Raw genomic sequence first — 56,236 nt, forward strand, 5'->3', positions numbered from 1 at the left:
CGGCCGCAAGCCGGTGATCGTGTGGTCGTTCGTGCTGTGCGCGCTGTCGCTGGCGTTCGCGGGCTTCTATCACGCGGCGTCGGTGTATGTCGTCGCGACCTTCTGCTCGCTGTCGCTGGGGTTGATGGCATCGGGCTTCATCACCGCATACGTCTATACGCCGGAGCAGTATCCGACGAGCATCCGCGCGTCGGGCTGCGGGCTCGGCAGCGCGTGGCTGAAGATCGCGTCGTTCGCGGCGCCGATGATCGTGCCGCACGCGATCATCGGCGGCAATCTCGCGCCGGCGTTCTACCTGATCGGCATCGTGCCGCTGATCGCGGCCGTGACCGTTCATTTCGTCGGGATCGAGACGAAGGGGAAAGTGCTCGAAGCGCTGGAGGCGTAAGCGCGGCCGGTCGCAACGGCTGACATGGGGGGCCCGGACATCGTCCGGGCCTTTCTGTTTTCCGGCGCTTGGGTTCGCGCCTGTTCGCGGACAGCCTGCGGCCGCGCTGGTTCGTCGCGGGCGGCACGGGGCTCGCGACGGTCCTGTCGATGCTCAGGCGCATGGCCGAGTATCAGGAGAGGGGCGACGCGCGGGAAATTGCCGTCGCGGCCGGCATGCCGGACGCGCAATTCGCGAGCGAGCGATTCACCGTGTGATGCGCGTGCCGCACGTTGCGGTGACGCAGGTGCGGCGCGTCATCCGGCGGGCGACTTGCCGAATGGCCGGGTCGAACGTACTCTTTGTCGACACCCCGGCCCACCCGCAGGTTAGCCACCATGCAAGCCCATCCTTTGCGTCTTTCCCCCGGCGACGATCTGCGCGCATCGATCGAGCAGGCGTTGCGTCGGCTCGACGCACACGCGGCATTCGTGATCCAGGGGATCGGCAGCCTGAATGTCGCGCAGCTTCGCTTTGCCGGTGTCGACGCGCCGACCGAACTGCGCGGCGACCTCGAAATCCTGACGCTGGCCGGTTCGGTCTCGCCGGACGGCGCGCACCTTCATATGTCGGTGTCCGACGCGAACGGCCGCGTATCGGGCGGACATGTCGCGCGCGGCTGCGTGGTGCGGACGACCGCCGAGATCCTGCTCGTGCTGTTGCACTCACATCGTTTCTCCCGTGAACCCGATGCAGGGACCGGGTTCGACGAGCTGGTGATTCGTCCGGAGCGAGGCTGATCGTGCACACGGTCCGGCGCATGTGACCGATGCGGCTTACCCTGGCACGAACACCCCCGTCGCCGCGATCGCCATCGCGAGCGTCGCGGCCCAGCCGCCCCATGCCAGCGCGCCCGTCACGGCGAACTTGCCCATGATGCGCCGGCTGCCGGCCATCAGCATCATCACGATCATGATCGGAACGGCGGTCACGCCGTTGATGACCGCACTCCAGTAGAGCGCGCGGATCGGGTCGAAATGCATGAACGTGATCGCGACGCCGCCGACGATCGCCAAGGCGATCACCGCATAGAATTCGGGCGCGACGCCGAGCCGCAGCGCGAGGCTGTTGCGCCAGCGGAAGCTGCCTGCGGCCGCATAGGCGGCCGAGCCGGCGAGCACCGGCAACGCCAGCAGGCCGGTGCCGACGATCCCGAGCGCAAACAGCATGTACGCGAAGTGTCCGGCAATGGGCTCGAGGGCGCGCGCGGCGTCGGCGGACGTCTTCACTTCGATGTGGTGCATGTAGAGCGTGGCCGCTGCCGTCAGCGTGATGAAGAACGCAATGACGTTCGATACGCCCATGCCGACCCAGGTATCGAAGTTGATTCGTCGCAACTGCGCGGGCGCCTGATGCGGTGCGCGCCGTAACGCATGCTGGCTCGGCTCCGCATGCAGTTCCTCGACCTCCTGCGACGCCTGCCAGAAAAACAGATACGGGCTGATCGTGGTGCCGAGCACGGCGATGACCGTGGTCAGATAGGCGGCGGTGAACTGGACATGCGGCCGCACGATCGCGCGGCCGACCTCGCCCCAGTGGACGGGCACGATGAGCGCCACCGCGACATACGCGAGCAGGACCAGCGCGATCCATTTGAGCAGACGCGCATAGCGGTCGTACGGCACGAAAATCTGCAGCACGACCGACACGCCGCCCAGGCAGACGACATAGAGTTCCTGAGGGCCATGCAGCAGAAGATTGACCGCCGCGCCCATCGCCGACAGGTCGGCCGCGATGTTGATCACGTTCGCGATCAACAGCAATGCCACGGCGCTGTAGAGCAGCCATGGCGGGTAGTGCGCGCGCATGTTCGACGCGAGGCCCTTGCCCGTCACGCGGCCGATGCGCGCGCTGACCAGCTGGATCGCCGTCATCAGCGGATAGGTCAGCAGCAGCGACCAGAGCAGTTCGAGTCCGAACTGCGCGCCCGCCTGCGAGTACGTTCCGATGCCTGACGGATCGTCGTCGGCGGCACCGGTGACGAGGCCCGGCCCGAGGCGCCGGAGCCATGTTGCCGCGCGCGGACGAGGCTGCGCGGTACCGAGGGACTCGTTGTCGTTCATGGCGGCGACCCGTGGGGAGGGGCAGTCGAGTCGCAATCGGCGTGCCCGGGCCGTCAGGCGGGCGGTGCCGGTCGGTCAATGCGTTCCGAATACCGAACACGGCGCAGCAGAAAACCGGCTTGGCCGATGTGGGGGAAGCCGGGGGGATGCGGGAGAAAACGGACTGCGCTCGTGAAAGCGTGCCGCCGGGCGGCGGCGAGAGCGACGCAGCTGGGGCGATACGCGTCGGCGTCAGCGAGCCGCCATCGCAACGTTCCGATCGGCGCGCCCGGTCACCAGGCAGCCGGACATGAACGCCTCGCGCTGGCTGTCGGCGGCCGCGTTGCCGAAGCCGCGGCTGAGCGCGTCGTATTTCACCTGCTCGGCGCCCTGCGAGCACGCCATCGGGCTGGCGTCGCGGCCTTGCGCGTGCAGCAGTGCCCGATCGCCGATCAGGTAGGCCAGCAGCGCGAAAAAGGCGATGTGCACCACTCGTCTCATGATTCGTCTCCTTGTTACGCAAGCGTAACGCGGACACGTTTCGGGAGGCACTTGGGGCTTCCCCCGGTAAACGTCTGCGGAAATGGCGGCAGGCCGCGGCGCTCGCATACCGCCTTCTGCCGCGCGAACGAGGAAAGGAGCGGTGGCCCGCCGCACCGACGCGCGATTGACGCGAGTTTGACGAATGTCAGGTTAGGGGCAGGGCGAGACGGTCGCGCCGGCAGTCAAAGCGATAGCATGAATGCATGTTTCAACGGAACGCGATGCGCGGCAAGCGATGCGCGCAGCGGCTCCGGACGCAGCAGGTACGTGCCGAACATCGCTATCGAAATAGTGAGGAATCCAAATGCTTAACGTCTCTTCCGTCCTGATCAGTCTCGCGCCGCTGTGGGCCATTCTGCTGATTGCATCTTCCGCCGCGACCTACCTCGTGTTCTGGCGCAAGGTCATCAAGTAAGCGCCGCACCGTTCATCGCACTGCCGTCACCGGCACATTCGAGATCCGCACGAGCCGGTCCATCACGCTGCGACGGAACATCGAAAGCATCGCGTGAAACGGATCCTGCCGCGGCGCGACGACGACGATTTCGTCGCAGCCGGTCTCGGCCGCGACGGCCGCGATCGTGTCGGCCACCGGCCCGACCTTCTTCACGATGCTGTACCGGACACCGGCTTCCCGCAGCACCCGCTCCGCCATCGCCAGATCGTCGCACGCGAACTTGTCCTCGATCGACTGTAGCCGCGACAGCGGGTGAAACGCCTCGAGCCGCGTCGACTCGAGCGGCGCCTGCACGTTGATCAGCACGATTTCGGATGCACAGCGTTCGCGATACAGAAAGGTCGCGTGGCGGACCGCCTGCAGCGAGCGGGGTGAATGTCCGACCGGAACCAGCAGTTTGAGCATGGAAAATGCTCCGTAGTCGAGATGTTCCCAGCGTAGTGCGCCGCCGGATCGCGCGACCTAAATAGATGGGGCGGGCGCGTAAAAATGTCGTCAACGTCCGTCGCCTCGTGTTGCGCCTATTAGAAATATAAGAAATTTAGGTTTATGCGCATAAACGTTTACACCAATCGGCCGGGCGGCAGCCCGACGCTGGCGGTCGAGCGGCGCACCCCCGCCGATTTAGTCGAATCCTCAATGAATCGCGGCGGAAAATATCGGAGGTCGAGCACCCGGCGTCGCGTAGAGTAGAGCATCGACCGCGGCCCGCCTTGGCCTCTTCCCGGCGCCTTCCCGGCCGTTCGCGACGGACGGCCGCCACCATGCGGCCCGCCATTCCATACCGATTCCAGGAGACCTCGCATGCCGCACGACGCCCCGCAGCTTCTCGCTCCCGCTTCCATCACCGTCGACCCGATCGTGCGCCTGTCGGCCGGCGAGCTCGCGTCGGCGATCCGCGGCAAGGCGGTTTCGTGCGTCGAGACGATGCGTGCATATCTCGATCACATCGAGCGCGTGAACGGCGCGGTGAACGCGCTGGTCTCGCTGCGCGAGCGCGCCGTGCTGCTCGCCGAAGCCGCGGAAAAGGACGCCGCGCTGGCCCGCGGCGAGTATCACGGCTGGCTGCACGGGATGCCGCAGGCGCCGAAGGATCTCGCGATGACCAAAGGGCTGCGGACGACCTACGGCTCGCCGATCTTCCGCGATAACGTGCCGCAGGCCGACTCGGTCGGCGTCGGTCGAATGCGCGCGGCGGGCGCGATCTTCATCGGCAAGACCAACACGCCGGAATTCGGCCTCGGCTCGCATACGTTCAACGAAATCCACGGCGCGACACGCAATCCGTACGACCTGACGAAGAGCGCGGGCGGCAGCAGCGGCGGCACGGCGGCGGCGCTCGCCGCGCGCATGCTGCCGGTCGCGGACGGCAGCGACTTCGGCGGCTCGCTGCGCAATCCGGCCGCGTTCTGCAACATCTACGGGTTCCGGCCGTCGCAGGGCCGCGTGCCGCGCTGGCCGGGCGTCGACGTGTTCATGCAGCAGCTCGGCATCGAAGGGCCGATGGGCCGCACGGTCGGCGACGTCGCGCAGCTGCTCGCGATTCAGGCCGGCTACGACCCGAACGATCCGCTGTCGCTCGCGGAGGATCCGGCCGTGTTCGCGAAGCCCCTCGACAAGGACCCGCGCGGCGAGCGCATCGCTTGGGTCGGCGACTGGAACGGTTATCTCGCGACCGAGCCGGGCGTGCTCGCGCAGTGCGAAAAGGGCCTCGCGACGCTGCGCGAGATCGGCTGCGACGTCGATGCGGCGCTGCCGGCGTTCGCGCCCGAGCGCATCTGGCGCCTGTGGCTCGCGCATCGGCATCTGCTGTCCGGTGGCGGGCTGCTCGCGCACTATCGCGATCCGGCACGGCGCGCGCTGCTGAAGCCCGAGGCGATCTACGAGGTCGAAGGGCTGCTCGCGATGCAGGGCGCCGAGGTGTTCGACGCGAGCATCGAGCGCACCGCGTGGCACCAGGCGGTGCTGAGCTTCTTCGACCGCTACGACTTCATCGCGGCACCGACCGCGCAGATGTTCCCGTTCGACGTCGAGCAGCGCTGGCCGAAGGAAATCGCGGGCCGCGCGATGGACACCTACCACCGCTGGATGGAAACGGTCGTGCCGTGGACCCTGGCCGGCTGCCCCGTGATCAGCGTGCCGGTCGGCTTCAACGACGCGGGGCTGCCGATGGGGATGCAACTGATCGGCCGGCCGCGCGCGGACCTCGCGGTGCTGCAGCTCGCGCGCGGCTACGAGCAGGCGGCCGACTGGGTCGGCCAGCGTCTGCCGGCGTGGATGGCTGTGTGATGCGCGCCGCGGCGTCGATCGCGGATTCCCGAAACAAGCGCGATTGACGCGGAAAAGGAACGAATCCGGACGCGTGCCCGGCATCGCGCGGCAAACGCGGACGAATGTGCGTGGCGAGTCGGGACGGCCGCGGAATTGCAAGCGGCCGTGGCGCGCGATTTCGTTTCGATGTGTTTCAGTCGTTGCGGCGGCGCGCGACGCGCTTCGACAATATCGGCCTCATTCATTCGGGCACGAGGCAAACAGATGAAGCATATTCGCGTGACGGGCAAGCAGCTGGCATCGGCGGGCATCGCACTCGGCATCCTGCTGGGCGCCAACGGCGCCGCGCATGCGCAGCTCGACCTGCAATCGATCGGCTCGGCGCTGCTCGGCGGCGGGCAGCAACAGGCCGCGCCCGCGCAGGGCGGCGTCGCGCAGCTCATGCAGGCATACGTCGGCGCGAATCAGCAGGTGCTGGCCGGCCAGTCGTCGCTCGCGTCGGCGATGGGGCTTACCGGCGCGGCCGGGCAGGCGCAGCAGGCCGCCAGCCTGCTCGGTGGCGGCAACGCGTTGACGCCGGCCGCGCTGTCGCAGATGGGCGGCGCGCAGCAGTCGGTGTCGCAGGCGCTCGGCCAGGCGTTCGCGAGCGGCGGCGCGACGCACGGCCCGGTCGACAAGCAGGCGTTCAGCAACGGCCTCGCATCGCTCGGCCAGGGCCTCACGCAGTATTCGCAGCTGCAATCGGGGCTCGGCAATCTCGGTTCGACCAGCGCCGCATCGCTGCTGCAGTCGGGCCTGAATCCGCAGAACATGCAGGCCGCGTCGTATATCGCGCAGAGCGCGCCGGGCCAGTTGCAGTCGCTCGCGTCGACGCTCAGCCAGGCCGTGCAGTTCGCGACGAGCCAGGGCATTTCGGTGCCGGCGGTCGCGTCGTCCGCGCTGAAGCTGCTGCCGTAACGTTGCCGCAAACCGCGCGCCGCGGTGCCGGCGGCGCGCGCGGATTCGGGATGGCCCTGCGCAACATGGGGATATCGCGCGATGCTATCGTTGCGTGTTCCCCGTTCCCGGTGCCGGTTCATGACTGACTCGTTCGACCTCCCGCGCTACTTCGCCCGCATTGGCTACGACGGCCCGGCCGAGCCGACGCTCGACGTGCTGCGCCGGCTGCATTTGCTGCACCCGCAGGCGATTCCGTTCGAAAACCTCAATCCGCTGACCGGCGCGCGTGTCGCGCTCGACCTGCCGGCGATCGTCGACAAGGTGATCGGGCGCCGCCGCGGCGGCTACTGCTTCGAACTCAACAAGCTCTTCTACACCGCGCTCACGACGATCGGTTTTCGCGTGACGCCGCTGATCGCGCGCGTGCGCTGGATGCGGCCGCCCGAGATCGTCACCGCGCAGACGCACATGCTGCTGCGCATCGATCTCGACGGCGCGGCGTGGCTCGCGGACATCGGCTTCGGCAGCGCGACGCTGACCGCGCCGCTGCGCTTCGTGCCGGGTGAGCGGCAGATGACGCCGCACGGCGCGTTTCGTATCGTCGGCGCGCCGGTCGACGGCGAATTCGACATGCAGTTCGAGATCCCCGACGGCTGGCAGACGACTTACCGCTTCTCGCTGAAACCGGCCGAGTGGATCGATTACGACGCCGCGAACTGGTTCACGTCGACCTATCCCGAATCGATCTTCGTGAACGACCTGATTGCCTGCCGCGTGCTGCCGGACGGCCGCGCGGCGCTGTTCAACACCGTGCTGACCTTGCGCGACGCGGCGGGCGCGGGGCGCACCGTCACCTTCGACGACGCGGCTGCGTGGGGCGCGTGCCTGCGCGACACGATCGGCATCGATACGACCGGCTTCGACCTCGACGCGCTGTTCGCGCGGGTGGCGGCGCGGTGAACTCGATATAAACACGTTGGAGCGGCGTCGACGTCCGCCGCGCCGCCGGCTCCGGTGTCCCGATTGAAATTTGCTGGATTGCTGGCATGCTAGCGCGCATGACCGACGAAGAAGTGAAGCAATTCAACGTGTATCTGCCGCTGGGCCTGATCCGGCGGGTCAAGCATCGCGCCATCGAAACGCAGCAGTCGCTGTCCGCGCTGGTGGCCGACGCATTGCGCGCGGATCTGGCGGCTCCGCCGCTGAGGGCCGGGCCGTCCACCACGGAGGAATGACATGTCATCCGAGCGAATCGAAGCCGTGTACCTGACGACGCACAACTGGGGCAACTCCGCGAAGTTCTTCCCGGCGCCGGGCAAGCCGGGCGCGTGAGGCCGCGACGATGACCGACCTCCATCATGACGCCCCCGACAGCACCGCCGCACGCGTCGCGCTGTGGCGCGCGCTGCACGTCGAACTCGATGCGCCGCCGCACGTGCTCGCCGACGAAGTCGGCCTGCGCCTGCTCGCGCCGGCGCCCGGCTGGCAGCAGCGCGGCGACATGGATCCGCGGTTCACGCGGCCGTTTCGCGCATCGATCGTCGCGCGGGCGCGCTTCATCGAGGATCTCGTCGTCGAGCAGGCCGCGCGGGGCGTGAGCCAGTACGTGATCCTCGGCGCGGGCCTCGACAGCTTCGTGCAGCGCCGGCCCGAGATGGCGTCGCGCCTGACCGTCTTCGAGGTCGATCCGCCCGCGCCGCAGGCGTGGAAACGCCGCCGGCTGACCGAGCTCGGCTTCGGCGTGCCGGACTGGCTGCGGTTCGTGCCGGTCGATTTCGAGGCGAAGCAGTCGTGGCGCGACGCGCTCGTGCGCGCGGGCTTCGATCCGGGCAAGCCGGCGGTCGTCGTGTCCACGGGCGTCAGCATGTACCTGACGCGCGACGCGAACGCGGCGGCATTGCGCGAAGCCGCGTCGCTCGCGCCGGGTTCGACGTTCGCGATGACGTTCCTGCTGCCGCTTGAGCTTGCCGATCCGGACGTGCGTCCGGGGCTCGAGATGGCCGCGAAAGGCGCCCGCGCGAGCGGCACGCCGTTCATCAGCTTCTTCCTGCCGGCGGAGATCTGCGCGCTCGCGACGGAGGCCGGCTTCGCGCGGGCCGGGCACGTGTCGGCCGCGGAACTTGCACGTCGCTACTTCGCCGATCGTACGGACGGCCTGCGCCCGCCGGACAACGCGGAAGAGTTGCTCGTCGCGACGGTGTGATCCCGGCGCGACCCGGGGTCACCCGTCACGCGCGTTCGAGCACGGCCATCTCGCGCACGACCACCAGCAGCACCGCGAGGCTTGCGCCGCCCGACGCGCGCAGGTCGGCGAGCAGGTGCTCGTAGCGCTGCAGCGCGGCTTCGCGGCGTTCGCGCCATGCATGGACGATCGTCTCGGGCGCCGTCGAATCGGCCGATTCCGCGAGCGCGCTGGTGGCGAGCGTGCGTTTGAGCCGTGCGATTTCCGCGAGCGCGGCCGCGCGCGCCAGCATGTCCCAGTGCGTCGGGGTCGGCAGCGTGGCCGCGCGTTCGCCGATCCACCCGTAGTTCAGCAGCGTGCCGAGCGAGAAGTAGACGCCCGCGACCAGTTCGAGGCTGCGATCGCAGGTCGCGGCCACTTCGGCGATGTCGAGCAGCGCGGCGGAGATGTCGCCGCTCGCGACGCGCACCGCGAGCGCGCTGTCGACGCCGGCATCGACCAGCACGCGCTGCCGCTCGGACAGCGCTTCCAGATCGTCGGCCGGCAGCAGCGACGGCAATTGCGGCGCGATGCGCTGCACCGCGTCGCGGCAGCGCGCGATCAGTCCGGCGACGCCGCCGTCGGCCACCGCGCCCGACTGCAGCTGCCGCAGGAACCACAGCGCCGCGCGCTCCAGCAGCCGCGCGACGTCGACGAACATGCGCGCCTGCACGTCGTCGGCGACGCGGTTGTCGAGTGCGTCGATGTCGCGCCATACCGCATCGAGATCGAACACGTCGCGCGCCATGATGCAGGCGCGCACGATGTCGCCCGGCTTCGCGTCGGTTTCCTCCATCAGCCGGTGCACGAACGCGCAGCCGACCCGGTTGACGAGCGCGTTGGTCAGGTGCGTCGCGAGGATCTCGCGGCGCAGCGGGTGGCGATGCATCGGTTCGCTGAAGCGCTGCTGCAGCGGCTTCGGGAAATAGTCGACGAGCATCGCGGCGACGAGCGGATCCTCGGGCACGTCGGATTCGAGCAGCGCGTCGTACAGCCACATCTTGCTGTAGGCGAGGAGCACCGCGCGCTCCGGCGACGTGAGGCCCTGCTTCGCGGCCTGCCGCTCGGCGATCTCGTCGTCGGTCGGCAGGAACTCGATCACGCGGTTCAGGCGGCCCGCGCGTTCGAGCCAGCGCATCAGGCGCGCCTCGGCGTCGAGCAGCTCGACGCCGTAGCGGCCCGCGATCGACAGCGCCTGCGTCTGGTAGTAGTTGTCGCGCAGCACGAGCAGCCCGACTTCGTCGGTCATTTCCGCGAGCAGGGCGTTGCGCTGCTTCTCGGTCATCTCGCCGTCGGTGACGACGAGCCCGAGCAGGATCTTGATGTTGACTTCGTGATCCGAACAATCGACGCCGGCCGAGTTGTCGATCGCGTCGGTGTTGATGCGGCCGCCGCGCTGCGCGAACTCGATGCGGCCGAACTGCGTGCAGCCGAGGTTGCCGCCTTCGCCGACGACCTTGCAGCGCAGGTCCGCGCCATTTACGCGTACCGCGTCGTTCGCGCGATCGCCGACCTGCTGGTGGGTTTCGCGCGCGGCTTTCACGTAGGTGCCGATGCCGCCGTTGTACAGCAGGTCGACCGGCGCCTGCAGGATCGCGCGGATCAGCTCGGTCGGCGGCAGCGCGTGCGCATCGATGCCGAGCGCGGCCTGCACGGCCGGCGACAGCGGGATCGTCTTCGCGGTGCGCGGATAGACGCCGCCGCCCGCCGAGATCACGGACGTGTCGTAGTCGGCCCAGCTCGAGCGTTCGAGCGCGAACATCCGCTGGCGCTCCGCGAAGCTCGTCGCCGGATCGGGGTTCGGGTCGAGGAACACGTGCCGGTGATCGAACGCCGCGACGAGCCGGATATGCGGCGACAGCAGCATCCCGTTGCCGAACACGTCGCCCGACATGTCGCCGACACCGACCACGGTGAAGTCGGTCGTCTGCGTGTCGATGCCCATCTCGCGGAAGTGCCGCTTCACCGATTCCCAGGCGCCGCGCGCGGTGATCGCCATCTTCTTGTGGTCGTAGCCGACCGAGCCGCCGGATGCGAATGCATCGTCGAGCCAGAAGCCGTATTCGTGCGAGATCGCGTTCGCGTAGTCGGAGAACGTGGCCGTGCCCTTGTCGGCCGCGACGACGAGATACGGATCGTCGGGGTCGTGCCGCACCACGTCGGGCGGCGGCACGATTGCGTTGCCGGCGAGATTGTCGGTCAGGTCGAGCAGGCCGCGCAGGAACGTCTGGTAGCACGCGACGCCCTCGCGCATCCACGCTTCGCGATCGCTCGGCGGCGGCGGATTCTTCACGACGAAGCCGCCTTTCGAGCCGACCGGCACGATCACGACGTTCTTCACCATCTGCGCCTTCATCAGCCCGAGCACCTCGGTGCGGAAGTCCTCGCGACGGTCGGACCAGCGCAGCCCGCCGCGCGCGACGCGCCCGCCGCGCAGGTGCACGCCCTCGACGCGCGGCGAGTACACCCAGATCTCGAACATCGGCTTCGGTTCGGGCAGGCCGGGCACCTTCGCCGGATTGAACTTGAACGACAGATACGGCTTCGATTCGCCGTTCGCGTCGTGCAGGAAATAGTTGGTGCGCACGGTCGCGTTGATCACGCCGAGGAACTGGCGCAGGATCCGGTCCTCGTCGAGGTTGGGGACCTGGTCGAGCGCCGTCTCGATCGCCTTCAGCACGCGTTCGACCTGCACGTCGCGCGTGCCGCCGGTGGCCGGGTCGAAGCGCAGCAGGAACAGCTCGACGAGCTGTCGTGCGATCGCCGGGTTGCCGGTCAGCGCGCGCTCGATGTACGCGTCGCTGAAGGTCGAGCCGACCTGCCGCAGGTATTTCGCATACGCGCGCAGGATCGTGACCTCGCGTGCGCTCAGGTGCGCGCGCAACACGAGACGGTTGAAGTCGTCGTTCTCGATCCGGCCGCTCCAGATGCGATCGAACGCGTCCTCGAACAAGTCCTTCACGCGCTCGATGTCGAATTCGGTATCGTCCGCGAGTTCAAGGCCGAAGTCGTGCACCCACGCGGGCGCGGCATCCTGCGTCTGGATCCGGTACGGCCGCTCCTCGTCGACGCGCACGCCGAGATGCTCGAGCATCGGCAGGCTGCGCGACAGCGCGATCGGGTCGCCCGCGCGATACACCTTGAAGCGGAACGCGCGGGCCTCGGCCTCGATCGGGCGATACAGGTTCATCGCGAGCTGGCCCGACTCCTTCACGCGCTCGATCAGTTCGATGTCGCGCACGGCCGTGCGCGCCGGGTAGTCGTCGCGATAGCCGGCCGGGAACGAGTCCGCATAGCGCTGCAGCAGGCGGTTGCCTTGTTCTTCTCCGAAGGCGTCGAGCAGCGCGTCGGCGAGATCGTCCTGCCAGCGGCGCGTGACTTGCACGAGCCGCGTTTCGAGTTCGCGCGTGTCGACGTCGGGCATCGTGCCCGGTTCGGCATGGACAACGAAATGAATTCGCGCGATCGCCGATTCCGACAGCAGCGGCGTGAATTCGACGTTCACGCCGTTGTACGCGTCGACGAGCAGCTTCGCGATGCGGCGGCGCAGGTCGGTGTTGTACTTGTCGCGCGGCACGAACGCGAGGCACGACACGAAGCGGTCGAAGCGGTCGCGCCGCACGAACAGGCGCGTGCGCTGATGTTCCTGCAGGCGCAGGATGCCGAGCGCGATGTCGTAGAGCTGGTCTTCGTCGGCCTGGAACAGTTCGTCGCGCGGATAGGTTTCGAGCACCGTCACCAGCGACTTGCCGAGATGTCCCTTCGGCAGGAAGCCCGCACGCTTCACGATGTTCGCGCATTTGCGGCGCACGATCGGAATATCGGTGTACGAACCGAAATAGGACGTCGACGTATACAGCCCGATGAAGCGGCGTTCGCCGCTCACCTTGCCGTCGGCGCCGACGAGTTTGACGCCGACGTAGTCGAGATAACCGGGCCGGTGCACGGTCGCGCGCGAGTTCGCCTTGGTCAGGAAGATGGGCCAGGGGCCGGTGATGATCTCGGCGGCGGCCGGCGGCAGCGGCGTCACATCGGGCGCGCCGGGTGCGCGCAGCGATTCGCGCAACAGGCCGAAGCCGGAGCCTTCGACGCCGCGCAGGCTGAAGCCCGTGCCGTCCGACACGAGCGCGTAGTCGCGCTGTCCGAGGAACGTGAAGTGATCGGCGGCCATCCATTCGAGGAACGCGCGCGCCTCGATGTCTTCCGCGGTGGATTCGCGGGCCTTCATGTCCTTGATCGTCGCGCGCGCGATGTCGACGATCTTCGGCCAGTCCTCGACCGACGCGCGCACGTCGCCGAGCACGCGCGCGATGTCGTCGCGCAGCGTGTCGAGCAGCGCGGCGTCGCCGCAGCGGTCGACTTCGAAGTGGATGAACGATGCGAGTTGCGACTGGCCGTCGCCGGGCGTCGCGCCACCGGCGTCGACACGCTCGATTCCGCCGTTGCCGCCGCGCCAGATGCGGAACACCGGGTGCAGCGCGGAATGCAGCGCGAGCCCGAGGCGATTGACGGCCATCGTCACCGAGTCGACCAGGAACGGCATGTCGTCGTTGACGATCTCGATCACCGTGTGGTCCGAGTGCCAGCCGTGCTGTTCGAGGATCGGGTTGTAGACGCGCAGCCGCTCGCTGCCGGGCACGAATTTCTGGGCGGTCTGCCAGTGCGCCATCGCGGCGCCGTAGAGGTCGGCGATGCTGCGATTCTGCAGATCGTCGGCGTCGACGAAATCGTAGTAATGACGCAGGAACGGTTCGACGATCCGGAACGTGGCTTCGGGCAGGCGCCCGCGCGCGAATTCGACGACATCGGAGAGCAGGTGTGCGACGACTTCCTCGTTCTTCGCTTCCATGGCGGTCTCCCGGGTGGCCATTGGCTGCTGCGTGTGTTCGGCATTATGCGCCGATTGATGTGCCGGTTGCGTGACGAAGCGATGTGCGGGCGCACAACGCGGAGCAGGGAAGGGAGGCCGCATGCAACGCCGGCAGCCGGCGTCGCATGGGAGGTCGGGCCGGCGCCGGCGGCTTCAGAGCGGGGTGCCGCGCGGAGAGCGGATTCATGATGTCGGGCAGCATCGTGGGCCGCAGCGGCGACACGAATTCGCGGCAGGCGCCGGATTCGTGTCGCGGGCGGGCCTCGTCGACCCGCCGAAGCGATCGATCCGGTTGCGCGCCCATCGAAAGGATCATGTCGTTCAGTGCGGCGGCGATACGCAGCGCGTGGAGCATGCGGTAGCCCGAGCGCGCCGCATCGTGCGGTGCGTGTGTCCGGATGTCACCGCGATGTCACCACAATTCGAACGCACGTCGCCAGGCAGGTTCCACCGGCGCCGAACTTGCCGGTATCAGCGCTCGTCGCTCCACAGCTTGCCGGCCGTCGCCCAGTTTTCCTTCTTCACGTCGGCGAGAATGATGTCGACGGAGCCCGGGTCGCAACCGAGCGTCTCGCACGTAACGCGCGTGATCGCTTCGACGAACGCGCGCTTCTGCTCGACCGTGCGGCCTTCGAACAACTGGATATTGAAAGTCGGCATGACTGAATGCTCCGATGGTTGGGGGTGAACGATTCGTCGGGAGAGTGGCGATGGCGCCGTCAGTCGCGGTACGACGGATCGATCCGGTCGAGGCGGCGCAGCAGCGCCGGCCATTCCAGTTCGCCCTCGATCGCGCCGCCGTCGCGCAACTGCCCGGCCGTGCGGTCCGCGACGGCCGGCTCGGGCAGCACGAGCGGCCCGCCGCCCGCCTGCGCGCGTATCTGGATGTCGCAGGCCTTGATCAGCGTATCCATCAACACATACGCCTCGGCAACGGTCCGGCCGACAGTCAGCGTGCCGTGGTTGCGCAGCAGCATCGCGGATTTCGCGCCGAGGCTGGCGGTCAGTCGCGCGCCTTCGGCCGGCGAGAACGCGAGCGCCTCGTAGTCGTGATACCCGAGATCGCCGTGAAACCGCAGCGCGTGCTGCGACGCGGGCAGCAGCCCGTCGCGCTGGATCGACACGGCGATGCCGGCCGTATTGTGCAGGTGCATCACGCAGACGGCGTCCGGCCGCGCGGCATGCACGGCCGCGTGCAGCGCGAAGCCGGTCACGTTGACCGCGTGTTCGCCGTCGCCGATCCGGTTGCCGGCCAGGTCGATCTTCACGAGATTCGATGCGCGGACCTCGTCGAACGTGAGGCCGAACGGGTTGATCAGGAAATGCCCGGGCTCGCCCGGCACCGTCGCGGACAGATGCGTGTAGATCAGGTCGTCCCAGCCGTTCAGCGCGACGAGGCGATACGCGGCGGCGAGATCGACGCGCAGCCGGCGCTCGGCGTCCGAGATCGGGCCGCCGGGCTTCACGGTGTCAGGACGGTGTGCGAATGACGACATCGGGTTCTCCGAGGGTGAAACGGCGCGTGACGATCACCGTGATCCATGACGCGAGCGCGAACGGGGCCGTGAACGCGGGGAGGCCCGCGCGCGTTGCGAGCCACTGGAGCAGCGCCGCGAGTGCGGCGGCCGCGAAAGCCGCGCGCGGGCCGCGCGACATCAGCGCAAGCGCGGCGAGCGCGCCGTTGAAGCCGAGCAGGCCGTCGGCGAACGACGCGCCGTTCGCGCCGGACGCGACCAGCAGCACGGTCGACACGATCGCGCCGCCGAGCGCGAACGCGGCCGCGCGGCGCGACGCGACGGCGAGGCCCGCGACGATCAGCATGCCTGCCCACGGGCCTTGCGCGAAGGTGGTCTGTGCGATGCCCGAAAGCACCGCGTCGGCGATGGAAGGCAGCGTAAGGGGCGCACCTGCCGCCGCGTCGGTCGCATGCTGCGATGCGACAAACGGTAGCCACAGCGCGGTGATGACGAGGCATGGGCTCGAATACGGGCACTGGCGCCAGCGGGCGAGCGGCACGCGCATCGCGCGCTGCACGAGCGCCGCGCCGATCGAGACCGCCGGCACCAGCGCGATGGCGGCAAGCGAAGACGGGGCGAACAGCACGGCGATCAGCGCGGCGAGCGCGCCATTGAAGCCGTGAAGCCCCTGTTCGACGTCGCGGCGCTCCGTGCCCGTAAGCACGGCGGTCATGCTGGCGGCGGCCGAGCCGACCAGCGCCGCGGACGCAAGCCGCAAGTCGGTCAGCGCCAGCGCGGCGAGCAGCAGCGCGCCGGTGACTGCATTCGCCTGCAGGACGATCTGCCCGATGCCGCGCAGCAGGGTGCGCAGGTCGATCGACGGCGAGGCAGGGCGGGCGGTAGGCATGGCGGCGGTGGAGCAGGACGAGCCGCGAGCATAGGACACAATCCCGTGCACCGGAATAGGGAATTCTGGATAGTCAGGATTTGTGGCGGATGCCCCGAATTGGGGAATGACGATGCTCGGGGGCTGCCGCATTGGCATTTTCGGGCGAATTGCGGTTTCGGACGTGAATTCGGGCAATGGCCGGTTCTTTTGGCCCAGGTACGCGTCGGGTTCACGTCTTCGATCGGGATTCGTGCGACGATCCCCTGCATCGGACCAACCGGGAGGCGAAGGAATGCGCGAGGTGCGTTGGGCGTCGCTCGAGGGCGACGGAGTCGAACATCTGACGTTCGACCGGAGTGGCGGCGGCATCGTCGTCGAAAGCGCGGTGGTCGGCCAGCGGTACGGCCGCGCATACGGGCTCGCGTATCGTGTCGAGTGCGATCCGCACTGGCGCGTGACGTACGCGGTGCTCAAGGTGATGGGCGGCGGCACGCTGGAACTGCACGGCGACGGCGCCGGGCACTGGCGCGACGGGTCAGGCCGTGCGCTGCCGGAACTGGACGGCTGCGTCGACATCGACATCGCGGCGACGCCGTTCACGAATTCGCTGCCGATCGGCCGCCTCGGTCTTGCTCGCGGCGAGCGGCGGCCGATCGACGTCGCATACGTGTCGACGCCGGACCTGAAGGTGACGCCGGTCAAGCAGGCGTATGCGTGCATCGAGCCTGGCCGGCGCTACCGCTACGAAGGCATTTTCCGGAACTTCACGGCGGAAATGGACATCGACGCCGATGGGCTCGTGATCGATTACGAAACGCTGTTCAAGCGCCTGCCGGCGCTGACGGGGCGCTGAATGGTGGCGTTCGCAACCGCCGGCCTTTCATACACCGCCGCGAACCGGTCGATCCGCGCCGCGATCAACTCCGGATTGCGCATGACGATCCAGTGCGCGCCGTCGATTTCCTCGCGCACGTGCTCCCCGAGCCAGCGATCGAGATCGACCGACATTTCGGGTGTCACGTAGCGGTCGCGCACCGGCACGAGGATCTGCACCGGCGCCTGCGCATACCGCTCGCGCGGCTTTCTCGCCCGCGCGAGGAAGTTCGCGCGGTAAAGCTGCAACCCGTTCAGCGCGTTCTTCAACTGCGCCGGGTCGCGCTCCGGCCGCACGCGCTCGGTCAGCTGCAGCCAGCGCGGCCACAGCGCGGCGCCGCCGAGGCGCCACACCAGCGACGGCACGACCGGCAGATGGAAGAACGCGATGTACCACGACTTCAGGCTTTGCCGGAGCCGCATCTTCGCGCGGAACACGTGGTCGAGGCATGGGCCGGAGATCGACGTGTACGACGCGATCCGGCCGCGGAACGCAGGATCGGTCACGGCCTCCCAGCACTGGATCGACCCCCAGTCGTGACCGACCAGATGGAACGGCCGGTCGCCGCAGGTCGCGTCGGCCACCGCCTTCAGGTCTTCCGCGAGCCGCGCAAGTGTGTAGTCCGCGCGGCGGCGCGGCGCATCGGACGCGCCGGCGCCCCGCACGTCGTACGCGATCACGCGATAGCGCTTCGCGAGCCGCGCGCGGACCGATGTCCACACGGCCGCCGAATCGGGATAACCGTGCACGAGGATCAGCGGCGGCGCGCGCCGCGGTCCGCTGACGTAGACGGCGAGTTTCACGTCGCCGGAGCGGACGGTCAGCATCTCGTGTGCGCGCGCCATGACGTCATGCCTGCGGAACCGGATGCAGCGGCACGCGGCGCGGGGCGGCCTGCGCGGCATGGCGCGCGTTGGTCGCGTCGATGTTCGCGAGCAGCGTGTCGAGCCCTTGCAGGTACTGATGGTTGTCGTGGTCCCATGGATGGAAGCCCGGGCGGAAGTAGTCGAGCCATTCGCGCGCGATGCTCGGGAACACGCCGTGCCTCGGGCTGTACAGGTACTTCACGAGGCGCCACATGCCGCCGAATCTGCCGTGTTCGCGACGGTGCGCGCGCATCAGGCGAACGTGGAAGTCGAACACGATCGCCCAGAACAATACCGTCGTCGTCAGCATCGTGCCCGTGCGCAGCAGGTAGCTGCCGAGGCCAGGCTTCATCACGGCGTTCCATACGTCGTACGACACCGCCTTGTGCTCGGTTTCCTCCATCGCGTGCCACATCCACATCTGCTGATAGCCTTCGACCGATCCGTCGATCCGGTGTTCGTGGCCCGACAGCAGCTGGTTCGCGAGGATCGCCGTGTAGTGCTCGAGCGCGATCGTGATCGCGAGCTGCATCGAATGCGGCAGCGTCTTCTTGAAGAAGCCGAGGATCGTCCACAGCCGCTTGTCGAGCTTGTGCGCGGGCAAGCCGGACGACTGCAGCAGATCGTTGTACTCGATGTGCTCGCGCGTGTGCATCGCTTCCTGACCGATGAAGCCGAGCACCTGCTTCTTCAACTCCGGATCCTCGATGCGGTCGCGGTAATTGCGCACCGAATCCATGAAGAAGCGCTCGCCGGCCGGGAACAGCAGCGACAGCGCGTTCATGAAGTGCGTGACGGGCACGCCCTGGACGTGCCAGTCCTTCGCGCGTTCGGGCGGCAGCGCGAAACGGATGTCGCGCCGCACCGGCATCATGTTCGGGGTCCTCATGATTGTTCTCCTCCCTGATTGCCTGCATTGTTGTAGGTGGCGTGAAGCGGTGCGGCCGCCGGTGCGCCGTAGCGGGCAGCGGCGCGGCGGGCCTTCGCGGCCTCGCGGCGCGTCGCGAGCACGACGAGCGCCTGGTACGCGGCCGGCAGGGTGCGCGCCATCCAGTCCGCCGCCTTCGCATCGCGGCCGATCAGCACGCGGCGCTTGTTCTTGCGCACGCCGGCGAGGATCGTGCGCGCGGCGTCGTCGGCGGTCGTGATGAAGAACTTCTCGAAGCTGTCCTTGCCTTGCTGCTCGCTCTCGACGATGAAGCCGACCATGTTCTTCGCGACGCGGCTCGATTGCGCGATGTTGGTGCGGATGCCGCCCGGATGCACGCAGGTGGCCGACACGCCGCACTTCATCATGTCGAGTTCCTGCCGCAGCGATTCGGTGAAGCCGCGCACCGCGAACTTGGTCGCGTTGTAGCCGCTCATCCCCGGCTGCGCGAAGATCCCGAAGATGCTCGACGTGTTGATCACGTGACCGTCGCCCGATGCCTTCAGGTGCGGCAGGAACGCCTTCGTGCCATGCACGACGCCCCAGAAATTGATGTTCACGATCCACTCGAGATCGCCGTATTCCATGCCTTCGATCGTGCTCGACAGCGCGACGCCAGCGTTGTTGAAGATGAGGTTGACCTTGTCGTGTTCCTGCGCGGTGTCGTCGGCCCACGCGAACATCGCGTCGCGGTCGCCGACGTCGAGCACGTGCGTCGACACGCGCACGTTCGGCGCGATCGCGCGGACGATCCGTTCGGTTTCGGCGAGGCCGACGCCGTTCTTGTCGGCGAGCGACACGTGGCAGCCGGCCTGCGCGAGTTGCACGGCGAGCGAGCGGCCCATGCCCGAGCCCGCGCCCGTGATCGCGGCGACCTTGTTGGCGAAATCTCTCATGTCGGTGGCTCCTTGTCTGACTCAGGCCGCTTCGGCGGAAGCGGCGGGCGCGACGGCGGGCCGCGCGCTCGTGTCGTGGTGCGGCGCGCGATACGCGTGGTAATCGGCGATCGAGAAGTGCGCGGTCGCCTGGCGGAAGCGCCAGGTGAAGCCCGGCCACAGCGTCGTGTTCTTGCCGGTGCGCGGATCGAGGTACCAGCTCTTGCAGCCGCCCGTCGACCAGATCGCCTTCTTCAGCTTGCCCTGCAGGTCGCTGTTGAACTGCGCCTCGACGAGCGGGCGCACCTCGATCGCATCCGCGCGTTCGCGGTGCATCGCGTTCAGCGCGCCGAGGATGTATTCGATCTGCGACTCGATCATGAACACCATCGAGTTGTGGCCGAGGCCGGTGTTCGGGCCGACGATCATGAAGAAGTTCGGATAGCCCGGCAGCGTCGTGCCGAGATACGCGTGCGCGCCGTCGCGCCAGGCGTCGACGATGTCGAGGCCGCCGCGGCCGACGATCGCGCCGCGCGGAAACGGATCGGCGACCTGGAAGCCCGTGCCGTAGATCAGGCAGTCGACTTCATGGCGGCGGCCGTCGGTCGTCACGACCGCGTCGGCTTCGATATGGTCGATGCCGGTCGTGATCACGTCGACGTTCTTGCGCGACAGCGCCGGGTAGTAGTCGTTCGAGATCAGCACGCGCTTGCAGCCGAGCGTGTAGTTCGGCGTGACGGTCTTGCGCAGTTCCGGATCGGGAATTTGCTTGCGGATATGGCGCAGCGCGAGCTTCTGCACGTTCTTCATCAGCGACGGATGGATCGCGAAGCCGAGCACGCGCGATTCGAGCATCCAGTAGATGCTGCTGCGCACCGCCTTCTGCGTGAACGGCAGCGTGCGGAACAGCCATTTCTCGAAGCGCGTCAGGTTGCGGTCGGGCTTCGGCATGATCCACGGCGGCGTGCGCTGGAACAGCGCGAGTTCCTTCACGCGCGGTGCGATCTGCGGCACGAACTGGATCGCGCTCGCGCCGGTGCCGATCACCGCGACGCGCTTGCCTTCGAGCGCGTAGTCGTGATCCCACTGCTGCGAATGGAACGCGCGCCCCTTGAAGTTCTCGACACCGGGAATCGCCGGCAGCGCGGCGCGCGACAGCCCGCCCATCCCCGATACCAGCACGCGTGCCGACAGCCGCTTGCCGTTCGCGAACGTGAGGCGCCAGCGTTGCGCGGCCTCGTCGTATTCGGCGCGCTGCAGCTCGTGGTTCAGGCGCAGGTGCGGGCCGACGCCGAAGCGCTGCACGCAGTCTTCCAGGTAGGCGCGGATCTCGGGCTGCGGCGCGAACATGCGCGTCCAGCGCGGGTTCGGCGCGAACGAGAACGAATAGACGTGCGATTGCACGTCGCAGGCACACCCGGGGTAATGGTTGTCGCGCCATGTGCCGCCGACCGACGCCGCCTTCTCGAGCACGACGAAGTCGGTCACGCCTGTCTGCCGCAGGCGAATGGCCATCCCGAGACCGGCGAAGCCGGTGCCGATGATGGCGATGTCGGTGGTTTCGTCCGGGCCGTCGTGGCCGGGCGGGCCGAAAGGCAACGTGCGAGCATTCATCCGGGTGTCTCCGATTTGGCTCATTTTCGAATGTTACATTGTTTGATGTAACGATAGTGGGTGAACCCGGAAACCGCAAGAGGCTAGAAGCGGCGCTCTAAGGGCCGGAAGCCGCGTGGGAAAAGGCTCAGCGGGGTTTGGAACGGAGCGGTTTCCGCATTGCGGAATGCGCGGAAACGGCCGTCGGCAGGGCGGGAGAGGCGGCAGACGAGGCCGCCGACGCACGGCGGCCTGTTTGAAACACTATCGGGGACGGATCGAGCGGGCGGCCGTCTCATGGAAAACCCCGGCGACGATCGTGACCTGCGCGAGCGCATAGAGGCCCCAGATCAGGTAGTCGATGCCGGGAAAGCCGCCGAGGAAGCGCCCGACGCCGATCAGCGTGTCGGAGCCGACGAAGATCAGGCTGCCGACGGCGACCAGCGGGCAGTGCGTACGGGCGGCGAGCGCGAAGCTCGCCATCGCGCACAGCACGAGCATATAGACGGCGACCGGCGCGAGCAGCTCGCCCAGGTGCGGAAGGAATGCCGCGTAGAACGCTGGCGCGGCGATCCACAGCCCGATCAGCGCGAGGATGCGCCAGCCGTGCGGCCGCGCGCGCCAGCGCACGAAGATCGCGCAATAACACAGATGCGTGAGCAGGAACGCGCCGAGGCCGAGGACGAACGACAGCGGCCAGTCGGGCAGCGCGAGCAGCACGTCGCCGAGCACGGCCGTGGCGAGCGCCGCGCACAGCCACGCACGTTCGCGCGGTGCCGCGCAGGTGCTGCCGGCTGCCAGCAGCAGGATGCCCATCGCGGCTTTCGCGACGGCCTGGCCGGGATAGGGCGCGGCGGCGAGCGACAGGCCGTAAAGCAGCGCGGCGGCGACGGCGAGCGGCCAGAGCCGGCGATAGGTGGCGGGAAGCATGACGATCAAGGCGGGTGTCTCCGGATTGTTGTTGTCCGCGGTGGACGGCGCGCCGTCGTGGGCGCGGCTGCCGGCCATTATCCGGAAGAACGGGCGGGTAAAAACCGGCGAATCCTTCTAGGCGCGGCATGGCGATGGTGCAACGGTGCGGCCGTGAGGCGGTGCCGGTTCGGGGCATGCGGCGTCGGCGCACCTGCCGCCGCGCCGGTTGTTCCGATGCGTTTGCCCCGGTCGAACCGGGGCAGCGCCGAGATTTCGGCTTGCTATCATCGCCGCGTATCGACGTTGTCCCGCCCGGCCGCGCTACAGGGTTCGCAGGCCGGCGCGGCGGCCGCGCCCGGCGAGGGCATGCCGCCGCGTTTTCAATGAATCCGTGCCGGGTCCCGCCAGCGCACCGATGCAATGGCAGGGCCCGGTCTTCATGACCAACAGGTTCGACATGACCGAACTGCTCCACGGCGACGGCGCGATCCGTCGCACGACGCCATACGGCTCCTCGATCGAAAACACCTATGCGGGCGTACTGTCGTTCATGCGCCGCAACTATTCGCGCGTGCTCGACGGCGTCGACGTCGCGATTTCCGGCGTGCCGCTCGACCTCGCGACGACCTATCGCTCGGGCGCGCGGCTCGGGCCGGCCGCGATCCGCGCGGCGAGCGTGCAGCTCGCGGAGCTCCATCCGTATCCGTGGGGCTTCAATCCGTTCGACGATCTCGCGGCCGTCGATTACGGCGATTGCTGGTTCGATGCGCACAACCCGCTGTCGATCAAGCCGGCGATCGTCGAGCATGCGCGCACGATCCTGCGCTCGGGCGCGAAGATGCTGACGCTCGGCGGCGATCACTACATCACGTATCCGCTACTGGTCGCGCACGCGGAGCGCTACGGCAAGCCGTTGTCGTTGATCCACTTCGATGCGCACTGCGATACGTGGGCCGACGACGAGCCGGACAGCCTCAATCACGGCACGATGTTCTACAAGGCGGTGAAGGAAGGGCTGATCGATCCGGCGATGTCGGTGCAGGTCGGCATCCGCACGTGGAACGACGATTTCCTCGGGATCGAGCGGCTCGATGCCGCGTGGGTGCATGAGCATGGCCCGCGCGCGGCGGTGGAGCGGATCGTCGACATCGTCGGCGCGCGGCCCGCTTATCTGACGTTCGATATCGACTGTCTCGATCCGGCGTTCGCGCCCGGCACGGGGACGCCGGTCGCCGGCGGGTTGTCGTCCGCGCAGGCGCTCGCGATCGTGCGCGCGCTCGGCGCGGTGAATCTGGTCGGCGCGGATGTCGTCGAGGTTGCGCCTGCTTACGATCACGCGGACATCACCGCGATCGCCGCTGCGCATGTTGCGTGCGATTTGCTGTGTCTGTGGCGGCAGAAGAAGGTGGCGGGGCGTTGAAGCGGGGTAGGCCGGTGGGCACGGCGATGCAATGCAGAAGGCCGGCGGGCCGCCGGCCTTCTTTCATGTGTTGCGCGCAACTGCGGCGGATCACTGGCGGTGGGTGGAATGCGTGTCGCGCATGTCCCGTGGAGGGTGCTTCCCGACTTACATGGTGTTGCCATTAACCCCGCGTGTCGACCCAGTTGCGTGCCCAGCGTGCCGAGTGTTGCAGCGCCTGTTTTTCGCTCGGGAAGTAATCGAGTGAATAGAACTGGTAGCGGCCTTCGCCGTGCGAACTATCCGTGCGTTCGAGCAGGAGGTTGGATGAAAAGCTACCGTCGGGCAGGCGATGCGCCGAGGGTTGGACGGCATAGCCGTTGTACTGTTGAATTCGTTTGGTTTGCATTTTAATTTTAATGATGTTCGAGTGCGCCCGTGCCGTGCGAAATGTGCACCGATTCAAAGCCATTGCGAGCTGAATCTAAAGCAATCGGAAAGCGCAAAAAAGGCGTTGCTGCCGGAGGGGAGAGTGAAGTGCAACGAGGCATGTGGCGCGTGGCAAGCATGCTGAACGAGCAGATGCAGCCAAGGGCGTTCGCACCAACGTTAGGAGACGATGCTCCGTGAGGGTGTCGCTGCGACCCGGCATCCGTCGCGGGAGGCCGGGCCCTTCAAACTTACAGCGGCGTGATGTTGGCCGCTTGCAGACCCTTCGGGCCTTGCTTCGTTTCGAAGCTTACTTTTTGATTTTCAGCGAGCGTCTTGAAGCCGTCGGCTCGGATTTCGGAGAAGTGAGCGAAAAGGTCGTCGCCGCCCTTGTCCGGCGTGATGAAGCCAAAGCCTTTGCTGTCGTTGAACCACTTGACGATACCGGTATCCATGATAATTCCTTGAGAAAACAATACGAAGATCAGCTCTGTTGAAGAGCGCTTGAAGCGTCAAGGAGGGAGAGGACAACGAATACCGCTGGGGGAGCGAGAAATTGATGGACAGCAATCGGACTTCTTGGACTTCGGCGTACACACTAACTTCTGGCGATTCCGGAGTCAATGGATAACTTGTAACTGTGTTATTTGGCAGTCCGTTTGAGGTCAGGAAGTCTGGCCCGACGCATGGCCGACGCGGAGAGAAACACTCCGACCCTGGTGTGGCCGAGTGCGTCCCTTCCGATGTGCGTTTCCTGGAGTAGATGGCACCCATCGGCCTGTTCCGAATGAGCCGCGCGCCGCGCGTTACTTCGCCGCCAGCGCAGTTGTCACGCGCTTGTCCGTCCACGCGTTATCCGCGACGCTCAGCTTCTGCGGAATCAGCTTCGCGGCGTAGAACGCATCGGCCACCCCCTGCTGCACCGCGACGATCTTCTCGTCGACCGGCACCGCACCGAACGGCACACGCTTGAGCCACGTTTCCACGAGCGGCAGCGGCAGCCCGACCTTCGGCGCGATCAGCGCGGCGGTTTCGGCCGGGTGCCCGTTGACCCACAGCCCCGTCTCACGCGCCTGCTTCAGGATCGCGCCGACCACGTCGGCATGTTGCTCCGCGAAATCACGCGTCGCCTCGTAGAAGTTGTTCGCGGGCGTGAGGCCCGTGTAGTCGGACAGCGTGCGGATCTTCAGCGAATTCTGCGCGGCCGCGTAGTACGGGTCCCACACGGCCCACGCGTCGACGTTGCCGCTCTCGAACGCGGCGCGCGCGTCGGCGGGCGGCAGGTATACGGGGCGGATTTCGTCGTAGCGCACGCCGGCTTTTTTCAGCGCTTCGAGCAGCAGGTAGTTCGCGCTCGAGCCTTTCTGCAGCGCGACCTTCTTGCCGCGCAGGTCGGCGAGCGAGCGGACCGGCGAATCGGCTTTCACGAATACGGCTTCGTTGTGCGGTGACGGCGGTTCCGCGCCGACGTACACGAAGCGCACGCCGGCCGCTTGCGCGAACACCGGCGGCGGCGCGCCCGTATAGCCGAAGTCGATGCTGTTCGCGTTCAGCGCCTCGAGCAGTTGCGGGCCGGCCGGGAATTCGAACCACTGGACGTTGTAGCCGAGCGGCTTGAGGCGCGCTTCGAGCGACCCCTGCGCCTTGATGACCGACAGCAGGCCGGCCTTCTGATAACCGATGCGCACGACCTTGTCGGCGCCGCCCTGCGCGAACGCCGACGTGGCTGCTGCGGCGACGAGCGCCGTCGCGGCGGCGCGGGTGATCCAGCGGGTGAAACGAATCATCGAACGGACTCCATGCGAAACGTCTTCGGGGAGCGGCGCGTGCCGCTCGGTTGGAAGAATCGTCGCATGGGCGGTCGGGCCCGCAAACGAAGCATTGCCGATATGAATATGACGCCGGCGGTCCTATGCTTTGTCGCCGCCGTCTTGCGGATCCGGCGTGCCGGCCTGGCGCGCGGCTTCGTCGCTGAGCTTCCTGTCGAGGATCGTCGCGACGCGGCCGCCGAGATAGGCGCTTGCCGCGGTCTCGAGCGCGCGGTTCGTCTCGCCTTCGACGAACACGGCCGCGAGCGGGCGCAGGCGCCAGATCGCGTCGACGAGCGCGGGCACGTCGGTGACCGGCGGCAGCGTGCCCGCGTCGTAGCGGTCGAGCCGCTTCACGACGAGATCGACGAGCAGCCGCGCGATCGCGTCGAAATGCGGCCGCGCGAGGCTGATCACGTCGAGCAGCTCGCGCGGCGGGATGCCTTCCTTCGTCATCGCGGCGGCTGCTTCGAGCAGCGCGGGGCTTTTCGCGACGAACGACAGGCCGCGTCGTTCGAGCAGACCGAGTTCGGTCACGCGCGACAGTTGCGACGCCGTCTGCGGGCCGAACATCTGCGCGAGTTGCGCGAGCGAATAGGTCTTCGGCAGTTCGTGCGACCAGCGGCCGCCGATCGCGTTTTCCAGGCCGAGGATCGAACGCAGGTCGTGACCTTCGTCGATCGCCATGATCAGGTCCTGGATGTTCGACAGCGTGTAGCCGCGCGCGAGCAGGTGGTTGATCAGCTTCAGGCGGGCGACGTGCGTGTCGTCGTAGATGCCGACGCGCCCGCGCTTCTCGGGCGGCGCGAGCAGTCCGCGATCCTGGTATGCACGGACGTTGCGCACGGTCGTGTCGGACACGCGCGCGAGTTCGTCGACCGTGTACTCGTTGCGGGAATCCGGTGCGGCCTCGTCTGGCATGGTTTGAGTCTGTTTTGGCATGCGGCCATTCTAGCGCGACGCGACAGGCTCGGGCGAGGCGGGAAGGGTGTGTGCGCCGTCGCCGAGCGCGCGCTGCATCAGCGCGGTATCGATCCAGCGGCCGTGCTTGAACCCGACCGCTTTCAGCACGCCCGCGGGCTCGAAACCGAATGCGCTGTGCAGCGACGTCGAGCCGCCGCTGCCGCCGTCGGCGATCACCGCGATCATCTGCCGCCACGGGCCGGTCTCGCACCGTGCGATCAGCGCCGCGAGCAGCGCGCGGCCGATGCCGCGGCCGCGCTGCGCGTCGTCGATGTAGATCGAATCCTCGATCGTATGGCGGTACGCGCTGCGCGTGCGATACGGCGTCGCATACGCGTAGCCGGCGATGCGGCCGTCGCATTCCGCGACGAGATAGGGCAGCCCGTGACGCAGCACCGCGTCGCGGCGCGCGCGCAGTTCGTCGACGTCGGGCGGCGTCTCCTCGAACGACGCGACGCTGTGGCGCACATGATGTGCGTAGATCGCGTGAATGGCGGCAAGATCGGTGTCGGTCGCGTCGCGGACGACGCAGGCGGGGGCGGCGGGCATGATGGCGGAGCGGGCGGACGAAACCGTTACTATGCCCGCCGCGCGGCCGCGCCGTAAAGGCATGGGTCGCGTCGCGCGGTCGGGAAAAGCCGAGCCTACAAATGGCCATCCGCGTCGCGAACCGCGTCGGCGATGGCATCCGCGACGCGTTGCACGCGCGGCGAGCGCCGCACGTCCGGGTGCACGACGAGCCAGATCTCGCGCTCGACATCGCAACGGGGCGCGGACGTCAACTCGACGAGCGCGGCGGCAGTCGACAGCGACGGATCGGCCAAAGCCGGCGTGCCCGCGTCCGCATCCGCCTCCGTCGCCGACGTGTCGACGAGAAAGCGCGGCAGCAACGCGACGCCCGCGCCGGCCACGCACGCACGATGCAGCGCGGCGAGGTCGTTGGCGATGAACGCGAAGCGGCGCCCGGCCGCGAAGCGTTCGAGCCATTGCTGCTGCGGCATTTGCGCGAGTGCGTCGTCGTAGCCGAGGAATGCCCAGGTGTCGGGCGGCGCGGCGGCCCAGTCGGGCGATGCGCACAGCGCGAAGCGCATCGTGCCGAGCCGGCGCGCGGCCAGCCCCGGCTCGCTCGGCCGCGACAGGCGCACCGCGAGGTCGGCTTCGCGCGCGTACAGATTGGCCGCGTGCATCTCGCCCATCAGGTCGATCCGCAGCGCGGGCCATGCGCGCTGCGCGCGGGCGAGCCGCGGCGCGAGGAAGTGGCTCGCGAACACCGGCGACGCCGACACGCGCACGACACCGTCGAGCGCCGCCGCCCCCTGCGCGGCGCGCGCGAACGCATGCACGTCGGCTTCGACGCGCGCGGCATGCTCGGCGAGGTGCAGGCCTTCGTCGGTCGGCGGCCAGCCGCGCGGCAGCCGGTCGAACAGCCGGATGCCGAGCGCGGACTCCAGCGCATCGATGCGTCGGGCGACCGTCGAGTGCTGGACCTGCAGCGCCCGCGCGGCGGCCGACAGGCTGCCGCCGCGCATTACCGCCAGGAAATAGCGGAGGTCGTCCCAGCTCATCGGCAGCGCGGGCGCCGGCGTCGGATCGGTCGAATTTTGCACAGTAGATGGGCGTGAAACGGGAATTCCGATCGATTATGCACGATGCGATGATCGTGTCACATCATTCGATTGCGAGGAACGTCATGACCCAAACTGCCACCGCCACCCGGATCGGGGTCGACCGCTACGGCGACGCCGGCGTGCTGCGCCACTTCGACGCGCCTGTGGTGCCGCCCGGCGCGGGCGAGGTGCGGATTCGCCAGACCGCCGTCGGCGTGAATTTCGTCGACATCTATTTCAGGACCGGCGCGCATCCGTTGCCGGTCCTGCCGGACGCGCTCGGTGTCGAGGCAGCCGGTGTGGTCGATGTGGTCGGGCCCGGCGTGACGGGGCTGGTGCCGGGCCAGCGCGTCGCGTATGCGGGGCTGCCGACCGGCAGCTACGCGAGCGTGCGCACGCTGCCTGCCGAGCGTGTGGTGCCGGTGCCCGACGGCGTGAGCGATGACGCGGTCGCGGCCGGGCTGCTGAAAGGCATCACGGTCTACATGCTGCTGCACCGCGTGCGCCAAGTGGCGGCCGGCGACACCGTCCTCGTGCACGCGGCGGCCGGCGGCGTCGGGTTGCTGGCGACGCAGTGGGCGCGCGCGCTCGGCGCGCGGGTGATCGGCACGGTCGGCTCGGCCGCGAAGGCGGCACTGGTGCGCGCGCGTGGGGCGGAAGTGGTGGTCGACTATCGCGAGGCGGATTTCGTCGCGGCGGCCCGTGCGTTCGGCGGCGGCGCGGGCGTCGACTATGCGATCGACGGGATCGGCGGCGACGTGCTGACGCGTACGCTCGGCGCGGTTCGGCCGTTCGGGATGGTCGCGAGCATCGGGCAGGTTGCCGCGATCGGCGCCCGGCAGACGATCGACCTCGACGAACTCGGCCCGGCCCGCTCGATCGCGCTGGCGCGGCCGAGCGTGCTGGGTTTCATCGCGCGTGACGTGGCGGGGTATCGCGAGGCGGCGCACGCGACGCTCGAACGGTTCGCGGGCGGGATGCACGTGGAGATCGGCGCGCGACTGCCGCTCGAGCAGGCGGCCGACGCGCATCGCTTGCTGGAATCGCGACAGACGACGGGCGGGGTGGTGCTGGTGCCGTGACGGCGGACCGCGCGTCCGTGAATGGTCGTCCCGGCGGGCTGGCGGCGGAGCCACGGTGCCGCTGCGTGCCCGCCGATCAGTGATGCGTGCGCAGCGGCGCGCTCTCGACGAACCACGCGAGCACGAAGGCGATCGCAATCACGCCCGCGGCCGAGAGGTACACCACGTGCAGCGACCCGGCGAACGCATACAGGTACGCGTCGCGCACCGCATCCGGCAACTGGTGCACGGCCGCCGGACCGAGGGCGGGCGGCAGCTCCGTGCCGGCCGGCAGTGCCTGCGCGATCCGCGACTGCAGCCCGTGCGAGAACAGCGCGCCGAATGCGGCGACGCCGAGTGAGCCGCCGATCGAGCGGAACAGCGTCGCGCCCGACGTCGCGACCCCCATGTGCCGGAATTCGACGGTGTTTTGCACCGCGAGCGTGAGCACCGGCATCACCATGCCGAGCCCGATCCCGAGCAGCGCCATGTACGCGTACATCGTGTGCAGCGACGTGTCGAGCGACAGCGTCGACAACAGCGCCATCGCGATGCCGCCGATCAGCGTCCCCGCGATCGGGAACGGCCGATACGTGCCGAGCCGCGAGATCAGCCGGCCGCTCGCGACCGACATCGCGAGCATCCCGCCCATCATCGGCAGCAGCTGCATGCCGGCCTGCGACGGCGTCGAGCCCTTCACGACCTGCAGATAGAGCGGAATGAACGTGACCGAACCGAACAGCGCGATGCCGACGACGAAGCCGATCAGGCTCATCAGCACGAAGGTGCGCTGGCGGAACAGTTCGAGCGGCATGATCGGCTCGGCCGCGAGCCGTTCCTCGTAGATGAAGCCGCCGACCGCGACGATGCCGAGCACCAGCGTCATCCACAGCTGCGGCGACGACCACGGCAGCAGCGAGCCGCCTTCGCTCGTGAACAGGATCACGCAGGTGAGGGCCGTCGCGAGGAACGCGGCGCCCATGTAGTCGATCCGGTGCTTCACGTGCGCGGTGTGCGGCCGGAACGCGATGCCGATCACCGCGAGCGCGACGAAACCGAGCGGCAGGTTGATCGTGAAGATCCAGCGCCACGACAGATGTTCGACCAGGAAGCCGCCGAGCAGCGGCCCGATGATGGTCGCGAGGCCGTACACGCCGCCGAACATCCCCTGATAGCGCGCCCGGCGGTCGGGCGGCACGAGGTCGCCGATCGCGGCCATCGTGACGACCATCAGCCCGCCGCCGCCGAGCCCTTGCAGCGCGCGCAGCACGATCAGTTGCGTCATGTCCTGCGCCATGCCGCACAGCGCGGAACCGGCGAGAAACAGCACGATTGCGGCCTGCAGCACGATCTTGCGGCCATACAGGTCGCCGAGCTTGCCGTATAGCGGCAGCACGACCGTCGACGACAGCAGGTACGCGGTGACGACCCACGACAACTGGTCGAGGCCGCCGAGCTCGCCGACGATGGTCGGCAGCGCGGTCGACACGATCGTCTGGTCGAGCGCGGACAGCAGCATGACGAGCAGCAGCGCGGCCACGATCAGCCCGGTCGGCGCGTCGCGGCGGGCCGCTTCGGCGGCCGGTGGGGCAAGGAGGGTATCGGTTCTCATTGAGATATCTGCCATGGCAGGGAATTGACCGGAATATAGAGGTAAGTCATTGCCTGGTCAATTTCTGCCGAGCCTTGATTTGTTGCATCGGTAACAGAAGATTGCCGGCCGGAAAATTGATCGCGATCAGCCCGACAAAAGGCAGGGCTCAAGTTTTTTGCAGGCAAACCGTAATCCAGAGTGCCGCGGACCGATTGCCGCGGCACTCTTTACCGCTCACGTCCCGTCATGAACCTGAACGCCCTGTTTTCCCGCTTCTCGATCCGTACGCGGATTTTTTCCACGCTCGGCCTCGTCGCCGCGCTGCTCGTCGTATCGGGCCTGATCGGCCTGACCGGCATGCAGCGCTCGAACCGCGCGCTCGATGAAGCCTATACGCGCGAGCTGGCCGCGAAGACCGCGCTGTCCGCCGCGAACCTGAACCTCACGATCGTGCGCACCACGCTCGACCGCGCGCTGCTGCATCCCGAGGCGCCCGAAGTGCCCGATCTCGTCAGCAAGGCCGAGAACTATCTCGCGAAGGCCGATGCCGCGTGGCGCACCTACGCGACGATGCCGCACGACGGCGACGAAGGCCCGCTCGCGACGCGGCTCGACACCGCGCGCCAGGCGCTGATCGGACAGGCGTTGAAGCCGATGATCGACGCGATCCGCGCGGGCCATCGCGATGATGCCGACCGGCTGCTGATGACGGTCGCGCCGCCGCTGTCGGTCGCGCTCACGCAGGCGACCGATGCGCTCGACGCGTACCAGGCCGCGCGCGGCAAGGACGTCTACGACACCGCGCAGACCTATTACGGCTGGATGCGCGCGGGCGCGATCGCCGGCATTGCGTTCGGTCTGGCCGCGTGCCTCGGCTGCGCGATCGGCCTGCATTTCGCGATCACGCAACCGGTGAACCGTCTGCTGTCGCATTTCCGCCGCCTGTCGGACGGCGACCTGACGTCGGAAGTGCGCTGGTCGTCGCGCGACGAGATGGCCGAGCTGGTCAAGGGCGTGACGGGCATGCAGCGCAGCCTCGCCGATACGGTGCGTCAGGTCACCCAGGGCTCCGAAGCGATCTCGACCGCGACGCACCAGATCGCGGCCGGTAACACCGACCTGTCGCAGCGCACCGAGGAGCAGGCGTCCGCGCTGCAGGAGACGGCCGCGAGCATGGAACAGCTGACGGCGACCGTGAAGCAGAACGCCGATCACGCGGTCGAGGCGCAGGCATGCGCGGACAACGCGAGCGAGATCGCGACGCGCGGCGCGACGGTCGTCGGCGAAGTGATCGGCACGATGAACGAGATCGACCAGAGCTCGCAGAAGGTGGCCGACATCATCGGCACGATCGAGGGCATCGCGTTCCAGACCAACATCCTTGCGCTGAATGCGGCGGTCGAAGCCGCGCGCGCGGGCGAGCAGGGCCGCGGCTTCGCCGTGGTGGCGGGCGAGGTGCGCACGCTCGCGCAGCGCTCGGCGTCGGCCGCGAAGGAGATCCGCACGCTGATCGGCGAGTCGGTCGAGCGTGTCGCGACGGGGTCGCGGCTGGTCGGCGTGGCCGGCGCGACGATGCAGGACATCCAGCAGGCGATCGGCCGCGTGACGGGCATCATGACCGAGATCGCGGCCGCGTCGAACGAGCAGCGCGACGGGATCGAGCAGGTGAATCGCGCGGTGTCGCAGATGGATCAGGTGTCGCAGCAGAACGCGGCGCTGGTCGAGCAGGCGGCGGCCGCCGCCGCTTCGCTCGAGGAGCAGGCCGACGGTTTGCGCCGGGCGGTGGGGGCGTTCCGCGTCGCGTGACGCGCTGGCGGGGCGTTGGTTCCACGCGCCCCCGCCGCCCGCCGACCGCCGCGTCAGCTGCTTGTGAGCTGCGCGGCCGAGCGCGCCGACGCGACGAGCAGCAACTTCATCGTCGCGCGCGTCGCGCCGACGAACAGCTTGCGGGCCGCGCGCGCATCGAGCGTGTCGAAGTCGATCTCGGTGAGGATCACGCACGGCGCGGACTGCCCCTTGAAGCGATAGATCGAATCGAGCAGCACGTCGCCTTCGCGATATTCAGGGTTGCCGAACAGGTCGTACTTGCCCGTGAAGCGCTTGACCCGATGCGGGCCGAGTTGGTCGAGCCGCGCGAGCACCGAGCTTTCGCGGCCGCGATACGACAGCACCGCGATGTCCTGCTTGCGGAAGCCGAGCGACAGCGCGTGCGTGATCGCGCGCTTGGTCGCGTCGATGCACGCGTCGGCGAGGGCGTCGCCTGCCGCGCCGTCTTCCCCGTATGACGACACCGACGGATCGGAACCGTCGAACGGGCTGCCCGAGCGCAGTTCGGCCGCGAGCGGCTCGACGCGGCCGACCACGTCGCGCACGAATTCGAGCAGGTCGCGCGGGCTGCGGTAATTCGTCAGCGCCTTCAGCGTGACCCAGCCGGGCAGCGCGACGGGCTCGCGCAGATAAAGGTTCTGCAGCGGATCTTCCAGCCACCACCATGCGCCGTTCGGCGCCAGCAGGCGCTCCAGCGCCGCCGCCCACGGCGCGTGGAAATCCTGTCCCTCGTCGACGATCAGCACATCGAAGCGCCAGCGTTCCGGCACCGGCGCTTCCGCGAAGCGCGCCTCGAGCCGCTCGAACGCGCCGGGCGCGTCGAAGTCGGGCGTATAGCCGCCGTCGCGGGCCACCCAGTCGCACAGCTGATGGTAGTTCGCGATCGTCGCGCCGGGCGGCGCGATGCGCGCGATGTAGTCGGCGAGCGGCCGGTTGAAGCATACGTAAAGCACGCGCTTGCCGGCCGCGACCGCGTCGCGCATCGCCTGCACGGCGAGCTGCGTCTTGCCCGAACCCGCGGTGCCCGTCACGCGCAAGCGGAACGGCGTGAACTCGAGCTGGCGCGCCCATGCGGCGAGCCCGCCCGACAGCCGCGTGACGAGCGTGCCGGCCTGCCCGACGAGCGCGCTCGTGTCGGGCGTGAGCGCCAGCTCGTCCGCGAGGAAATGATGCAGCTTCGCGGCGTTCGGCAACGGTTCGTCGTGCTCGGGCAGGATCTGCAGGATCGCCTGCGCGAGCTGCGCCTTGCGCGATGCGTCGACGATGCGGTCGGCCGCGACGCCGGCGATCGCCGTCTCGCGGATCGAGTAGTCGGGGCAGTACAGCAGCGCCTCGACGCCATAGACGCCCGCGCCGAGCGCGGCTGTCAGGCGCCTGTGCAGCGTCTCCTGCGTGCGCGCAAGCTGGATCGGGACGTTGCGCTCCTTCTGCAGGTAGACCTTCACGAGCCCCTTCGGCGTTTCGCGCAGGAAGCCGGCCTTCTGCTCGATCAGCAGCACGCGGCCGGCAGGGCTCACGACGACGAACGCCGCTTCGCCGAACACCGAGAAGCCCTGGTCGGCACGCGTCCAGTGCACGCCGTGATAGACGGTGTAGCTGTCCGGCAGCGCGTGTTCGAGGGCGGCAAGCGTCTCGCGCTCGCGTTCGGCCGCACCGGTGGCGGCGAGGCTTTTCCAGTCGTCGGGAATGAGGCGGGCCATGAGGTCGGGCGGCTGAGGCAGGTCGTGAACAGGGTCCGGCTATTGTACTGAGGAACCTGTTCACGGCCGCCGCGCCGCGCGGGCGCCGGCCATGCGAAAGAGGGGGCGTGCGTGCGGGAATTACCCGCGTGCGAGCCGCTTCGCGAGATCGGCGCTGAGGATCGCCATGCGTGCGGGTTTTTCGTAGCAGACGACGTCGAATGCGCGGATCACTTCGCTGATGTCCGCTTCGCTCGCGCGGCCCGTGAGCAGGTCGCCCGTCAGCACGAAGATGGGCGCGCCCGGATTGTCGGACGTGCGCACCGCCTTGATCGCGGTGGCGGCCGTGCTGTCGTCGAACAGCCATTCGGTGACGACCGCATCGAACGCCTGGCCCTGCAGCGCGTCGACGAACGGCGCGAGGCCGTCGAACGCGGCCGTCGCGAAACCTTGCCGCTCGAGATAGCGGCACAGCTCGGTCGCGCTGACGCGATCGGGATCGATCACCGCGACGACGAGCTTGTCGCTCTCCGCGCGGCGCGGATAGATCTCGATCTTGTGCACGTCGTACGCGTTCTGGTACAGCACGCCCGTGTGGCGCAGCACGCGCCAGCGGCCGTTCTGTTCGTACGCGACGAACTCGGGGCGCGCGCCGGCTTCGAGCGGCGCGCCGATCCAGGCGGTGCACGGAATTTCGGCGACACCGGCGTACAGGACGGCTTCCTGCGAATAGGCGCCGACCATGCCGGGGTCGAGCGTCTGCGCGCCGAACAGTTGAGCGGCGGGCTCGCCGTACGCTTCGGCGACTTTCTTGATCTGCGCGAGCGTCCAGGGGCTGCTGCCGCGCAGTTTGCGGTGACCTTGCGAAAAGCTCAGGTCGAGGATGCGGCACAGCTCGGTGGTTTGCTGGCGCTTGCCGATGCCGTTGCGAGTCATCAACTCGCGCACGCGCTCGGCAACCGCGAGGGAATCCGTGGTGATTGCTTCAGTGGTCATGCTACGGGAACGGATCGTGACGTTCAGAACGACGCCTTGCGGCAGTCTCGGCGGACAGTCTTGACGACGTCCAGGGGGCGAGCCGACCGGCCACGCGCGGAAAAGATAACTTTACCGCAAAACGACTGCCATTCCATGGCGCAAAAGGTGCGTTTCTGTGAAAGGTGTGTCACGACGTTACGCGCGATCCGGCGGCGTGTGCCATGCGCTGCTGGCTCGTTCGCAACCTTCAGGCGCGGATCGCGAGGGGCCGGGACAGGATTCCTCGTCCGGCAGTACGGAATCGCATCGCGCTGCCAACGAAATGCACCAGAGCAGGGCACGTTCGTGATTGGAATCGCGGCATCGGGCCATCCTGAGCGCGACAAATTTTTACAGGACGTCGTGCGTCGGGCTAGACGCAGCGCATCTTATACGCGGATCGTTTGACGGTTTACTCTAATGAAACCGATGCTGCCCCGTTTCGGGAGCGGGGGGTGAATGCGGCGCGGGCCCATGCTACGATTTCGCCGTCTCAAAATAGTGTTGAAGCGATGCAGAAGAAATTTGTGATGCGCGGGTACGAGATGAACTGCGAACCGCGCGTGACGGAGGACGGCAAGTACGCCGCCCAGGTCGAGGTCACGAAGCTGGGTTTCAGCCGCGAGGCGGCATTCCGCAAGCTGGGCGAATTCGATACCGAAGCGGATGCCGTCGCCTATGCGAAGAAGTTCTCCGAGGAGTGGCTGAGCCGCTACGCGTAGCGCGTCGTTCGCCCGTGCAGCGCCGGCACGCTCATTCACGGCGAAAAACACGACGGACGTTCCGAATTCGCGGCGTGGATGGCATCGGCGAAGCACCGCAGGATCGTTGATTGCACGGCGCTCCCCCATGTTCCATCTGTTGAGAAGTGCGAACCGATGAATCGACGCACGCGCCGGCGCGGCCATCGATCGATGGCGGCCGCATGCAGTCGACCTACGCCGGCATGTACGTGAACGGTTCGCCATCCTCCCGCTCGACCGACAGCAGCCGCTTGAGTTGATCGAGCGCGAACAGCTGTTTGCCTTCCGCCGCCGCTTCGGCTATCGCGGCATCGACGAGTTTCCTCGCGCGCGCGAGGACCACGGATCGCTGGCGCGCGATCTCGAGCACCATGCGCTGCTCGATGTTCTGGCGGGTCGATTGCTTGTCGCTCAGGTGACGCCAGCGATCGCGAAGCTCCGCCCAGGTGACGCGCTGAAATTCCGGAATCGCGCGCGGGAGCGTGCCGGCTTCCGCGGGCTCCGGCCGTGCACGCAATGCACAGCGCAGCGCTTCGCGGGCGCGCCACTCATCCGAAAACGGCGCATACACGTCGCGCGTGCGGCCGATCGGATTCGCGCGTTCGATCTCCTTGTCGAGCAGATAGCCGAGCCGCCGCAGCGCGGAGCCATGCGCGAGCATGGCCGGATCGAGCACGCGGATCCGGCGCGACGCATCCGCGACGTGCGCTTTCAGTTCCCACAGCGTCAGGCGAAGGTGCTGCACTTCGAGTATCAGGCGCTGTACGTCGGCGTAGGTGCACTTCGTCCACCATTCGGTGAGGTCGTTCAGCTTCGGGGGATCGAATGGGGGGAGGATCATTTTTACTGCAGCGATACTGTATGGATGTACAGTTTATCGCGCGGTAACATAGCGCCGTCAAGGCGAAAAAATGGGGACGGCCGATGAGCAAAACCGACCGGCGGCAGGGCCGATGCCGGACCGTTCATCGAGCGTCCCGCACATTCGCCGGCCTTGCCCGGAACCCGACCGCCTGATCCGGTGCACGCCATCGCGAACGTCGATGGATGCGCCCGACGTATCGACGCCAACAGAGAACAATGACGACAACCTATCCGCTGCATGACGCATTGACGCACGCCGACACGGCGTTTCCGGCCGAAGCCGACATCGTGATCGCCGGCGCCGGCATCATGGGCTGCGCGGCCGCCTATTACCTCGGCCTGCGCGGCCTGAAGGCCGTCGTGCTCGACAAGTCGCGCATCGCCGGCCAGCAATCGACGCGTGCCTGGGGCTTCGTGCGGCAGCAGGGCCGCGAGTCCGCCGAAGTGCCGCTGATGATGGCCGGCATGCGGATCTGGGAGGGGCTCGAGCAGGCGCTCGGCTTCGATCTCGAATGGCGCCAGGGCGGTTGCCTCTATATGGCGGACAACGAAGACGACTGGACATCGTTCCAGGCATGGCTCGCCGTCGCACGCGAACACGGGCTCGACACGCGCACGCTGACACGCGCGGAAATCGACGCGCGCGTGACCGGCCTGGCGACGCAGGCGCGCACGCTCGGCGGGCTGTATACGGCGACCGACGGGCAGGCCGAGCCGCGCCGCGTGGCCGCCGCATTCGCGGCGCGCGCGACCGAAGCCGGCGCGCGTTTCTTCGAAGGCTGCGGCGTGACGGCGATCGAGACGGCCGGCGGCGCGGTCGTCGGCGTCGTGACCGAGCGCGGCACGATTCGCACCCGGCGCGTGATCTGCGCGGCCGGCGCGACCAGCTTCCGGCTGCTCGACGGCGTCGGCATCCGGCTGCCGCAACAGGCCGTGCGCGGCACCTGCATGCGCACCAACGTGCTGCCCGACGTGTCCGCATCGACGATCTGGGGCCACGGCCTCGGCATTCGGCAACGCAGGAACGGCACGATCAACCTTGCCGACGACATGCAGGTCGACGTCGACCTGACGCTCGGCCATCTGCGCGGCTTGAGCCTGTTCTGGCCGGAGTTCTGGTCGCAGCGCGAGAAGTTCCGGCTGCATCTGAATGCGGCGGCGTGGCGCGATGCCTGCGCGCGCATCGGCGGTGGCGGCGGCCCGATCGACCCGCGCGATCCGCAGCCGCAGCCGAATCGCGCGCATGCGCCGCGCGCGCTCGCGAAGTTGAAGACGATCTTTCCCGCGCTGAAGGATGCGCAGATCGTCGAGGCCTGGGCCGGCCTGATCGACGTGCTGCCCGACGGGATTCCGGTGATCGACGCGCCCGGCACGCCGTCCGGGCTCGCGATCGCGACCGGCTTCTGCGGGCACGGCTTCGCGATGGGGCCGATCGTCGGGCGGCTGCTGGCCGAATGGGTCGATGCGGGCGAGCCGTCGCTCGACCTGTCGGCGTTCCGTGCACGGCGTTTTGCCGACGGGACGATGGTCCGGCCGCGCAGCATGCTGTAGCGGACGCGCCCGCGTGTTCCCGTCGTAGAATCGAGCCCGCAATCTTCAGGAGATTTCCCGTTGGCAACGCCCACCGACAAGCGCCGCTCGCTGCGCTCACGCCTGCGTCGCGCGCGCGACCCATGGCGGGCGCCGCGTGCGCGCACGCTGTTCACGCGTCCGGCGACGTCGCCGCGGCGTACGTTGCTGTTTCGTCTCGGCGCGGTCGTGGTGCTGTGCATGCTCGCGTTTCTCGTGCTGTATCTCGATCGCGACGGCCTGCGCGATTCGACCAAGAGCACGCCGATGAACGTCGCGGACCTCGTGTATTTCACGATGGTCACGGTCGCGACGGTCGGCTACGGCGACATCGTGCCGGTCACCGCGCGCGCGCGTCTGATCGACGCGTTCTTCATCGTGCCGATCCGCATCGGCATCTGGTTCATCTTTCTGGGCACGGCCTATCAGTTCGTGATCCAGCGCGTCATCGAGGAATTCCGCATGAAACGCCTGCAGAAGCAACTGTCCGATCACATCGTCGTATGTGGCTACGGCCTGTCAGGGTCGATCGCCGTGCGCGAGCTGCTCGAAAGCGGCGTCGATCCGTCGACGATCATCGTGATCGATGCGCAGCAACAGGCGCTCGAGGCCGCGACGTCGCTCGGCGTGACCGGGCTGCTCGGCGATCCCGCGCACGAGGATCTGCTGCAGCAGGCGCAGGTGCGCGCGGCGAAGGCCGTGATCATCTCGGTGACCGACGACCCGACCGCGATCCTGCTGACGCTGTCGGTGCGCAGCATCGCGCCGGAGACGAAGATCGTCGTGCGGATCCAGGAGAACCTGTATCAGCGGCAACTGCGCCAGGCGGGCGCGGACGTCATCGTGTCGTCGACGAAGATCGGCGCGCTGCTGCTCGCGGACGCGGTGCATAGCCGCTACATCGTGCCGTTCGTGAACGACATGCTGTCGACGCGCGGGCGGGCGACGCTGCTGGAGCGCGAGGCATTGCCGCACGAGATCGGCTGCATGACGAACGTCGTGCCGGGCGCGATCGTCGTCGGGCTCGATCGCTGCGGGAAGATCCATTCGTTCTACGAGGATCCGCCGTGCCGGATCGAGGCGGGCGATACGCTGGTCGTGATCCAGTCGGCGAGGATTCCGGACCCGGACGTGTGAGGGCCGGCTGGGCAACACCCGCCATCGCATGCCTCTGGCGCGCCGTGACCGGTGCATCCCCGCTTGATATGGCACCGCGCGTTATTTAGTATGAGGTAATCGCGTCGTGCGCCGCGCACGAGCGTGATCATCGAGGAGACACATGCATTTCAGGTCGGCGGCTCCCCAGACGATCGTCGTGATCGGTATCGTGATCGCCTGCGCGCTCATGGGTCTGTGCGTGCTGCAATTGTTCCAGAGCCGCAACGACGCGCTCGAGCGGGCGAGCGAAACTTCCCGCAATCTGGGACTGATCGCCGAGCGCGACATCGAACGCAATTTCGAACTCTACGACCTGTCGCTGCAGGCGGTCATCGCCGGGCTTCAACGTCACGACGTGATGGCGGCGCCTGCGGGCCTGCGGCGCGCGGTGCTGTTCGATAACGCGATGACGGCACAGTTTCTCGGCTCGATGCTGGTGCTCGACGCCGGCGGCAACATCGTCCTCGATTCGGCCAACGACGTTCCGCGCCACGGCAATTTCGCCGATCGCAAGTACTTCACCGTCCACCGCGACAATCCGGATGCCGGGCTCTATGTCAGCGACCCGTTCATCTCCCGCCTGCGGGGTGGTTCGCCCAGCATCGGGCTCACGCGGCGGATCTCGAACCCCGACGGCTCGTTTGCCGGCATCGTGCTCATCGCGGTCAACCTCGAGTATTTCCATCACCTGTTTGCCGGCCTGTCGCTCGGACAACATGGATCGATCTCGTTGATCGGCAACGACGGCGTGATGGTGATGCGTCAGCCGTACGACGTCCGCACCATCGGTCGCAACATCAGCCAGGCCGCGACGTTCAAGCGGTTCCAGGCCGCGCGCGAGGGCGTGTTCTCCGAAACCTCGGTGCTCGACGGCGTGCGTCGTCTCTACTACTTCAGGCACTTGCCGAAGCTGCCGCTGATCATCATGGTCGCGGAAGCGGAGCAGGATATCTATGCGGCATGGCGGCACCGGGCCGTGACGATCGGCGCGCTGGTGGCGACCTTCGGCGCCGCGTTCATCGCGGTGTCCTTCATGCTCGGCACGCAACTGCGGCACCGGATGCGCGCCGAGTCGGAACTCGTGCTGCTGGCCCGCACCGACGGTCTCACCGGCCTGAACAATCGCCGCAGCTTCGCGGAAGTGCTGGATCGCGAATGGCGTCGCGCGCGGCGGGCACGATCGGTTTTCTCGTTGCTGTTCGTCGATGTCGATCGCTTCAAGGCCTATAACGATACCTACGGCCATCAGGCGGGCGACGACGCGCTGGCCGCGGTCGCACGCTGCATCGGCGACAACATCCGACGGCCGGCCGATACCGCGGCCCGCTACGGCGGAGAGGAATTCGTCGTGCTGCTCCCCGATACGTCCGAGCCGGGCGCCGCCCAGATTGCCGAGCGGATTCGCGCGGCGATCGACGGGCTGCCGCTCGAACACGCCGGCAGCGAACACGGGCACGTCACGGCCAGTATCGGCCTGGCGAGCTGGACACCCGAGCACGATGCCGAGGCCGACGCCGTGATCAAGGCCGCCGACGAGGCGTTGTATTACGCGAAAGCGACCGGCCGGAACAAGGTCGTCGCCTTTCATCCGCCGGCATGACACGCGTCACGACATGCGGCCGCAAGACTTCATGACGTACACCAGGCGTTGCCGGCGCCCGTCAAACAAGTTCGCCGCGATGCCGGCCTTCGCGCTACAGTGGGCGTCATTCGCCTTCCGCCGAAGGCCGACCCGAGGTCGAACCATGCAACTTCAAACCGGCAATCTGTTCAGTGTCGAAGGAACGCGCGGCGACGACGAGCGGGTCGATGTGCTCGTCGCCGGCGCGCGCCTGAACGTCGAGCGGATCGTATCGATGGGGCATACGAGCCCCGACGGGTTCTGGTATGACGATTCGCGCGCCGAATGGGTGGTGCTGCTGTCGGGCGCCGCGGTGCTGGAGTTCGAAGCGGACGCGACGCTGCACGACATGCGTCCCGGCGACTACGTGCTGATCGAACCGCATTGCCGGCATCGCGTCGCGTGGACGCATCCCGACGAGCCGAGCGTCTGGCTCGCGATTTATCACGACCGTTGAAACGCGCGGGGCGCGTGTTACCCGCGCCCCACGAACGGCATCGTGGTCGCCATGATCGTCATGTTCAGGATGTTCGTGTCCAGCGGAAGGTTCGCCATCTGAACGACCGCATTCGCGACATGCGCGACGTCCATCCGCGCCTCGGGCGCCACGCGTCCATCGGCCTGCGGCACGCCTTCCGTCATGCGATCCGTCAGCGACGTCGCCGCGTTGCCGATGTCGATCTGACCGCACGCGATGTTGTACGCACGGCCGTCGAGCGCGAGCGACTTGGTGATGCCGGCCACCGCATGCTTGGTGGCCGTGTACGCGATCGTGTTCGGGCGCGGCGTATAGGCGGAGATCGAGCCGTTGTTGATGATCCGGCCACCCTGCGGCGTTTGCGCCTTCATCACGCGCCACGCGGCCCGCGCGCACAGAAAGACGCCCGTCAGGTTCGTCGCGACGACGTCGTTCCATACGCCGAAATCGTATTCGTCGAGCGGGACGGCCGGTGCATTGCGGCCGGCATTGTTGAAGAGGACGTCCAGCCGCCCGAACTGCTGCGCGATTTGCGCGAACGCGTGTTCGACCGATGCTTCGTCGGTGACGTCGGCCGGAAAAACATGCGCGTCGCCGTGGGCGGCGACGATCGCTTCTTTCGTCTCACGCAGCGAGGCTTCCTTGCGTCCGAGCAGAGCGACGGTATATCCGGCGTTCGCGAGTGCGATTGCCGTGGCGCGACCGATGCCGGATCCGGCGCCCGTGACGGCGGCGATCTTCTTCGAGACAGACATGGCTTGATTCCCTGCGGATTGGGTGAGGAAAGCGGCGGCGGGCGCGCGATGCGCTCGCCATGCGCCGGTCGAAGCGACATGCTACCGCGCACGCCGGATTTCGCGACGCGCGCGACTATTTCCTGCGCGCAGGCGCGGCCTTCCGTCCGCGCGTTCCGGCTTCCGCGAACAGGCTGACCACGACTTCCCGCAGCCAGCGGTTGCCTTCGTCCTGATTCACGCGCGCATGCCACAGCATATGAATCGGCGCGCCCGGCAGCGTGACCGGCAACGCGCGCCAGCCCAGCGAAAACGGCGCCGCGAGCTGCAGCGCAAGATGTTCCGGCACGGTCGCGATCAGGTCGGTGCGCTGCAGGATGTAGCCGACGCTCATGAAATGCGGCACCGTCAGCCGCACACGGCGTTTCACGCGGCGCCGCTTCAGCCATTCGTCCACCTGCCCGTGACCGGTGCCGGCCGACACCACGACCAGATGCTCGGCGTCGCGCCACGCGTCGACCGTCAGCGGCGCGTCTTCGAGCGGATGTCCGCGCCGGAACAGGCACACGTAGCGCTGATCGAACAGCCGGCGCTGATAGAACCCGCCCTGAAGTTGCGGCAACAGCCCGATCGCGAGATCGACGCGGCCGTCGGCCATCTCGTCGCTGAGGTTGACGCTCGTGTTGCGCACCGTATTGAGCGCGATGCCCGGCGCCGCGCGCGACAGGTGTTCGAGCAGCGCGGGCAGGAACACGACCTCGCCGATATCGGTCATCCCGATCGTCATCGTGCGCGACGCGCGGAGCGGATCGAAGCCGGTCTCGGGATTGAGCGCGGCATGCAGCGTCGACAGCGCGTGCGCGACCGGTTCGGCCAGGCGCAGCGCGAACGGTGTCGGGACCACGCCGCCCGGGCCGCGCACGAACAGCGGATCGCCGAGCCGGCGGCGCAGCTTCGCGAGCGCGTTGCTGACGCCCGGCTGGCTCATGTTCATCTGCTCGGCGACGCTCGACACGCGCCGCTCCTGCATCAGCCGCTGAAACAGCAGTAACAGATTGAGGTCGATCTCGCTCAGTTCCATGGTTCGGCGTGGCCTCCGGTCATTCCGTTCAGTGATGAAGCAGATTCCCTGCATTTTATTGTGGGATGACGAGGCGCTGCTGAAAATACCGATACGGCGCCGGCATTCGACAGGCGCGCCGGGCAGGTCACGCGCGCCGCGGCCTCGCCCCCTCATGACTTGAATATCGGAGACACGTTCATCATGCAGACGAAACTGAGGATCGCGATCGTCGGCGCCGGAATCGGCGGCCTGACGCTGGCGCTTGCATTGCGCGAGCAGGGCATCGACGCGCAGCTATACGAGCAAACCGATGTGTTGCGCGAGGTGGGAGCGGCCGTCGCGCTGTCAGCCAACGCGACGCGTTTCTACGAACGGATGGGACTGCGCCCGGCTTTCGACGCGGTGTGCGCGGAGATCCCGGGCCTCGTCTATCGCGACGGACGCAGCGGCGCAGTGATCGGCCATCATCGCGGCGAGCCCGACTATCGCCGGCAATTCGGCGGCTCGTACTGGGGCGTGCACCGCGCGGACCTGCAGGCGATCCTGTCGAAGGCGGTCGGGATCGAGCAGATTCACCTCGGCCATCGGCTCGTCGATCTCGCGCAGCATCCGGACCACGTCACGCTGACCTTCGCCAACGGCGAACGTGTCGACGCCGATCTCGCGATCGGCGCGGACGGCGCGCGTTCGATCACGCGGCGCTGGATGCTCGGCTACGACGACGTGCTGTATTCGGGTTGCTCGGGCTTTCGCGGCGTGGTGCCGGTCGAGCGGATGGACCTGCTGCCCGATCCCGAAACCATTCAGTTCTGGGTCGGGCCGCACGGTCATCTACTGCACTACCCGATCGGTGACGACGGCGACCAGAACTTCCTGCTGGTCGAGCGTCATCCGTCGCCGTGGCCGTCGCGCGACTGGGTCATGCCGGCGGTGGAGGGCGAGCAACTGCGACTGTTCGGGGACTGGCATCCGGCGGTGGTGCAGATGATCACCGCGGTGCCGATCAGCCAGCGTTGGGGGCTGTTCCACCGGCCGCCGCTCGGCTGCTGGAGCCGCGGGCGCGTGACGCTGATCGGCGACGCCGCGCATGCGCTGGTGCCGCATCACGGGCAGGGCGCGAATCAGTCGATCGAGGACGCGATGGTGCTGGCCGCGCAATTGGCGAAGGCGGGGCCCGGCAACTGGCGCGAGGCGCAGGCGGCTTACGAGCGGCTGCGGCGCGGCCGCACGCGCAAGGTGCAGTACGCATCGATTTCCGCGGCCGACGTGCTGCATCTGCCCGACGGGCCGGCCGCGCAGGCACGCAATGCGCGGCTCGGCGAGCGCGACAGCGTGCTGCATCACCTGGACTGGATTCACGATTTCGACGCGCTCGCCGACGAGCCGAATGAGCGGCAAGGCGGGACGTGGCTTTGACCTGACGGGCGCGGCGCAAGCGGCGGCAGTGTGTCGGGCGACCGGTGCGGCCGTTACGCGGTCGTCCGGCGGGAATGCGGTTCGGCCGCGTTGCCGTCACGCGTGGTCGGCCACCTGTTCCCGCGGCCACGGCTTGCGCGCGCACGTTGGCGACATGACGCGCAAGTTGCCGCCGCGCCCACGCGGCGTTCGACCGTCCTCCGACATCCAGCGACGCTGATCCGGCATCCGCCGATTATTATCCGAATGGTGATTCTGTATCGATTTAGTGTATCGATACAGAAGATGATATAGTGCGGCCACGCCATGCGAGCGATTCCTCCGGAAGATAGAGGGCCGCATCGCGAGGCGCTCCGAAACCGCCTTGTTCACCGGATTCCTCACGGACGATTTCCATGCGCTTACCCGGCCTTTCCGCGCTTGTCGCGCTTTTCCTCATCGCGACGGCCCCCGCATCGGCGGCGGTGCAGGCCGCGGATCGCGTTGCCGCGGGCAAGGCGCTGGCCGTCGCGGCGGACTGCGTCGCGTGCCATACGGCGCCGGGCGGGCAGCCGTTCGCGGGCGGTCTCGCGATGCCGTTGCCGATGGGCGACATCTACTCGACCAACATCACGCCGGACAAGCAAACCGGGATCGGCAACTACTCGGCGCAGGATTTCGCGAACGTGCTGCGCAAGGGGATTCGGCGCGACGGCGGCAACCTGTATCCGGCGATGCCGTATCCGTCGTACACGAAGTTCAGCGACGACGACATCGCGAACCTGTACGCGTATTTCATGCACGGCGTCGCACCGGTGCACCAGCCGAACCGCCGGCCGGATTTCCCGTGGCCGCTGACCCTGCGCTGGCCGCTGAAGATCTGGAACGCGCTGTATCTGCGCGAAGGCGCGTATGTGCCGAAGCCCGGGCGGGACGCCGAGTGGAATCGCGGCGCCTACCTGGTGCAGGGCGCCGCGCACTGCGGCACCTGTCATACGCCGCGCGGCATCGGGATGCAGGAGCTGGCCTACGACGAAACCGGCGTCGGCTATCTCGCCGGCGCGCCGCTCGCGGGCTGGCAGGCGTTCAACATCACGCGCGACCGCGACGCGGGCATCGGCACGTGGACGACCGCGCAGATCGTCCAGTACCTGCGCACCGGCAACGTGCCGGGCAGGGCGCAGGCGGCCGGCCCGATGGCGGAAGCGGTCGAACACAGCTTCAGCCGCATGAGCGACCGCGATCTGAACGCAATCGCCGCATATCTATCGACCGTGCCGGCGGCCAAGGGCGCCGACACCGCACCGCGTTCCGCGCAGGGACGCAAGACCGACGACTACGTCGCGGTACGCGCCGCGGCCGCGACGGGAGGCTCGGCGCCGGCCGGCGCGTCGCTCTACCTCGATCATTGCGCGAGCTGTCACGGGATGACGGGCGCCGGCACCGCGGACGGATTCTTCCCGTCGCTGTTCGCCAACAGCGCGGTCGGCACCGCCACCGCGTCGAACCTGCTGCAGGTGGTCATGCACGGCGCGAGCGTGAACAACGGCGCCACGCACTATTTCATGCCGGCGTTCCAGACCGAACTCAAGGATGACGAAGTGGTGACCCTGGTGAACTACCTGAGCGACCGGTTCGGCAATGGCCGCACTCGCGTGAGCGCGGCGGATGTCGCGAAGATCCGCACTGCCCCCGCTCACTGACAGGAGATGCATGCGATGAACGAATTCGACGTGACCGACGACCCGGACGCGCAGCGTCGCCGCTTCGTGAAGCTGTCGGCCGGCGCGGCGCTCGCCGCCGCACTGCCTGCCGGCGTGCTGATCGCACGTGCGGCGGCTGCGCCGGAGGCCGTGCCGCTGCGGGATTTTGCCGGTGTGGCGGCCTATCTGACGCGCCGCTCGACGCTTCCGTCACGCTATGTGCAATCCGTCTACGACGGTCTCGTCGCTCAGGACAGCGAATTTCCGGCACGACTGCGCGCGCTCGCCGTCGCGATCGACATGGGCACGCAGCCGCTCGACGCTTTCGTACGCACGCTCGGCGTCGCGGCCCCCGAACTGCGCATCGCCGCGCTGGCCATCATCGAGGCCTTCTACACGGGCAGCGTCGGCCATGGCGGGCAGGCGCGCATGGTCGGCTACGAAACCGCGCTGATGTTCGAGCCGACCGCCGACGTCACGGTCATTCCGACCTACATCCGCGCGCGCCCCGAATACTGGACCGCGCGCCCGACCGCCGACGCCGGCTGACCGGCCTTTCGAACGAGGATCGAAATCATGAGCAGTACCTATGACGCGGATGTCATCGTCATCGGCGCCGGCATCCTGGGCGGCGCCGTCGCGCAGTCGCTGACGCAGCAACGCAAGTCCGTCATCGTGCTCGAGGCGGGGCCGGAGGTGAAGCGGGCAGCGCTGGTGCGCGCGTTCCGCGACTACGGCAACAAGTCGGACTACAACGGCCCGTATCCGGATTTGCCGTGGGCGCCGAAATCGTCCACCGGACGCTATTCCGACCGCTACATCGACAGCGTCGGCCCGGTGCTGCAGAAGCCGTCGTTCCTGCGGCTCGTCGGCGGCACGACGTGGCACTGGGGAGGGGCGACGTGGCGCATGCTGCCGAACGATTTCCGGCTGCGCAGCCTGTACGGCCAGGGGCGCGACTGGCCGATCGGTTACGACGAGCTCGAACCGTGGTATCAGCTCGCCGAAGAGCAGATCGGCGTATCGGGCTCGGATACCGACGACCAGAGCGGCCAGGGCGGCGCGCCGTTCCCGCCGCGCTCGAAGCCGTATCCGATGCGGCAGCAGCCGTGGTCGTACCTGACGCAGCAGGTCGCGGACAAGGTCGCGACGATCGGTCATCGTTTCGTCGACGAGCCCAACGCGCGCGCGACGCGGCCCTACGAGGGCCGACCGACCTGCGCCGGCAACAACAACTGCGCGCCGATCTGCCCGATCGGTGCGCAATTTTCAGGCGACCGCCCGGTGTTGCGCGCCGTCGCGCAAGGCGCGCGGCTGCTGACGAACGCGGTCGTCTACAAGATCGAGCGCGGCGAGAATCGCAAGATCGCCGCGATCCATTACATGACGCCGGACGGCAAAAGCACGCGCCTGACCGCGCGGACCTTCGTGCTCGCGGCGCATGGCGTGGAGATTCCGAAGCTGCTGCTGATGTCGGGTGTCGCGAATTCGTCGGATCAGGTCGGCCGCAACATGATGGGACACACCGGCCGCGCGATCGCGATGCTCGCGCGCGAGCCGGTGTGGGCGGGGCGCGGCCCGACGCAGCAGGGCAGCATCAACACGCGGCGCGACGGCGCGTTTCGTCGCGAACACGGCGCGATCCGGCATTTCCTCGACAACACGGTGCCCAACGAGGTCGTCACGCGGCGGCTGATCGCGCAAGGTGTCGTCGGCGACGCGCTCGATGCGCGGATCCGCCACGACGCGGCGCGCTATCTGAAGATCGCCAGCTACGTCGAGATCCTGCCCGACCCGCGCAACCGCGTGACGCTCAGCGATCGCAAGGATGCGCTCGGGCTGCCGACGCCGCGCACCGATTACGACGTCTACGACTACGCGTTGCGCGCGGCATCGCAGGTGCTCGACGACTACCGCGATTTCCAGCGGGTGTTCGGTGCGACCGAGGTCGTCAACGACATCCATGCGTGGGTGCCGAGTTCGCACATCATGGGCACGACGATCATGGGCAGCGATCCGGCCGATTCCGTCGTCGACCGCGATTGCCGTACGCACGATCACCCGAACCTGTTCATCGCGAGCACGGCCGTGCATCCGAGTTCGTCGGTGGTCAATCCGACGCTGACCGGATATGCGCTGGCGCTGCGGATGGCAAGGACGATCGCTGCGGAAGTCTGACGCGAGCAAGGCGGCCGGCGGCGCGCGCATACCGCCCGCCATGGTGGGGCCGCGCTCAGGCCCGCATCATTTCACGCATTCCAGTGCGTACTTCAACCCCTGTCCGAGCAGCCCGCGCCACACGTCCCACGTGTGCCCGCCGTCGACGACGCGCAGTTCCGCCGGGTTCTGCGCGCGGCGCAGTTGCGTGTACAGCAGGCTCGATTCGGCCTGGATCGTCAGGTCGTCGTCGCCCACCGCGATGAACATCGGCACGCGCCAGTTGCGCGCGAAATAGCCGCGCAGCAGCGCCGGGTAGTTCAGCTCGTGCCACACGCGCGGGTCGAACTGCCGGTCGCCGAACACGCCGACATAACGCGCGGCGGAATTGAGCGGCGGCTCGTTTGCGTAGATCGCGGGGCTCAGCAGCATCGCGCCGCAGAACAGGCCCGGCTCGAGCAGCGAGAAACGCAGTGCGCCGAAGCCGCCCATCGACACGCCTCCGATCGCGCGCCCCGCGCGCTGGTTCGACACCGCGAAGTGCGCCTCGACTTCGGGCAGCAGGTCGTTGAGGAACGCGCTCTGCATCTTCTCCTTGCGGTCGACGTACCAGTCGGTGCCGCCTTGCGGCATCACGATCACGACGGGCGGGATCTCGCGGCGCTCGATCAGCGTGTCGGCGGTGGCCTGCAGCCGGCCCTGCGTGATCCAGTCGTTTGCGTTGCCGGCGTTGCCGTGCAGCAGGTACAGCACTGGATAGCGCGCGCCTTCCGGGTTGTAGCCGGGCGGCAGGTAGACCGTGTAAGACCAGTCGCGCTTCAGCGACGCCGACCGGAACGCGCGCAGCACGACGCTGCTGCCCGGATTGACCGGCGGTTCCTGGGCGGCCGGCGCGATCGTTGCGGGCGGGACGGTCGCGGTCGCGGACGACGCCGTTGAAACCGCGGGCCCGCCCGTCGTGGCGTGGGCGGTGGCGATGGCGCCGGCGATCAGGGCGGCGGCGAACGGAAGGGCGAGTCGGCGCATGGTGAATCGTTTCAGGAGAGGCGCCCGCTATCGTAGCAGCGGCGCATGACGGCGCGGCGCATCATCACCGCGAACGGAACGGGAACGGCAGCCGCGACACGAGCGGCGCATAGAGTTTCGCGACGAGGTACAGCAAGCCCATCGCGACGGCGTCGGCGGTCAGGCCGAGCGGCACGTTCAGATAGCCTTCGGTCGCCTGGTAAAGCAGCGAGTCGACCGCGAGCGAGATGCCGGTGCCGGCGACGAAGCACAGCAGCCCCTGGCGGCCGATCGTGCCGATCCAGGGCATCGCGTGCGCGACCTTCTTCATCCATCCGAGGTGCACGAGCTTGGCCGCGAGCCACGCGATCGCGAGGAAGTTCGCGAGCCGCAGCGCGCCGAGATTCTGCTTGATCGACGGATCGGTCGGGAACGGCTCGATGCGCAGCCGGTAATACGCGCCGGCCGCGACGATCGCGAGCGACACGGCCGTCAGCAGCCAGCCCTGCGGTTTCGGCGCGAGCGTCTGGTAGACGGGCTGGCAGCGCGCGATCACGCCGAGCACGAACAGGAACTGCCACGCGAACGGATTGAAGTCCCACGGCGCGCCTTCGACGGTCGGCAAGAAGCGCGCGATGTGCGGCGCCGCGTACCAGAGCGAGCCGCTGAACGCGAGCATCAGCCACGGCTGCGTGCGCGCGAGCGGCAGCGCGAGCGGCACCAGCAGCGCGAAGAACGCATACATCGGCAGCACCGACGCGAGATACGGCTGGCGGCGGAACAGCAGGATGTCGCGCAGCGCGGCGAGCGGCTTGTGGAGCAGGCCGTCGAGATCGTTGGTCGGCATGTTGGGGCCGTCGATCGAGAATGCGTTCAGCACGGCGGTGATGAGCAGCATCAGGCCGGCCGTCACGAGGAAAGCACGGTAGATCTCGAAGGCACGGCGGATGAAACGCTGGCGCGCGGCCGCCTCGTCGTGGCGCTCGGCGAGCGAGTTGTACGCGATGGCGGTCGCGAAACCGCCGAGGAATACGAACACCTCGGCCGCGTCGCACAGCGCGTACGCATGCAGCGTCACGCGCGACAGGATGCTGCCGCCGATGTGGTCGACGACGATCACCAGCAGCACGAGGCCGCGGAAGAAATCGAGCTCGGCATAGCGGCCGGCCCGGGCGGCGGCGGTCATCGGGCCGCCTCCGGGCGCGCGCCGCGTGCGCGGCCGGCACCTGCCGCGCATGAATCGGGGTGAAGCATGACTTCGTGAAGAAATGAAGAACGGATGCGCATTGTGCCACCGATGTGACGCCGTCCGGGTTTACGCGGATGGCAGGCCGGCCAGCCGTTGCCGGCAAGCCTGATCGGGCCATGGTGAGAACAGGGCAGTTGGACGAGCGCAACGCTTTGCGAGCCGGTCCCACGCCCCGATGGACGGGCGATTTGCGACGTGACACCATTTTGTCCGCGCGGCCGCACACCGCGTCGTCCGCCCTGCGGGCCACCTCGATAAAACAGATCAAACAAATCGCCGGGCACATGGCCTGCCCGGCCCCGGCTCCGGAGATCCGTCATGAAGAAGCACGTCATTTTTGCCGCCGCGCTGGCCGCTTTCGCCGCGCCGGCCTTCGCGCAGGACAGCGTGACGCTGTACGGCCTGATCGACGAGGGCTTCAACTACACGAACAACGTGAACGTAAACGGGGTCGGAAAAACGAATTACCAGCTCGCGAGCGGCTACGCGCAGGGCAGCCGCTGGGGCCTGAAGGGCAGCGAGGATCTGGGCGGCGGCCTGAAGGCGATCTTCACGCTGGAAAACGGCTTCGACGTGAACAACGGCCGGCTCAACCAGGGCGGCCGGATGTTCGGCCGTCAGGCGTTCGTCGGGCTGAGCGCGTCGCGCTTCGGCACCTTGACCTTCGGCCGCCAGTACGATTCCGTCGTCGACTATCTCGCGCCGCTGACCGCGAACGGCAACTGGGGCGGCACGCTGTTCTCGCATCCGTTCGACAACGACAACACGGACAACTCGTTCCGCGTCAACAACACGGTCAAGTACGCGAGCCCCGACTGGAACGGGCTGTCGTTCGGCGGCACCTACAGCTTCAGCAACAGCACGGGCTTCTCGACCAACCGCCAGTACAGCATCGGCGCGCAGTATTCGCTGGCCGGCCTGCAGGTCGCGGCTGCATACCTGCAGGCGAACAGCCCGGGCGTCGGCAACGCGGGCGCGATCGCGGCCGACGATGCGAACTTCGTCGCCGACCACCTGCGCATCTTCGGCGGCGGCGTCAACTACACGTTCGGCCCGGCGACGGTCGGCTTCGTCTATACGAAGACCGACGTGAAGAACCCGGTGTCGACCGTCTACCTGCCGGCGTCGACGTTCTCGGGCCTCGGGCTGAGCGCGACCAAGTTCCAGAACTTCGAGATCAACGGCAAGTACCAGCTCACGTCCGATTTCTATCTCGGCGCGCAGTACGTGTACACGGACGGCAAGTTCGACGCCGCGGCCGGTTCGTTCAAGCCGAAGTACCACACCGTCGGGCTGATGGCCGATTACAGCCTGTCCAAGCGCACCGACGTCTACCTGCAGGGCGCATGGCAGAAGGTCGCCGGCGACAAGACCGGCACCGCGGCCGACGGCGGCTACGTGGTCGGGACGGACGGCCCGTCGTCGTCGGCCAACCAGTTCGCGGTGCGCGCCGCGATTCGCCACAAGTTCTGATGTCGACCTGCCGGCGCCCGGGGCGAATTGCCCCGGCGCCGGCTTTCGTCACGCGGGCCGCCGCGCGTCGTCGAGCGTTTGCGCGAGCCAGTCGACGAAGATCCGCACGCGCGGCGCCAGATGCCGGCCGTTCGGGAACACGACCGACACCGGCAGCGGCGCGGCATGCCACTCCGGCAGCACCTCGACCAGCGAGCCGTCCTCGAGCAGCGGCGCGAGCCCGTCGCGCGGCGCCTGGATCAGCCCGAGGCCCGCGATGCAGCACGCGAGATACGCCTGCGAGCTGTTCACCGCGACCACGCTGCGCATCTTCACCGTCTGCAGCGCGCCCGAATCCATGTCCGCATATTCCCAGTCCAGCTCGCGGCCCGTGCGGCTCGAGAAATAGCCGACCGCGACGTGGTCGGGCAGATCGTCCGGCGAGCGCGGCGTGCCGTATCGCGCGAGATACGCGGGCGACGCGCAATTGATCTGCGCCATCTCGCCGACGCGGCGCGCGACCAGCGACGTGTCGGACAGCACGCCGACCCGCACCGCGCAGTCGATGCCGTCGGCGACGAGATCGACGAAGCGGTCGGTCGTGCTCAGCACGACGCGCAGGTCGGGATAGCGCGCGTGGAAATCCGGCAGCGCCGGAATCACCTTGTTCAGCGCGAAGCGTTCGGGCAGGTCGACGCGGATCGCGCCGCGCGGCGCGGCGCCGGCGTCGTCGAACAGCGTCTCGGCATCGTCCAGATCGGCCAGCAGCCGCGTGCAGCGCTCGTAGTAGGTGGCGCCCTCGGCGGTGAGTGCGACGCGCCGGGTGGTTCGCTGCAGCAGGCGCACCCTCAGGTGTTTTTCCAGATACTGGACGGCATTGCTGACCGTCGGGCGCGGCAATTGCAGCTGCTCGGCCGCTTTCGTGAAGCTGCCGAGGTGGGCGACGCGCGCAAAGATGCGCATTGCATGCAGATGGTCCATGCGGGGCGGGAGCGTGGGCGAATTGGGACAGGCTCCATTGTTAATCAGCGTCGAATGAATTGGTTGGGCGTTTCGCGTTTATCGCGCGCCGCGATGCGTCCAGAATCCGGTTCATTCACTCACCACCGCAAGGAAACGGACATGGACAAGCGTCAACTGGGCCGCACGGGCCCGCAGGTATCGGCGATCGGGCTCGGCTGCATGGGGATGTCGGATCTGTACGGGCCGGCGGATCGCGACGAAAGCATCGCGACGCTGCACGCGGCGCTCGACAACGGGATCACGCTGCTGGATACGGGCGACTTCTACGGGATGGGCGACAACGAGATGCTGATCCGCGACGCGCTGCGCGGCCGCGCGCGCGACCAGATGCTGATCAGCGTGAAATTCGGCGCGCTGCGCGACCCGGCCGGCGCGTTCGTCGGCTACGACGCGCGGCCGCAGGCGATCCGCAATTTCGTCGCGTATTCGCTGAAGCGGCTCGGCACCGACCACATCGACATCTACCGGCCGGCGCGCGTCGATCCGACGGTGCCGATCGAGGAGACGGTCGGCGCGATCGCCGATCTCGTGAAGGCCGGTCATGTGCGCCATATCGGCCTGTCGGAGGTGGGGGCCGACACGATTCGCCGCGCGGCGGCCGTCGCGCCGATCGCCGACCTGCAGATCGAATACTCGCTGCTGTCGCGCGGGATCGAGGCGGACATCCTGCCCGTGTGCCGCGAACTCGGGATCGGCGTGACCGCCTACGGCGTGCTGTCGCGCGGGTTGCTCGGCGGCGGCTGGAGCGCGGCGCGGCAGGGCGAGCGCGACTTCCGCGCGGCCAGCCCGCGCTTTCAGGGCGAGAACCTCGCGCACAATCTCGTGCTGGTCGACGCGCTGCGCGCGATCGCCGACGAGAAGGGCAGCAACCCGGCGCAGATCGCGATCGCATGGGCGCTGTCGCGCGGCGACGACATCGTGCCGCTGATCGGCGCGCGCAAGCGCACGCAACTCCAGGACGCATTGCAGGCGTCTAAGTTGCAACTAACGGTCGATGATCTGGCGCGCATCGAAACGGCGGTTCCCGCCGGGGCGGCTGCCGGCGAGCGTTATCCGGCCCCTCAGATGGCGCACCTCGACAGCGAGCAGGGCCGGGGGCCGGCACACGGCGCCTGAACGGCCGGCATGGCGGGATGACGAGGTAACGAGGCCGGCCGGGCGGGCCCGAGCCAGCCTCAGGCAAAACCAGATGGCCGGCGGCGTGACGGTGGTTCATCATCGCGCCGTCTTCAACCTGACGGAACGCCCTCCATGCAAACCCAGATGCTGACGATCATCGTGCTGGTCTTTCTGCTCGCCGGCGCGGTCAAGGGCATGATCGGCCTCGGGCTGCCGACGATCGCGATGGGGCTCTTGACGCTCGCGATGCCGCCGTCGGCCGCCGCGAGCCTGCTGCTCGTGCCGTCGTTCATCACCAATGTGTGGCAGCTGTGGCTCGGCCCTTCGTTCGGGCCGTTGCTGCGGCGTCTGTGGCCGCTGCTCGCCGGGCTGACGATCGGCACGCTGACGGGCCGGCTGCCCGCGCTTGCCGCCGGCAGCGCGTGGACCCACGCGGCACTCGGCGTCGTGCTGGCCGCATACGGCTGCTGGGGGCTCGCCGCCGCGCGATTGCCCGCGCCGGGCCGATACGAGAAGTGGCTGTCGGCCGCGGTCGGCTATCTGACGGGCGTCGTGACGGCCGCGACCGGCGTGTTCGTCGTGCCGGCGGTGCCGTACCTGCAGGCGCTGCGGCTGACGAAGGACGACCTGATCCAGGCGCTCGGGCTGTCGTTTACCGCGTCGACGATCGCGCTCGGGCTGCAGTTGCGCGTGACGGGCGCGCTGCAGACGATCGATCTCGGCGTATCGGCGCTGGCGCTCGTGCCGGCACTCGCGGGGATGATCGGCGGGCAATATGCGCGGCGCGTGATGAGCGAGAAGGCGTTCAAGCGCTGCTTCTTCGTCGGGATGATCGCGCTCGGCGCCTACATGGCCGCTTCGGCGTGGCTGTGAACGGGCATCGCCGCCACGCGCACCGCGCGCCCGGCGCGAATGCCCCGAAGCCGGTTTCGAGAGCCGGCTTCGAGGACGCTCACGGAGCGGCGGCCATGCCGCTCAGGCCGGGTCGGCGTACTTCAGCGTCCACCCGAACGTGCGGGTGACGCCCGCACCGAGCGCGAACGGAGTGGTCTTGCACGCGAAGTTCGAATGCAGCTGGCCGATCGGCGTCGTCGACAGCGGATTCGTCGCGCCGTTGACCGTGTCGAAGGCGGATAGCGCGCAGGTGTCGAACCCGGACGCCGCATAGCCGGTCGCGGTGCTGTTCGCGTACGTCACCGACGTGCCGTCGCCGTTCGCTTGCGTGGACGCGAAGTCCGCGAACGACGCGAAGTCCGTCTCGACCGACAGGTTGCCGGCGAGCGTGCCCGAGGCGAGCGTGTCGCTGCGCGAGATCGTGCCGTGCGCGAACGTCAGCACGGTATGCACCTGCAGGT

53 protein-coding genes and 1 pseudogene (2 of these 54 cut by a window edge) are annotated in these 56,236 nt (G+C 68.0%); 25 read left to right on the top strand and 29 right to left on the bottom strand.

Features of this window, described 5'->3' with window-relative positions; genetic code table 11:
* The 3 genes and pseudogenes from WS45_RS03850 to WS45_RS03860 all read left to right on the top strand — a co-directional run.
* Positions 1–388, top strand: partial view of an MFS transporter gene (locus tag WS45_RS03850; RefSeq protein WP_059698306.1) — the 3' portion only. Its footprint begins 1,013 nt before the window's first position; only the last 388 of its 1,401 coding nucleotides appear in the window; its start codon lies beyond the left edge, outside the window; its stop codon occupies positions 386–388.
* Between the two features lie 41 nt (positions 389–429).
* Positions 430–645: pseudogene (locus tag WS45_RS03855) on the top strand (hypothetical protein); the annotation flags it as partial.
* 120 nt (positions 646–765) lie between these two features.
* Entirely contained in the window at positions 766–1,167 is a 402-nt protein-coding gene (locus WS45_RS03860; RefSeq protein WP_059698309.1) for a PPC domain-containing DNA-binding protein, read from the top strand.
* A 36-nt stretch (positions 1,168–1,203) separates the two neighbouring features.
* Here WS45_RS03860 and WS45_RS03865 read toward each other — a convergent pair whose 3' ends face one another.
* The 3 genes from WS45_RS03865 to WS45_RS03875 form a co-directional block, all read right to left on the bottom strand.
* A complete protein-coding gene (locus WS45_RS03865) occupies positions 1,204–2,490 on the bottom strand; it encodes an Nramp family divalent metal transporter (protein WP_059698311.1) in 1,287 nt (428 codons plus the stop codon).
* Positions 2,491–2,721: 231 nt separating this feature from the next.
* Positions 2,722–2,970, bottom strand: coding sequence for a hypothetical protein (locus WS45_RS03870; protein WP_059526416.1), 249 nt, complete (start codon positions 2,968–2,970; stop codon positions 2,722–2,724).
* A gap of 469 nt (positions 2,971–3,439) precedes the next feature.
* Positions 3,440–3,874 (bottom strand): universal stress protein, encoded by a 435-nt coding sequence (locus tag WS45_RS03875; protein ID WP_059526413.1) that lies wholly within the window; start codon positions 3,872–3,874, stop codon positions 3,440–3,442.
* A gap of 399 nt (positions 3,875–4,273) precedes the next feature.
* Here WS45_RS03875 and WS45_RS03880 point away from each other — a divergent pair, with 399 nt between their 5' ends.
* The 5 genes from WS45_RS03880 (at position 4,274) to WS45_RS03900 (ending at position 8,882) form a co-directional block, all read left to right on the top strand.
* Entirely contained in the window at positions 4,274–5,758 is a 1,485-nt protein-coding gene (locus WS45_RS03880; RefSeq protein WP_059698313.1) for an amidase, read from the top strand.
* Between the two features lie 246 nt (positions 5,759–6,004).
* Positions 6,005–6,697, top strand: a complete 693-nt coding sequence (locus tag WS45_RS03885) for a hypothetical protein (protein ID WP_059698315.1) — start codon at positions 6,005–6,007, stop codon at positions 6,695–6,697.
* Between the two features lie 120 nt (positions 6,698–6,817).
* Positions 6,818–7,639 carry an arylamine N-acetyltransferase family protein gene (locus tag WS45_RS03890; RefSeq protein ID WP_059698317.1) on the top strand — a complete coding sequence of 274 codons (822 nt, stop codon included), beginning with the start codon at positions 6,818–6,820 and terminating at the stop codon, positions 7,637–7,639.
* A gap of 98 nt (positions 7,640–7,737) precedes the next feature.
* Positions 7,738–7,914 (top strand): ribbon-helix-helix protein, CopG family, encoded by a 177-nt coding sequence (locus tag WS45_RS03895; RefSeq protein ID WP_059698319.1) that lies wholly within the window; start codon positions 7,738–7,740, stop codon positions 7,912–7,914.
* Between the two features lie 107 nt (positions 7,915–8,021).
* Positions 8,022–8,882 carry a class I SAM-dependent methyltransferase gene (locus WS45_RS03900; RefSeq protein WP_059691879.1) on the top strand — a complete coding sequence of 287 codons (861 nt, stop codon included), beginning with the start codon at positions 8,022–8,024 and terminating at the stop codon, positions 8,880–8,882.
* A 25-nt stretch (positions 8,883–8,907) separates the two neighbouring features.
* Here WS45_RS03900 and WS45_RS03905 read toward each other — a convergent pair whose 3' ends face one another.
* The 5 genes from WS45_RS03905 to WS45_RS03920 form a co-directional block, all read right to left on the bottom strand.
* Positions 8,908–13,749, bottom strand: coding sequence for an NAD-glutamate dehydrogenase (locus WS45_RS03905; RefSeq protein ID WP_059698321.1), 4,842 nt, complete (start codon positions 13,747–13,749; stop codon positions 8,908–8,910).
* Between the two features lie 43 nt (positions 13,750–13,792).
* A complete protein-coding gene (locus tag WS45_RS36015) occupies positions 13,793–14,125 on the bottom strand; it encodes a hypothetical protein (protein ID WP_257140277.1) in 333 nt (110 codons plus the stop codon).
* 116 nt (positions 14,126–14,241) lie between these two features.
* Complete coding sequence (locus tag WS45_RS03910) at positions 14,242–14,430, bottom strand: 4-oxalocrotonate tautomerase (protein WP_014898956.1); 189 nt, start codon at positions 14,428–14,430, stop codon at positions 14,242–14,244.
* 59 nt (positions 14,431–14,489) lie between these two features.
* Positions 14,490–15,266 carry a class II aldolase/adducin family protein gene (locus WS45_RS03915; protein WP_059526390.1) on the bottom strand — a complete coding sequence of 259 codons (777 nt, stop codon included), beginning with the start codon at positions 15,264–15,266 and terminating at the stop codon, positions 14,490–14,492.
* Positions 15,241–16,134, bottom strand: coding sequence for an urea transporter (locus tag WS45_RS03920; protein ID WP_059698323.1), 894 nt, complete (start codon positions 16,132–16,134; stop codon positions 15,241–15,243). Before WS45_RS03920 ends, WS45_RS03915 begins: the two co-directional genes overlap by 26 nt.
* A gap of 274 nt (positions 16,135–16,408) precedes the next feature.
* Here WS45_RS03920 and WS45_RS03925 point away from each other — a divergent pair, with 274 nt between their 5' ends.
* Positions 16,409–16,969, top strand: a complete 561-nt coding sequence (locus WS45_RS03925) for a putative glycolipid-binding domain-containing protein (protein WP_059698325.1) — start codon at positions 16,409–16,411, stop codon at positions 16,967–16,969.
* Here WS45_RS03925 and WS45_RS03930 read toward each other — a convergent pair.
* The 5 genes from WS45_RS03930 to WS45_RS03950 all read right to left on the bottom strand — a co-directional run bounded on the left by WS45_RS03930 (position 16,924) and on the right by WS45_RS03950 (position 22,191).
* Positions 16,924–17,835, bottom strand: coding sequence for an alpha/beta fold hydrolase (locus WS45_RS03930; RefSeq protein ID WP_059698327.1), 912 nt, complete (start codon positions 17,833–17,835; stop codon positions 16,924–16,926). The genes WS45_RS03925 and WS45_RS03930 overlap by 46 nt on opposite strands.
* A 4-nt stretch (positions 17,836–17,839) precedes the next feature.
* Positions 17,840–18,745 (bottom strand): metal-dependent hydrolase, encoded by a 906-nt coding sequence (locus WS45_RS03935; protein ID WP_059534000.1) that lies wholly within the window; start codon positions 18,743–18,745, stop codon positions 17,840–17,842.
* Entirely contained in the window at positions 18,742–19,680 is a 939-nt protein-coding gene (locus WS45_RS03940; RefSeq protein WP_059691884.1) for an SDR family NAD(P)-dependent oxidoreductase, read from the bottom strand. The genes WS45_RS03935 and WS45_RS03940 overlap by 4 nt, the downstream gene beginning before the upstream one ends.
* A 21-nt stretch (positions 19,681–19,701) precedes the next feature.
* On the bottom strand, positions 19,702–21,273 hold the full coding sequence (locus WS45_RS03945) for a flavin-containing monooxygenase (protein WP_059698329.1): 1,572 nt from the start codon (positions 21,271–21,273) through the stop codon (positions 19,702–19,704).
* Between the two features lie 243 nt (positions 21,274–21,516).
* Positions 21,517–22,191 (bottom strand): lysoplasmalogenase, encoded by a 675-nt coding sequence (locus tag WS45_RS03950; RefSeq protein ID WP_059698454.1) that lies wholly within the window; start codon positions 22,189–22,191, stop codon positions 21,517–21,519.
* Here WS45_RS03950 and WS45_RS36020 point away from each other — a divergent pair.
* Both WS45_RS36020 and speB read left to right on the top strand, forming a co-directional pair.
* The gene (locus tag WS45_RS36020; RefSeq protein WP_257140278.1) at positions 22,181–22,303 is read left to right on the top strand and encodes a hypothetical protein; all 123 of its coding nucleotides are present in this window, start codon (positions 22,181–22,183) and stop codon (positions 22,301–22,303) included. The two genes, WS45_RS03950 and WS45_RS36020, sit on opposite strands and share 11 nt — an antisense overlap.
* Before the next feature lie 318 nt (positions 22,304–22,621).
* On the top strand, positions 22,622–23,584 hold the full coding sequence (gene speB / locus WS45_RS03955; RefSeq protein WP_059534029.1) for an agmatinase: 963 nt from the start codon (positions 22,622–22,624) through the stop codon (positions 23,582–23,584).
* 163 nt (positions 23,585–23,747) lie between these two features.
* On the opposite strand, the gene WS45_RS03960 is transcribed toward speB, so the two are convergent.
* From WS45_RS03960 to WS45_RS03985, 6 genes are all read right to left on the bottom strand, one after another.
* A complete protein-coding gene (locus WS45_RS03960; protein ID WP_059533995.1) occupies positions 23,748–23,972 on the bottom strand; it encodes a hypothetical protein in 225 nt (74 codons plus the stop codon).
* 271 nt (positions 23,973–24,243) lie between these two features.
* Positions 24,244–24,447, bottom strand: coding sequence for a cold-shock protein (locus WS45_RS03965; RefSeq protein WP_059691886.1), 204 nt, complete (start codon positions 24,445–24,447; stop codon positions 24,244–24,246).
* 351 nt (positions 24,448–24,798) lie between these two features.
* Positions 24,799–25,779 (bottom strand): sulfonate ABC transporter substrate-binding protein, encoded by a 981-nt coding sequence (locus WS45_RS03970; RefSeq protein ID WP_059698331.1) that lies wholly within the window; start codon positions 25,777–25,779, stop codon positions 24,799–24,801.
* Positions 25,780–25,902: 123 nt separating this feature from the next.
* Positions 25,903–26,742: a MerR family transcriptional regulator gene (locus tag WS45_RS03975; RefSeq protein WP_059533989.1), complete on the bottom strand. Its 840-nt coding sequence runs from the start codon at positions 26,740–26,742 to the stop codon at positions 25,903–25,905.
* A 9-nt stretch (positions 26,743–26,751) separates the two neighbouring features.
* Positions 26,752–27,312 carry a GNAT family N-acetyltransferase gene (locus WS45_RS03980; protein WP_059533987.1) on the bottom strand — a complete coding sequence of 187 codons (561 nt, stop codon included), beginning with the start codon at positions 27,310–27,312 and terminating at the stop codon, positions 26,752–26,754.
* A gap of 95 nt (positions 27,313–27,407) precedes the next feature.
* Positions 27,408–28,328: a LysR family transcriptional regulator gene (locus tag WS45_RS03985; RefSeq protein ID WP_059691895.1), complete on the bottom strand. Its 921-nt coding sequence runs from the start codon at positions 28,326–28,328 to the stop codon at positions 27,408–27,410.
* Between the two features lie 125 nt (positions 28,329–28,453).
* Here WS45_RS03985 and WS45_RS03990 point away from each other — a divergent pair, with 125 nt between their 5' ends.
* Positions 28,454–29,452 carry a quinone oxidoreductase family protein gene (locus tag WS45_RS03990; RefSeq protein ID WP_059698456.1) on the top strand — a complete coding sequence of 333 codons (999 nt, stop codon included), beginning with the start codon at positions 28,454–28,456 and terminating at the stop codon, positions 29,450–29,452.
* A gap of 76 nt (positions 29,453–29,528) precedes the next feature.
* Here the strand turns inward: WS45_RS03990 and WS45_RS03995 are convergent, their stop codons facing one another.
* Positions 29,529–31,043 carry an MDR family MFS transporter gene (locus WS45_RS03995; protein ID WP_059698333.1) on the bottom strand — a complete coding sequence of 505 codons (1,515 nt, stop codon included), beginning with the start codon at positions 31,041–31,043 and terminating at the stop codon, positions 29,529–29,531.
* A gap of 228 nt (positions 31,044–31,271) precedes the next feature.
* Between WS45_RS03995 and WS45_RS04000 the strand changes: the two genes are divergently transcribed.
* On the top strand, positions 31,272–32,831 hold the full coding sequence (locus WS45_RS04000; protein ID WP_059533983.1) for a methyl-accepting chemotaxis protein: 1,560 nt from the start codon (positions 31,272–31,274) through the stop codon (positions 32,829–32,831).
* Between the two features lie 53 nt (positions 32,832–32,884).
* Here WS45_RS04000 and WS45_RS04005 read toward each other — a convergent pair whose 3' ends face one another.
* Both WS45_RS04005 and WS45_RS04010 read right to left on the bottom strand, forming a co-directional pair.
* Complete coding sequence (locus WS45_RS04005; protein ID WP_059698335.1) at positions 32,885–34,552, bottom strand: ATP-binding domain-containing protein; 1,668 nt, start codon at positions 34,550–34,552, stop codon at positions 32,885–32,887.
* Positions 34,553–34,672: 120 nt separating this feature from the next.
* Positions 34,673–35,527 (bottom strand): helix-turn-helix domain-containing protein, encoded by an 855-nt coding sequence (locus WS45_RS04010; protein ID WP_059464640.1) that lies wholly within the window; start codon positions 35,525–35,527, stop codon positions 34,673–34,675.
* A 533-nt stretch (positions 35,528–36,060) separates the two neighbouring features.
* On the opposite strand from WS45_RS04010, the gene WS45_RS04015 reads away from it, so the two are divergent.
* On the top strand, positions 36,061–36,270 hold the full coding sequence (locus WS45_RS04015) for a hypothetical protein (RefSeq protein ID WP_059464641.1): 210 nt from the start codon (positions 36,061–36,063) through the stop codon (positions 36,268–36,270).
* A 214-nt stretch (positions 36,271–36,484) separates the two neighbouring features.
* On the opposite strand, the gene WS45_RS04020 is transcribed toward WS45_RS04015, so the two are convergent.
* Positions 36,485–37,132 carry a hypothetical protein gene (locus tag WS45_RS04020; RefSeq protein ID WP_059533981.1) on the bottom strand — a complete coding sequence of 216 codons (648 nt, stop codon included), beginning with the start codon at positions 37,130–37,132 and terminating at the stop codon, positions 36,485–36,487.
* Between the two features lie 239 nt (positions 37,133–37,371).
* On the opposite strand from WS45_RS04020, the gene WS45_RS04025 reads away from it, so the two are divergent.
* The 4 genes from WS45_RS04025 (at position 37,372) to WS45_RS04040 (ending at position 41,960) form a co-directional block, all read left to right on the top strand.
* Positions 37,372–38,706: an NAD(P)/FAD-dependent oxidoreductase gene (locus tag WS45_RS04025; protein WP_059698338.1), complete on the top strand. Its 1,335-nt coding sequence runs from the start codon at positions 37,372–37,374 to the stop codon at positions 38,704–38,706.
* A 60-nt stretch (positions 38,707–38,766) separates the two neighbouring features.
* Complete coding sequence (locus tag WS45_RS04030) at positions 38,767–39,861, top strand: potassium channel family protein (protein ID WP_059533978.1); 1,095 nt, start codon at positions 38,767–38,769, stop codon at positions 39,859–39,861.
* A 142-nt stretch (positions 39,862–40,003) separates the two neighbouring features.
* Positions 40,004–41,482 (top strand): sensor domain-containing diguanylate cyclase, encoded by a 1,479-nt coding sequence (locus WS45_RS04035; RefSeq protein WP_059698339.1) that lies wholly within the window; start codon positions 40,004–40,006, stop codon positions 41,480–41,482.
* 145 nt (positions 41,483–41,627) lie between these two features.
* Positions 41,628–41,960, top strand: coding sequence for a cupin domain-containing protein (locus WS45_RS04040; RefSeq protein WP_059533975.1), 333 nt, complete (start codon positions 41,628–41,630; stop codon positions 41,958–41,960).
* 17 nt (positions 41,961–41,977) lie between these two features.
* On the opposite strand, the gene WS45_RS04045 is transcribed toward WS45_RS04040, so the two are convergent.
* Complete coding sequence (locus WS45_RS04045) at positions 41,978–42,736, bottom strand: SDR family oxidoreductase (RefSeq protein WP_059698341.1); 759 nt, start codon at positions 42,734–42,736, stop codon at positions 41,978–41,980.
* A 115-nt stretch (positions 42,737–42,851) separates the two neighbouring features.
* On the bottom strand, positions 42,852–43,796 hold the full coding sequence (locus WS45_RS04050; protein WP_059533971.1) for a LysR family transcriptional regulator: 945 nt from the start codon (positions 43,794–43,796) through the stop codon (positions 42,852–42,854).
* Positions 43,797–43,979: 183 nt separating this feature from the next.
* On the opposite strand from WS45_RS04050, the gene WS45_RS04055 reads away from it, so the two are divergent.
* From WS45_RS04055 to WS45_RS04070, 4 genes are all read left to right on the top strand, one after another.
* On the top strand, positions 43,980–45,194 hold the full coding sequence (locus tag WS45_RS04055; RefSeq protein ID WP_059698343.1) for an FAD-dependent monooxygenase: 1,215 nt from the start codon (positions 43,980–43,982) through the stop codon (positions 45,192–45,194).
* Between the two features lie 395 nt (positions 45,195–45,589).
* Positions 45,590–46,876, top strand: coding sequence for a cytochrome c (locus WS45_RS04060; RefSeq protein WP_059698345.1), 1,287 nt, complete (start codon positions 45,590–45,592; stop codon positions 46,874–46,876).
* 15 nt (positions 46,877–46,891) lie between these two features.
* Positions 46,892–47,425: a sugar dehydrogenase complex small subunit gene (locus WS45_RS04065; RefSeq protein ID WP_059698458.1), complete on the top strand. Its 534-nt coding sequence runs from the start codon at positions 46,892–46,894 to the stop codon at positions 47,423–47,425.
* 27 nt (positions 47,426–47,452) lie between these two features.
* Complete coding sequence (locus WS45_RS04070; protein WP_059698347.1) at positions 47,453–49,054, top strand: GMC family oxidoreductase; 1,602 nt, start codon at positions 47,453–47,455, stop codon at positions 49,052–49,054.
* 66 nt (positions 49,055–49,120) lie between these two features.
* On the opposite strand, the gene WS45_RS04075 is transcribed toward WS45_RS04070, so the two are convergent.
* Positions 49,121–50,059: an alpha/beta hydrolase gene (locus WS45_RS04075; protein WP_059698349.1), complete on the bottom strand. Its 939-nt coding sequence runs from the start codon at positions 50,057–50,059 to the stop codon at positions 49,121–49,123.
* Positions 50,060–50,123: 64 nt separating this feature from the next.
* Positions 50,124–51,224: an OpgC domain-containing protein gene (locus WS45_RS04080; RefSeq protein ID WP_059534019.1), complete on the bottom strand. Its 1,101-nt coding sequence runs from the start codon at positions 51,222–51,224 to the stop codon at positions 50,124–50,126.
* 381 nt (positions 51,225–51,605) lie between these two features.
* On the opposite strand from WS45_RS04080, the gene WS45_RS04085 reads away from it, so the two are divergent.
* The gene (locus tag WS45_RS04085) at positions 51,606–52,760 is read left to right on the top strand and encodes a porin (RefSeq protein WP_059698351.1); all 1,155 of its coding nucleotides are present in this window, start codon (positions 51,606–51,608) and stop codon (positions 52,758–52,760) included.
* A gap of 48 nt (positions 52,761–52,808) precedes the next feature.
* Here the strand turns inward: WS45_RS04085 and WS45_RS04090 are convergent, their stop codons facing one another.
* Positions 52,809–53,720 (bottom strand): LysR family transcriptional regulator, encoded by a 912-nt coding sequence (locus tag WS45_RS04090; RefSeq protein WP_059698353.1) that lies wholly within the window; start codon positions 53,718–53,720, stop codon positions 52,809–52,811.
* A 141-nt stretch (positions 53,721–53,861) separates the two neighbouring features.
* Here WS45_RS04090 and WS45_RS04095 point away from each other — a divergent pair, with 141 nt between their 5' ends.
* Both WS45_RS04095 and WS45_RS04100 read left to right on the top strand, forming a co-directional pair.
* Positions 53,862–54,878 carry an aldo/keto reductase gene (locus WS45_RS04095; RefSeq protein WP_059698355.1) on the top strand — a complete coding sequence of 339 codons (1,017 nt, stop codon included), beginning with the start codon at positions 53,862–53,864 and terminating at the stop codon, positions 54,876–54,878.
* A gap of 135 nt (positions 54,879–55,013) precedes the next feature.
* A complete protein-coding gene (locus WS45_RS04100; protein ID WP_059698357.1) occupies positions 55,014–55,754 on the top strand; it encodes a sulfite exporter TauE/SafE family protein in 741 nt (246 codons plus the stop codon).
* A gap of 102 nt (positions 55,755–55,856) precedes the next feature.
* On the opposite strand, the gene WS45_RS04105 is transcribed toward WS45_RS04100, so the two are convergent.
* Positions 55,857–56,236, bottom strand: the 3' end of a protein-coding gene (locus WS45_RS04105) for a hypothetical protein (protein ID WP_059698360.1). The gene runs 1,765 nt beyond the window's last position; the window shows 380 of its 2,145 coding nt (coding positions 1,766–2,145); the start codon falls outside the window, past its right edge — the gene reads right to left on this strand; it ends in the stop codon at positions 55,857–55,859.

It is taken from the genome of Burkholderia sp. RF2-non_BP3, assembly GCF_001522185.1.
Classification (GTDB): domain Bacteria; phylum Pseudomonadota; class Gammaproteobacteria; order Burkholderiales; family Burkholderiaceae; genus Burkholderia; species Burkholderia diffusa.

Bases quoted from the DNA above. Each gene is read 5' to 3' on its own strand.
- WS45_RS04075 (WP_059698349.1), bottom strand. From the start codon at position 50,059: ATGCGCCGACTCGCCCTTCCGTTCGCCGCCGCCCTGATCGCCGGCGCC.
- WS45_RS36020 (WP_257140278.1), top strand. From the start codon at position 22,181: ATGACGATCAAGGCGGGTGTCTCCGGATTGTTGTTGTCCGCGGTGGAC.
- WS45_RS03930 (WP_059698327.1), bottom strand. From the start codon at position 17,835: ATGGCGCGCGCACACGAGATGCTGACCGTCCGCTCCGGCGACGTGAAA.
- WS45_RS03910 (WP_014898956.1), bottom strand. From the start codon at position 14,430: ATGCCGACTTTCAATATCCAGTTGTTCGAAGGCCGCACGGTCGAGCAG.
- WS45_RS04015 (WP_059464641.1), top strand. From the start codon at position 36,061: ATGCAGAAGAAATTTGTGATGCGCGGGTACGAGATGAACTGCGAACCG.
- WS45_RS03985 (WP_059691895.1), bottom strand. From the start codon at position 28,328: ATGAGCTGGGACGACCTCCGCTATTTCCTGGCGGTAATGCGCGGCGGC.
- WS45_RS04095 (WP_059698355.1), top strand. From the start codon at position 53,862: ATGGACAAGCGTCAACTGGGCCGCACGGGCCCGCAGGTATCGGCGATC.
- WS45_RS03980 (WP_059533987.1), bottom strand. From the start codon at position 27,312: ATGCCCGCCGCCCCCGCCTGCGTCGTCCGCGACGCGACCGACACCGAT.
- WS45_RS04055 (WP_059698343.1), top strand. From the start codon at position 43,980: ATGCAGACGAAACTGAGGATCGCGATCGTCGGCGCCGGAATCGGCGGC.
- WS45_RS03885 (WP_059698315.1), top strand. From the start codon at position 6,005: ATGAAGCATATTCGCGTGACGGGCAAGCAGCTGGCATCGGCGGGCATC.
- WS45_RS03895 (WP_059698319.1), top strand. From the start codon at position 7,738: ATGACCGACGAAGAAGTGAAGCAATTCAACGTGTATCTGCCGCTGGGC.
- WS45_RS03905 (WP_059698321.1), bottom strand. From the start codon at position 13,749: ATGGAAGCGAAGAACGAGGAAGTCGTCGCACACCTGCTCTCCGATGTC.
- WS45_RS03935 (WP_059534000.1), bottom strand. From the start codon at position 18,745: ATGAGGACCCCGAACATGATGCCGGTGCGGCGCGACATCCGTTTCGCG.
- WS45_RS03870 (WP_059526416.1), bottom strand. From the start codon at position 2,970: ATGAGACGAGTGGTGCACATCGCCTTTTTCGCGCTGCTGGCCTACCTG.
- WS45_RS04050 (WP_059533971.1), bottom strand. From the start codon at position 43,796: ATGGAACTGAGCGAGATCGACCTCAATCTGTTACTGCTGTTTCAGCGG.
- WS45_RS03865 (WP_059698311.1), bottom strand. From the start codon at position 2,490: ATGAACGACAACGAGTCCCTCGGTACCGCGCAGCCTCGTCCGCGCGCG.
- WS45_RS04065 (WP_059698458.1), top strand. From the start codon at position 46,892: ATGAACGAATTCGACGTGACCGACGACCCGGACGCGCAGCGTCGCCGC.
- WS45_RS04070 (WP_059698347.1), top strand. From the start codon at position 47,453: ATGAGCAGTACCTATGACGCGGATGTCATCGTCATCGGCGCCGGCATC.
- WS45_RS04005 (WP_059698335.1), bottom strand. From the start codon at position 34,552: ATGGCCCGCCTCATTCCCGACGACTGGAAAAGCCTCGCCGCCACCGGT.
- WS45_RS04100 (WP_059698357.1), top strand. From the start codon at position 55,014: ATGCAAACCCAGATGCTGACGATCATCGTGCTGGTCTTTCTGCTCGCC.
- WS45_RS03990 (WP_059698456.1), top strand. From the start codon at position 28,454: ATGACCCAAACTGCCACCGCCACCCGGATCGGGGTCGACCGCTACGGC.
- WS45_RS04090 (WP_059698353.1), bottom strand. From the start codon at position 53,720: ATGGACCATCTGCATGCAATGCGCATCTTTGCGCGCGTCGCCCACCTC.
- WS45_RS03960 (WP_059533995.1), bottom strand. From the start codon at position 23,972: ATGCAAACCAAACGAATTCAACAGTACAACGGCTATGCCGTCCAACCC.
- WS45_RS03975 (WP_059533989.1), bottom strand. From the start codon at position 26,742: ATGCCAAAACAGACTCAAACCATGCCAGACGAGGCCGCACCGGATTCC.
- WS45_RS03970 (WP_059698331.1), bottom strand. From the start codon at position 25,779: ATGATTCGTTTCACCCGCTGGATCACCCGCGCCGCCGCGACGGCGCTC.
- WS45_RS03900 (WP_059691879.1), top strand. From the start codon at position 8,022: ATGACCGACCTCCATCATGACGCCCCCGACAGCACCGCCGCACGCGTC.
- WS45_RS03995 (WP_059698333.1), bottom strand. From the start codon at position 31,043: ATGAGAACCGATACCCTCCTTGCCCCACCGGCCGCCGAAGCGGCCCGC.
- WS45_RS04020 (WP_059533981.1), bottom strand. From the start codon at position 37,132: ATGATCCTCCCCCCATTCGATCCCCCGAAGCTGAACGACCTCACCGAA.
- WS45_RS04000 (WP_059533983.1), top strand. From the start codon at position 31,272: ATGAACCTGAACGCCCTGTTTTCCCGCTTCTCGATCCGTACGCGGATT.
- WS45_RS04080 (WP_059534019.1), bottom strand. From the start codon at position 51,224: ATGACCGCCGCCGCCCGGGCCGGCCGCTATGCCGAGCTCGATTTCTTC.
- WS45_RS03860 (WP_059698309.1), top strand. From the start codon at position 766: ATGCAAGCCCATCCTTTGCGTCTTTCCCCCGGCGACGATCTGCGCGCA.
- WS45_RS04060 (WP_059698345.1), top strand. From the start codon at position 45,590: ATGCGCTTACCCGGCCTTTCCGCGCTTGTCGCGCTTTTCCTCATCGCG.
- WS45_RS04010 (WP_059464640.1), bottom strand. From the start codon at position 35,527: ATGACCACTGAAGCAATCACCACGGATTCCCTCGCGGTTGCCGAGCGC.
- WS45_RS03890 (WP_059698317.1), top strand. From the start codon at position 6,818: ATGACTGACTCGTTCGACCTCCCGCGCTACTTCGCCCGCATTGGCTAC.
- WS45_RS03880 (WP_059698313.1), top strand. From the start codon at position 4,274: ATGCCGCACGACGCCCCGCAGCTTCTCGCTCCCGCTTCCATCACCGTC.
- WS45_RS04035 (WP_059698339.1), top strand. From the start codon at position 40,004: ATGCATTTCAGGTCGGCGGCTCCCCAGACGATCGTCGTGATCGGTATC.
- WS45_RS04045 (WP_059698341.1), bottom strand. From the start codon at position 42,736: ATGTCTGTCTCGAAGAAGATCGCCGCCGTCACGGGCGCCGGATCCGGC.
- WS45_RS36015 (WP_257140277.1), bottom strand. From the start codon at position 14,125: ATGCTCCACGCGCTGCGTATCGCCGCCGCACTGAACGACATGATCCTT.
- WS45_RS04085 (WP_059698351.1), top strand. From the start codon at position 51,606: ATGAAGAAGCACGTCATTTTTGCCGCCGCGCTGGCCGCTTTCGCCGCG.
- WS45_RS04040 (WP_059533975.1), top strand. From the start codon at position 41,628: ATGCAACTTCAAACCGGCAATCTGTTCAGTGTCGAAGGAACGCGCGGC.
- speB (WP_059534029.1), top strand. From the start codon at position 22,622: ATGACCGAACTGCTCCACGGCGACGGCGCGATCCGTCGCACGACGCCA.
- WS45_RS03965 (WP_059691886.1), bottom strand. From the start codon at position 24,447: ATGGATACCGGTATCGTCAAGTGGTTCAACGACAGCAAAGGCTTTGGC.
- WS45_RS03915 (WP_059526390.1), bottom strand. From the start codon at position 15,266: ATGTCGTCATTCGCACACCGTCCTGACACCGTGAAGCCCGGCGGCCCG.
- WS45_RS03875 (WP_059526413.1), bottom strand. From the start codon at position 3,874: ATGCTCAAACTGCTGGTTCCGGTCGGACATTCACCCCGCTCGCTGCAG.
- WS45_RS03920 (WP_059698323.1), bottom strand. From the start codon at position 16,134: ATGCCTACCGCCCGCCCTGCCTCGCCGTCGATCGACCTGCGCACCCTG.
- WS45_RS04025 (WP_059698338.1), top strand. From the start codon at position 37,372: ATGACGACAACCTATCCGCTGCATGACGCATTGACGCACGCCGACACG.
- WS45_RS03945 (WP_059698329.1), bottom strand. From the start codon at position 21,273: ATGAATGCTCGCACGTTGCCTTTCGGCCCGCCCGGCCACGACGGCCCG.
- WS45_RS03925 (WP_059698325.1), top strand. From the start codon at position 16,409: ATGCGCGAGGTGCGTTGGGCGTCGCTCGAGGGCGACGGAGTCGAACAT.
- WS45_RS03940 (WP_059691884.1), bottom strand. From the start codon at position 19,680: ATGAGAGATTTCGCCAACAAGGTCGCCGCGATCACGGGCGCGGGCTCG.